Consider the following 56,317-nt stretch of genomic DNA (forward strand, 5'->3'; position numbering starts at 1 on the left):
GCTTGTTCGTCCAGGGGTGGATGCGGGGCAATCGGGCGGGTGGGTGGGAAGGCTTGTTCGGTCAGGGGGGATGCGGGGTTACGGGCGGGTGGGTGGGGGAGCCCCGTTGGCCGCAGGCGGCAGCAGCCCCTCGCGGGACTGAGCCGCGTACTGGGCCAGCAGCCACCCCTCATCCGCCGGAGTGAACCGGCGATAGACCCCCGCCCCGGGCTCGGGGCGCCACCACACAGGCTCCCCGCAGCGAAACCCCTCCCCCCGAAGCACCCCCCGCGCCACCTTGTTCGTCGCCGTCACCGGCATCCGCCCCACCACCCGCACGAAACGAGGCGCCATCTTCGTACCCAGGTCCGGCTGCGAGAGCAGGAACTCGGCGAAGGCGAGGGGGGAGAAAGACACCCCCGGCCGCAGGCAGACCGCGGCCATCACCTGGTCCCCGGCCACAGGGTCGGGCACCGCGTACACCGCCACCCCCACCGCCGCATCCCACCGCGCAAGAATCCCCTCGATCATCGCCGCCGCCAGGTTCTCGCTGTCCACGCGGAGTCGGTCGTCCGTACGTCCCGCGAAGTAGAGGAACCCCTTCTCGTCCCGGTAGAAGAGGTCCCCCGTCCAGTACCAGCCGTCCCGCAGCCGCGCCGCATCCGCCTCCGCGTTGCGCCAGTACCCCTCGAACGGTGTTCGGCCCTTGTTCACCAACTCCCCTATCGCCTCGTCCCCGTTCAGCAGCCGCCCGTCCGCCGCGAAGACCGCGGGCGGGCACTCCTGACGCGTGGCGGGATCCACCACCGCCAGCTCGTCCCCCGGCGCCCCGCGCCCGATCGCCCCGTCCGGCGTCCCGGGCGTCCGCTGGATCGCCGCCCCGCCCTCCGAAGACCCGTACCCCTCGACGAGCCGCACCCCGAACCGCTTCTCGAAGCGCGCCGCGTCCACCGCCCCGGCCTCCGTGCCGAAGCCCATCAGGAGGGGGTTCGCCGTGTCGTCGGGGCGTTCCGGCGTCGCAAGGACGTACTGCACCGCACGGCCGACGTACGTGAAGTACGTGGCCTCGTAAGCCCGTACGTCGTCCAGGAACGCCGAGGCCGAGAACCGGCGCCGCAGCGCCACCCCCGCCCCGGCCGCCAGCGCGGGCGCCCAGTCCGCGATCACCGCGTTGCCGTGGAACATGGGCATGCAGATGTAGTGCACGCCCTGCGCGCCGAGCCGGAAGTGGCCGACCAGCGACTGGCCCGCCGCCGCGAGACGGCCCTGCGTGCAGATCGCGGCCTTGGGCGCCCCCGTCGAACCGGAGGTGAAGTAGAGCAGCATCCGGCTGGCCGGGGTCGCGGTCCGCGATATCTCCGGGCGCGCCTCCGCATAGGGGGCCAGCAGCTCGGCGTACGCGGCCGTGTCCGTCACCAGGATGCGGATGCCGGGGAGTTGGAGGCCGTCCAGGAGTGGCAGGTGCGCGCGCTCCGTGATCAGAACCCCGCAGTCCGTGTGCACGATGTCGCGGGCCAGCTCGGCGCCCCTGCGCGTGGGGTTGATGCCCGCCACCGCCGCACCCGCGAGCGCGGCGGCACCCAGCCACAGGGGGTATTCGGGGGTGTTGTCGAGCAGCACGCCGACGTGTGGCTCGCCCCCTCTGGGCAGCAGGTCGGCGAGGAGCGCCGCCCGCGCCGCCGCGCCCGCCGCGATCTGGTGGTGGGTCAGTTCCTGCTGCTCGAAGCGGAGTCCGGGGCGGTGGTCGCCCCAGCGCGCCTGCACGAGTTCCGCGACGGTACTCCCGGTGGACTTCATGGCCGCGCACCATAATTGATGGGGCGTCAGATGAGGAGGGCGGTGGAGGGCGCGGGCGGGGACGTCAGGGGAGGTCCGACCCGAACAGATCGTTCGCCGACACCGCGAAGTAGACGCAGAAGGCGAGCATGAGGCCGAGGAAGCAGAGCTGGCCGACCGTGCTCACCGTGTCCTTGAGGCCGCTCGGCGCCTGCGCCGTCGCCTTCTCCGGCCGGTCGGACGCGTAGTGCACGGTGACGAAGTCGCCCTCGATGGTCGTGGCGGGTCCGTTCGTCTCCTCGAACCTGACGGGGTGGCCCGCGGACGGCGTGAACTCGTAGACGTGGTGCAGCGTCGTCATCGTGCGGCCGTTGTCACCGTGGCGGCTCGTCGTGGTGAACGTACGCAGACAGCGCGCCTCCGCCGTCAGGCCGCTCGACCACGCTCGCCGCAGCTCCAGGGAGCGCCTGATCACCTTGACCGCCATCGCGATCGCCACGGCGGCGATGCATGCGGGCACCGCGACGAACATGAACTCCATGGATTTCCCCCGGTGATCGACGGTGGTGCGGGTGCGTGTCGGCGTTCTGCGCACGCCGTCCCGGTCCAGGACGGCGTGCGCAGAACCTACCCGCGGGGAGAGCCGTGGAGCCTCAAGCCCTGCTCAGAACTTGACGTCGGAGCAGGCGTAGAACGCGTTCGCCGTGTCGTGGACCGTCCATACCGCGACGATCACGTGGTGGCCGCTCCTGCCGCCGGGAATCGTTCCGGAGTGCGAGAGCGTGGCGGGCGGCTGCTGTCCGTTGTAGGGGACGTTGAGGAACGGGGTGGTCTCGAGCGCGGCCCGGGTCACCGGCTTGCTCTCGTCCCAGCCCTGCTTGGTTATGTAGTACTTGAAGTCGGTGGTGCGGTGGCGTGCCGTGAACTGCCAGCGGAAGCTGTAGTTCTGACCGGCGCTCACACTGGTCGTCGGCCAGGCGCCGCCGCCCGGCGCCTTCGGCCCGTTGAGCGAGTCGAAGCCGCCGATGCCCGCCGAGCAGATCTTGCCGTCGGCCGGCCCGGACGCCGGGAAGCCCTTGGGGCCCTCGACGCTCTGGGGCTCGTACTGGATGGAACCGCAGCCGCTCACCGTGCCGTTGGCACAGTTGATCTGGCGGCTGGCCGGCAGGTCCGTGTAGCCGTGACCGCTCGCGCCACCGGACGAGAGCGCGAGGGCCCCGAACGTGGTGGCGCCGAGCATGGCCGCGTACATCTTCTTGTTTCGCATGCTGCCGCTCCAGGGGAAACGTGGGGGTTCCATGAACCGTGCGCGCGCCTGCGGCACTGCGGGTGCAGTGGGTGCAGTGAATCAGTGAGTACTGCGGTCTAGACCAAGCCCAGATTATGGGCGGTAGTTGAACATGTCCATACCAATAGTGGAGACGATCCGATCGCAGCGCCGACGCGAGTTCTCCACGAGGTCACCGTTGGGGCCGTCGTTCGTCGCCACCCACGCCGCCGACTCGTCGGCCGTCCGGCCACCCGCCAACTGGCGTTCGATCAGCCGGAGTTGGCGTACCTCCGCTGGTGCCTGCACGTACCAGCACTCCCCCATCAGACTTCGCGCCTCACGCCAGCCGGGCAGATCGCAGGCCAGGTAGTTCCCCTCCGTCACGACGATCCGGGCGCTCGGCGGCACCCGGTGCCGGGCGGCCACCGGCTCGTGGAGGGCGCGGTCGTAATCGGGTACGTAGATGTCGTGCCCGGTGTCCTGGAGCACACGGGTGAGCAGCGCGACGTATCCGCGGACGTCGAAGCTCGGCTCCGAACCCTTGCGGGAGGTCAGGGAGAGGCGCTCCAGTTGGTCGTTCGAGAGGTGGAAACCGTCGAGCGGCAGATACGCGGCGCCCTCGCCGATCGCCGCCACCAGCGCCCGCGCGAACGTCGACTTGCCCGCGCCGGGCGGCCCCGCGATCCCGAGGAGGGTGCGGGGCCGGTCGGCGGTCAGCCTCCGGGCGTCCCGGGCGAGGGCCGCGAGGCTGGGGACGTCGACATCACGGACTTCGGCGTCGAGGGCGCTGTCATCGATCTCCATGTCCCGTATAGAACGCCACCGTCAGGTCCTTGACCAAGGCCTTGCGCTCGTAGTCGTCGAGCTCGACGAGGCCGCGGGTGGTCAGCCGGGTCACCGTGTCCTCGACGGAGTCGACCACCGAGGTGAGCACGCTGTCGCGGTGCCGTGCGTCCAGGGCGGCGACCCGGCGCAGGCGCATGGTGTCGGCGATCTCGGGGGCGTACTCGATGCGGGTCGGCTGGGCCGAGAAGATCTCGATGCCGACCGGCTCGGCCTCCACCGCGAGCATCCGGGTCAGCGCGTCACCGACGGCGTCGGCGTCGCGCAGGGTCGGGGTGTCGTCGTGGAAGGCGTCGGCGGGCAGCCGCGACAGGACCCGCGCGGTGGCCGCCTCGACGCACTCACGCAGATACTCCTGGTGGTCGGCGACGCCGAGGGTCGCCCGCGCCGCGTCCTTGACCCGCCAGACGACGAGCACGACGACCCGCAGCGCGACCCCGCCCCGGTCCACCGCGGGCATCGGCTCGCTGCGCCAGTGCCGCAGGCGTACGTCGACGCGGCGGCGCAGGAGGAGCGGGTTGACCCACATCAGTCCGGTCCGGCGGACGCTGCCGCGGTACCGGCCGAAGAGGGTGAGCACCCACGCCGTGCCGACCCGGCCCCGGGCGAGACCCCCGAACCCGAACAGCGCGAGGGCGCCCGACCCGGCGAGCGAGGCCCACTGCGCGAGGCCGAGCCCGGCGTACGCGTCGTACGTGCCGTACGCGTCGGACCAGGGCAGCCCCGCCGCCTGCGCCACCGACTCGGGCAGCACGCCCGCCCACCACAGCGCGGCCGCGCACCCGGCGAGCCCCGTGGCCCCGCCGAACACCCCGACCGCGCCGGGCAGCACGGAGGCGGACCGCTCGCCGAGGGACGGGTCGACCACCGGCAGCGGTCGGGCCACCGGCGGCGCGGGCCGCCGGGCGGTGCGTGGCTGCTCCCCCGTCCCCTGCCTGCGCCGCACGACGGCGGGCGCGAGCGAGACCCCGGGGTCACCGGGGTCGTCGCGGAAGAGGAGGTGGATGGGGATCTCGGTGGTGGCCTCGCCGTGGATCACGCGCGGCGAGCGGCCGGTCGAGTCCGGGGCGCCGGCGACCTGCGGATCCTCGGGCTGGGGGGTCTGTGACCGTGATGCCGCTGTCGCACTCATCCTTGCCTCCGCCTCATACGTGCCTCGGTCTCATACGTGCCTCGGTCTCATAAGCGCCCCGGTCAGCACTCCGGTATGCACCCCGGTCAGCTTTGTGCCCGCGTCTCACTCGTGTCGCTCCGCTCATCGGGCTGATGCGAACAACCGCCGCCAGGTCTCGGGCCCCGGATAGCCGTCCGCCGCCGCGCCTCGCCAGCCCTGTGACCGCTGGAACGCCTCGACGTTGCGGCGGTCGCTCTCGCTCCAGCTGGGGCCGGGACCCTGGGCGTAGTGCTTGCCGAAGCCTCGCTTCACCAGTTGCCTGCCGAGCTTCTCGACCGACGGGCTCGACCGGCCGGGGCGGAACACGCCCCGGCCCGGATACGCGGGCGCCTTGCCCTGCGCGCCGCCCGCGCCCGCGCCCGTTCCCGCACGCGGGATGTCACGCCCCTTGCCCGTCATCAGGTACGACCAGGTCGCGGGGCCCGGCAGCCCGTCCGCGTCCTTGCCCGTCCAGCCCTGCGCCCGCTGGAACGCCTGCGTGGCCCTGCGGTCCGCGTCGCTCCAGCGCGGGCCGGGACCCGACGTGTAGAACCGGGCGCCGCCCCTGCCGACCAGGGCCTTGCCCAGCTGGGTGACGTACTTGTTGTCGGCGCCTGGTCCGAACGAGCCCGCGCCGGGGTAGCGCGTCCCCGTGCTCGGCCCCGAGCCACCGGCGGTTCCCCCCGCGACCCCCTTGTAGCGGTAGGCCAGATAGCGGCTCGCATTGCTCCAATAGGCATAGGGAGTCGTCTGCACGCGGGAGTGCGGGCGGGTCTGTTCGTACGCGATGTACTGCGTGTGCGCCGCGTTCGCCCAGCCGCCGAAAATCGTCACATGCGAACCCTTCTCGGGGTTCGCCGGATTGTGGAAGAGAAGGATGTCGCCGGATTGCAGCTGGGCCTTCGTAATACGCACCCCGTACGAGGAGAGGCTGCCCGTCCATTCGTTGCCGCCGAGATTCCAGGCCATGGAGACGAAGCCCGAGCAGTCCTGCCGGTATCCGTCGGACCAGTACGAGTCCATGCTGTACGGCACCTTCGCCGCGACCCACTTCTTGGCGCGGGCGATGATCTGGGCCCGCGTCGTGCTCGGCGCCGCCGACGTCGCGGGGCCCGGCGCACCCGGCGTACCCGGCGCTCCGTGCAGCGCGCTGGTGCCGCCCTGCGGGCTGCCGGGGCCAGGCCCCGGGTCCTCGTCAGCCGGAGCCCCCTGGAACCCCGGAGCCGCCGCAGTCCCCGAAGCCGCCGCCGGCAGCACGTGCCCACCGCCGAGCACCGTGCCCGCCGCGGCGGCGACGACGAGGGCCCGCCGCGCTCCGTGCGCCGCCGGGTGGCCGCCCAGCCGTACGGGAAGTGCGTGGGTCATGGCGCGTCGCCGGTGAATACATCCGGGGCAGTCGCAGTCGCTCTCGGGGTCGAATTCCTCGAATACCGGAGCACCCTCCATGCGATTCCCCTCACACTCCAGGAAAGAATTCCTGCGTCGCATCTGCACAGTCGTCAGCTTCTCAACTGTCGCGCGATATCGCATGTTGACGGTCCGAATGATGGATCGACCCCGCATTCACGCCCCCGCCGCCCACCGGACCCGCCCCGAGCAAGCCTGCTCGCACCCCGCCCCGATGCCGCCCCGGGCACCCGGAGCTTCGCGGCTGGTCCGGAGCACCCGCCGACATCCGGTAGAGTTCTCCAGGTCAGCGCGCGCCGTTAGCTCAGTTGGTTAGAGCAGCTGACTCTTAATCAGCGGGTCCGGGGTTCGAGTCCCTGACGGCGCACAGACAGCGAAAGCCCTCCGTTCACGCGGGGGGCTTTCGTCATGCCGCCACCGGCGCGGGTACCGCTACCGTTGCGCCATGGCGCGCGACATTCAGGAGCGGATCAAGAAGCTCATCATCGACCAGCGGCTGCCCTCCGGGGCCTCCCTGCCGACCGAGCCCGAACTGATGGAACGCCTCGGCGTCAGTCGGAACTCCGTACGAGAGGCGCTCAAGGCGCTACAGGCGATGGGCATCGTGGAGATCCGGCACGGTTTCGGCACCTATGTCGGACCCATGTCGATGGCTCCCATGATCGAGGGCCTCACCTTCAGGACGGTGGCGGGCCACTACCGCGGCGAGGACAGCCTCCTCCAGCTCCTGGAGCTGCGGGAGGCCGTGGAGACCGGGCTGATCGCGCGCCTGGCGGGCCGTATCCCGGCCGCGGACCTGGCCGAACTGGACGCCCTCGTGGACCGCATGGACACCGAGGCGGCGGCGGACGAGGGCCACAACGGCCGGCCGGGAGCGGTTCACACCGAAACGGACCGCGCATTTCACGCCACTCTCTACCGCTGTCTCCGCAATCCGCTGCTCGGCGAGGTCCTGGAGGCGTTCTGGGACGCCTTCCACAAGGTACGTACCGATCTGGTGGACGTTCCGCACGATCCCAAGGTCACCTGCCGCCAGCACCGGGAGATCCTCGACGCGGTCAGATCCAGCGATGTGCTGCGGGCCGAGCGGGCGATACGGGAACACTTCGGTAATATTCGAACGCGTTTGAGCGCTCCTGTCCCAACAGACCACTCCAATCGCTCGTATGACCGGTAAACACCTTGTTTCGCTCTTGCGATCATGGCTAAGGGCGTAGAACCCTGTCCTGGAGCCATTGGCTCTCATGAGGCAGGCGATACGGACAAGTTGAGAGGCCCGGCGGCTGCCCGCGGGGGAAGGGATGGGGGTCCCTTTCATGAATGGATGTCGAGGGGGGCATCATGCAACCGGAAGGTAGCTGTTCCATGTCTAAGGGGACGGTGGCCTGCCACTGATGCGTCCGTGAAGGTCTAGGGGGATCTGACCGGGCGGAAAGACCAACGAACACGCGGGCGACCGCGTGCGGGGGGATGACTCATGACGTCGACGCCGACGGGCGCCCGGCCGAACGACCCGTCAGAGACGACCCAGCTGCGGGTGCCATCGCACCGGACGGGTGGGTTCCGGCGTATCAAGAAGGCTCTGCCGAGATACGACTACGAGCACTACAGCCGTCTCGCGGGGCCGCTCACGCAGCCCGATCCGACCAAGCCGTACAAGGTGCAGTACCGCTCCCTGCTCTCGCAGGAGCCGCACCGGATCAGGGCCGCGCTGATGCTGGGGGCCGCGCCGCTGCTCTCGCTCGTGCTGCTCGCCTGGCTGCTGCAGCCGTCGCACTGGACGAAGCGTGACTACGTCGCCAACGACTGGCTGCCGACGCTCGACATCGTCATGCTCATATCCATCGGCCTGATCGAGTTCTTCCGCTGCATGAACGTGCTCTCGAACGCGCACGCCACGCTCGTAGCCCGTGACCCGATACCCGTGGTGCCCGAGACCGGCACCAAGGTCGCCTTCCTCACCTCCTTCGTGCCCGGCAAGGAACCCCTTGAGATGGTCACGAAGACGCTGGAGGCGGCGGTCCGCATCCGGCACCGCGGCCTGATGCACGTATGGCTCCTCGACGAGGGCGACGACCCCGCCGTCAAGGAGGTCTGCCAGCGGCTCGGCGTGCACCACTTCTCCCGCAAGGGCGTCGCGAAGTGGAACATGAGCAAGGGCCCGCACCGCGCCAAGACCAAGCACGGCAACTACAACGCCTGGCTGGACGCGCACGGCGACGACTACGACTACTTCGCGTCGGTCGACACCGACCACGTCCCGATGCCCAACTACCTCGAGCGGATGCTCGGCTTCTTCCGCGACGAGAACGTCGGCTTCGTCATCGGCCCGCAGGTCTACGGCAACTACGACAACTTCATCACCAAGGCCGCCGAGTCCCAGCAGTTCCTCTTCCACGCGCTGATCCAGCGCGCGGGCAACGCGTACGGCTCCCCCATGTTCGTCGGCACGAGCAACGCCGTACGCATCAGCGCCCTGAAGCAGATCGGCGGTCTGTACGACTCGATCACCGAGGACATGGCGACGGGCTTCGAGATCCACCGGGCCACGAACCCGGGGACCGGCAAGAAGTGGAAGTCGGTCTACACCCCGGACGTGCTCGCGGTCGGCGAGGGTCCCAACGCCTGGACGGACTTCTTCACGCAGCAGCTGCGGTGGTCGCGCGGTACGTACGAGACCATCCTGAAGCAGTTCTGGAAGGCGCCGTTCTCGCTGCCGCCCGGCCGGCTCTTCAACTACACGATGATGGTCATCTTCTACCCGATGTCCGCCATGAACTGGATCCTGGCCGCGCTCTCCTGCGCGCTGTTCCTGGGCATGGGCGCGTCGGGCGTGAACATCGACCCGACGATCTGGCTGATGCTGTACGGCAACGCGTCGGCGCTCCAGATCGGCCTCTACATCTGGAACCGCCGCCACAACGTCTCGCCGCACGAGCCCGAGGGCTCCGGCGGTATCGCGGGCATGGTGATGTCGGCCCTCTCCGCACCGGTGTACGCACGCTCCCTGCTGGACGCCGTGCTGCGCCGCAAGAGCAAGTTCGTGGTGACCCCCAAGGGCGATTCGGCGAGCCCGGACACCTTGTTCGGCACGTTCCGGATCCACCTGTTCTTCATCCTCGTCTTCTGCGGTTCGATGGTCGCCGCGTTCATGTTCGACCACGTACACCCGGCGATGATCACCTGGGCCACGTTCGCCCTCCTGATCACGGCCGCGCCGATCTTCGCGTGGCGCTGGGGCATGCGGCAGGACAAGAAGAAGAGCAAGGCGCGGCACGGCGGAGGGCCTTCGGGGCCGCCGTCCGGCGGGGGCCCGGTGGTGCCGCAGCAGCGTGACGGCGACGCCACGGCACAACTGCCGCAGACACACGAGGGCCCGCAGGCCCCGCACGCGCCGCAGCAGAAGCCCAGCTGGGCGGCGAACGACCAGACCATGCAGATCGCCCTTGGGGGACGTAAGAAATGAAGGACCGCTCCAGCCGCCGCCGCGCCCGCCGCATCGCGATAGGCGCGGCGGTGGTCATAGCGCTGGCCGGGATGAACGGCCCGTGGCTGTGGCGCGTGGGTTCGGAGAAGTACCACGACTACAAGATCAACAAGCCGGAGTACAAGGCCGACAACGGCCACTGGCAGGTCGTGAACTTCCCCGAGGAGTACCGCCAGAACACGATCCACGCGGCGCTCCTGCACACCGGCAAGATCCTCCTGGTCGCGGGCTCGGGCAACAACCAGAAGAACTTCGACGCCAAGAAGTTCGACACCCGCCTGTGGGACCCGGTCAAGAACACGATCAAGAAGATCAAGACGCCCGTCGACCTCTTCTGCACCGGCCACACCCAGCTCGCCAACGGCAACCTGCTGATAGCCGGCGGCACCCAGCGCTACGAGAAGCTCAAGGGCGACACCACCAAGGCCGGCGGCCTGATGGTGGTGCACAACGAAGACCCGGACAGCCCGATCACGCTGCCGTCGGGCACGAAGTTCACCGGCAAGAAGAACGGCAAGACGTTCGTCTCCAAGGACCCGGTCGTCGTCGAGCGCGCCAAGAAGGTCTTCGACAAGACGACCGGCGCGTTCGTCCGCAACGAACCGGGCCTGGGCCGGGTGTACGTGGAGGCGCAGCGAAGCGGCACGAAGCACGAGACCGGCACGCAGGACAACTACCGCGTGCAGGGCCTCAAGGGCGCCGCGACCCGCAACACGTACGGCATCGCGCAGAAGCTCGCCCTGGACAAGAAGGACTTCCAGGGGATCAAGGACGCCTTCGAGTTCGACCCGGTCGCCGAGAAGTACATCAAGGTCGACCCGATGAACGAGGCCCGCTGGTACCCCACGCTGACCACGCTCTCGGACGGCAAGGTGCTCAGCCTCTCCGGCCTCGACGAGATCGGCCAGCTGGTCCCGGGCAAGAACGAGCTGTACGACCCCAAGACCAAGAAGTGGACCTACACCAAGCAGGTCCGCCAGTTCCCGACCTACCCGGCCGTCTTCCAGCTGGAGAGCGGCAGGCTCTTCTACTCGGGTTCGAACGCGGGCTACGGCCCCGACGACGTGGGCCGCAAGCCCGGCACCTGGGACCTGGAGACGAAGGGCAGCTGGAAGGGGATTCCGGGGATGAGCGACCCGAAGCTCCTGGAGACCTCCAACACGGTCGAGCTGCCGCCCGCGCAGGACCAGAAGTACATGGTCGTCGGCGGTGGCGGTGTCGGCGAGTCCAAGAAGTCCAGCAAGAAGACCCGCATCGTCGACCTCCAGGACGACAACCCGAAGTTCACGGACGGACCCGAGCTGGAGAAGGGCACCCGCTACCCGCAGGCCTCGACCCTGCCGGACGACACGGTGCTGATCTCCGGCGGCTCCGAGGACTACCGCGGTCGCGGTGACTCGAACATCAAGCAGGCGCGGATCTACGACGCCAAGACGGGCAACATGCGGCGGGTGGCGGACCCGGAGGTCGGCCGCAACTACCACTCGGGCTCGATCCTGCTGCCCGACGGCCGCGTGATGTTCTTCGGCTCGGACTCGCTCTACTCGGACAAGGCCAACACCAAGCCCGGCGAGTTCGAGCAGCGCATCGAGATCTACACGCCGCCGTATCTCTACCAGGGCTCGCAGCCCACGCTGACGGGCGGCCCCAAGGAGATCAAGCGGGGCGGGTCCGGTACGTACCGCACCCAGCACGCCTCGTCCATCAAGACGGCCCGCCTGATCAGGCCGAGCGCCTCGACGCACGTCACGGACATCGACCAGACGTCCGTCGCGCTGGACCTGAAGAAGTCGGCGGACGGCGTCACGGTGACGATCCCCAAGGAGCGGAGCCTGGTCGAGTCCGGCTGGTACATGCTCTTCGTGACGGACGACCAGGGCACCCCGAGCAAGGCCCAGTGGGTCCACGTGCCGTAGCCCCGTAAGGGGCGCGGGGAGCTGCGCGAGCAACCACGAAAAAGCCGCAGTCGCATCTGCCAGGATCTCGGCAGACGCGACTGCGGCTTTTCGCGCGCCTAGCGCGCAGTTCCCCGCGCCCCTACTGGGACGCCTTCGCCAGGCCCGCGGCGTACTCCGGCCACCACTGGCCCGCCTTGGGCCCACCGCGACAGGTGCCGTCGGACTCACCGGGCCGCTTGACCCACAGATACGCGTCGATCAGCGGGTCGGAGGTCTTCGTGGTCGGCGCCTCGCCGAGCGCACGGCCGGGCGGGTTGCACCAGGTGTCCTTGCCCTTGGTGTACGGCCCGTTGCCGTTGCGCGCGGTGTCGATGACGAACGGCTTGTTGCCGATCTTCGCCGACAGCTTCTTGCCGAACTCCGTGCTGGCCTCGGTCGTCTGGAAGTTGGAGACGTTGACCGAGAAGCCGTCGGCCTGCTCGACGCCCGACCACTTCAGGGGCTCCCAGAGCGAGTCGGGGTTCTTCCAGCCCGCGTTGCCCGCGTCCAGGTACACCTTGGTGTTCTTCAGGGACTTGAGCTTCCCGATGGCGCCCTTGAGAAGGTCGTACCGCTCTTCGTGGAACTCCTCCGGCGTGCAGTTGTCGACCATGTGGAGCACCGCGTCCGGCTCCAGGATGACCGTCGTGTTGCGGTCACCGATGCCCTTCGCCACCTGGTCGATGAAGGTGCGGTAGGCGTTGCCGTCGGCCGCGCCGCCGCCCGAGTACTGGCCGCAGTCGCGGTGCGGGATGTTGTAGAGGACCAACAGGGCGTCCCGGTCGGCCTTCTCGGCGGCCTCGGTGAAGCCGCGCGCCTGGTCCTCCGCGTTCTCCGGGATGATCCACTCCGCGACGGGCTGTTCGGCGATCTTGCGGATCAGCTCGGCGTCGTCCTTCTTCCCGTCCTTCTCGTACGTGGCGACCTGCTTGGCCGCGTTCCCGTCCGGGTTGACCCAGTACGGATCGGTGCCCTTGGGCTGCTGTTTGACGGGCTGCCCCGACGACTCCTCGTTGCCCGAACCGTCATCGGAGGAGCACCCCGACAGCAGCAGCGCCGCCCCCGCGAACGACGCCGCAGCCTTCACCCCCCGGGCCGCGATCCGATGACCGCGGCCGGTGCCTTTGTGGTACATCCACTCCCCCTTGGGTGCACTGTCCGATTCTCAATCCTGACATACGCGCTCACTGCCCACGAGGTCCGCCCGTCGGCTACGAAGACCTGTTGGAGACCTGTTACAGCCGCGCGCCCGGGGGTAGGCGCAGGGCGCGGGGTGGCGCTCACGGGGAGGAGATCATGCGGGATCACACCTCTGAACTACGGCTGGCCGAAGTCCTGGTGGAGACCACGGACACCCTGGACGACGACTTCGATCCGGAGCGCTATCTGAGCCGGGTCGCGGGCCACTGCGTAGAGCTGCTCGACGCCACCGCCGCCGGGGTGATCTTCGACGCCGTCGGCAAGCACTCGGTGGCCGTCGGCGGCCATCCGCAGAAGCTCGCACTCGACCTGCTCGGCGCCCAACACGACGGCGGGCCCTGCGTGGAGAGCCTCGGCTCGGGAAAGCCCGTGCCGCCGATGCGGCTCGCGGCGGCCGAACCCGCCGCGCGCTGGCCGGAGTTCACCGCGCTGGCCCGGCGCCGTGGCATCGGGCTGACCTACGCGGTTCCGCTGCGCCAGCGCGCGACCCTGCTGGGCGCGCTCAACATCTTCGTGCCCGACACCTCCCAGTGCCTGTACAGCGAAGGAGAGTTGGGTCTGGCCCAGGTGATCGCCGACGCCACCGCCGTGGGCCTGCACAATCACCGCGCCTATACGGATTCCCGGGTCCTCGCCACACAGCTCCAGGGCGCTCTGACCAGCCGCATACGCATCGAACAGGCCAAAGGCATACTCGCCGAGCGCTGGCACACGGACATGGATGAGGCCTTTGAGACGCTGCGGCGGTACGCACGCAGAGAACGCCTGGTCATGGACGTGGTCGCCATCGACGTGATCAAGGGTTCGCTCGACGACACGGCGCTGCGCGGCGGTTGGTCCGGATCTCAATGAAGGTCATCCGCAGACCACCACCAGCGACGATCACGGAGAGAAAGCGGATCACGACTTGGCGTCAATCCACCCCTAGGCTCCAGCGCTCATCCGTTCTAGAGTCGACCCAAAGGCCCAAGCCCCCGGCCTGACCGTCCACCCCGCTTCACTGCGGGGTTGGCCACCGAACCTCCCGCGCCGACGCCGGGTTACTCCCGCAGCTCGTGCGCGCGCGGTCGAGGACCAGCCCGGTCGACGGCTCCGGGGGGAGCGGGCCGCCGACCGGGCCGGGTTGTCCCTGAACCGTTGACAGTGTCCATGACCAACTGGGACTCTCCGGGACAACAAGTACATACATAGAGGCGACGGTTGACAGGAACCCGGTGCGATTCCGGGGCGGTCCCGCCACTGTGACCGGACGCCGCCCGGCGTGCGGAAGCCAGGAACTGGGCCGTCGTACTCCTGCTTCGGGGCGTGGAACCCCAGAAGGAGGCTCTACGACATGTCACCGCACACCGCGGCATCAGACACCGCGGCACCGCACACCGACGGCGCGGCGGCCCAGGCCGCCACGGCATCGGCCCGTGACTGGCTCATCGCGTCGGCCGCGGTCATCATCGCGTTCCTCGCGCTCTACGCGGTCTTCATCGACAACGGCTCGCTGATCTCGGCGACCGGCAGTTATCTGCACGAGTTCGCCCACGACGGCAGGCACCTCCTCGGTGCCCCGTGCCACTGACCGGGGACGGACGCGGCGCCGTGCCATCCCCCTCGTCCTCACCCGTCCTGCCCCTGCTCGGCCGTGGTGTGGTGGCGGGAGGAGCGGCGGGCCTCGCGGCCGGTCTCTTCTCCCTGCTGCTCGCCGAGCCGCTGATGGACCGGGCGATCCGCGCGGAGGAGAAGAAGCACGCGCCGGGGGGTGCCGCGGAGCACCACGAGGAGCTGTTCACGCGCTCCACCCAGCACGCGGGCCTGGTGGTCTCCGCGGTCGTCGCCGCTCTGGCCATCGGCGTCCTGTTCGCGGTGGCGTACGCCCTGGTGCACCGCCGCGACCCGTACGCGAACCCGTGGCCGCGCGCCCTGGCCTTCGCGGGAGCCGCGTTCCTCGCCGTCTCCCTGCTGCCCGGTCTGCGCTACCCGGCGAACCCGCCGGGCGTCGGCGACCCGGCCACGGTCGGCGACCGGCAGGCGATGTGGCTGGCGGCCATCGCGATCGGCGTACTCGGCATGTTCCTGGTGCGGCAGGTGTACGTACGCCTGTCGGCCAGATCCGTTCCGGTGCGGCAGATCGCGGCGGCCCTCACGACGGTCGCCGTCCTGGCCGCGCTCTTCCTGCTCCCGGACAACCCCGACCCGGTCCCGGTCGACGCGACGCTCCTGTGGGAGTTCCGCGTCGTGTCCGTCGCCTCGCACGTCCTGCTGTGGGCCGTGTTCGCTGCGGTCTTCGGAGGCCTGGGCCTGCGGGCCGTCCGGGAAGGGGCCGCAAGGGGTGCCACCGTGGGCGCGAGCGCGGCGGGAGTGCCCTCGCGCCCCGGCGTCACCCCTACGGCCCCACCCCGGTGAGGTAGGCGGAGACCACGACGTTCGCCGAGTACGTCTTGCTCGCCCGGTCGAACGTGCCGCCGCAGGTGATCAGGCGGAGTTCGGCGCGGCCCTCCTCATGGGGGCCGTACGCCTTCTTCGCGTCGAAGCGGTCCCGGCTGAGGACCTGGACGTCGTCGACGGTGAACTCCGCGACCGAGCCGTCGTCCCGGGTGACGTGGATCTTCTCGCCGGGCCGCAGGGCGCTGAGGTCGTAGAAGACCGCGGGGCGCGTCTCGGTGTCGACGTGGCCCACGAACAGGGACGTGCCCGCCGCTCCCGGGCGCGTCCCGCCGCCGTACCAGCCGACGGAGCCCGCCTCCTCGAACGACGGCGGGTCGATGGCGCCTTCCTGGTCGAGGCCGCGGGTGATCACGGGCGCCCGCACCTTCAGCGAGGGGACGTCCACGCGCTGCGGCTTTGCGGCGCCCATCGGCTCGTGCGCGTCCGGGAGTTCGACGGCGAACGGGCGGCCCACCGCGGCCACGTCACCGGTCGTGGGCTCCGAGACACCGCCGCGTACGTCGGTGATCTCGCTGCCCCACAGCCAGAGCCCCACGAGCAGCAGCGCCCAGGCGACCCCGGTGAGGAACCGCCCGTGCCCCGCCTGCTGTCCCGCCGGCTTCTCATGTCCCGACACGTCGGCCGCCGCCCGTCACTCGGAGCGGCGGCGGCGGACACTGCGGAACGCCACGGCCACGGCCGCGACACCCGCGAGCACCAGGCCGATCACCGCGTGCGGCGTGCCGGGTCCGGTCTCCTGCTGGGCGTGCGCGGCCAGTTGAGCGGTGCCGCCGCCGCCCGCGCGGACCGGTGACACGGGCTCTCGCCGGTGGCTGCCCACCTGCACGGTGCCCGCGCCCTGGTGGGGGTGGCCGTCGCAGATGACGGTGACGTCGTACGAACCCTCGACGCCGCCCCGGATCGTGGCGGAGCCGTTCAGCGAGTACTTGTCGCCGTCCCTGCCGGTGAGCTTCGCGTCCCCCGTGAAGGCGCCGGACCCGGCGGAGCCGGTCGTGCCGTCACAGCCGGAGACGCTGATCTCCACCTTGGCACCGGGCTCGGCGCGGGACGGGGACACCGTGGCATGCACCTTGTCCTCGTCATGGGCGTACGCGGGCGTCATGGCGACGACGGGGAGCGCGGCGAGGACAGCCGCCCCGGCTATGCCACGCAGGGTGAGTGTTCCTCTACGCATCGTGAACCTCCTGTTTCGAGGTTCACGCGCACCGGCGCCGCACGCCTCCCGTGTGCGGCAAACGGGTGGTCTTCGCTTCGGAAACGCGCGTCACGAACGCGCGTCAGATCCGGTCGACGAGATCGGCGATGGAGTCGACCACGTTCGAGGGCCGGAACGGGTGCTGGTCGATGTCCTTGCGGGAGGTCAGCCCCGTCAGGACCAGGAAGGTCTCCATCCCGGCCTCGAGGCCGGCGAGGACGTCGGTGTCCATCCGGTCGCCGATCATGGCGCTGGTCTCCGAGTGCGCCCCGATGGCGTTCAGGCCCGTCCGCATCATCAGGGGGTTCGGCTTGCCCGCGAAGTAGGGGTTGCGTCCCGTGGCCTTGGTGATCAGCGCCGCGACGGCGCCGGTCGCGGGCAGGGGGCCCTCCGCGGAGGGTCCGGTCTCGTCCGGGTTCGTGCAGATGAAGCGGGCCCCGCCGTTGATCAGCCGTACGGCCTTGGTCATGGCCTCGAAGGAGTACGTACGGGTCTCGCCCAGGACCACGTAGTCCGGGTCGTGGTCCGTCAGTACGTACCCGATGTCGTGCAGGGCGGTGGTGAGACCGGCCTCGCCGATGACGTACGCCGTGCCGCCGGGGCGCTGGTCGTCCAGGAACTTCGCGGTGGCGAGCGCCGAGGTCCAGATGTTCTCGACGGGCACGTCGAGGCCCATGCGGTTCAGGCGGGCCTGGAGGTCGCGCGCGGTGTAGATCGAGTTGTTCGTCAGGACCAGGAAGGGCTTCCCGGACTCCCGGAGCCTCTTGATGAAGGCGTCGGCGCCGGGGATCGGCACGCCCTCGTGGATGAGCACGCCGTCCATGTCGGTGAGCCACGATTCGATGGGCTTGCGCTCTGCCATGGGGTGCACTCCTGCGGTGTACGGGTTGGCTGGGGCGCCGGGACAGCGCTGTGCCGACGCCCCCACCCTAATCAGGATGCGGTGATCGTGACCCCGTCGATCACCCAGTACCAGTTGTTGCCGCCGGTGTAACGGAAGCGGACCTGGGCTTTCGTGGCTCCCGCGGGCACCTGGAGGGCGATCTTCTCGACGACGGAAGGGGTGTCCGCGGTGTACGTCTTCACCGCGACCGGAGCCCCTCCGTCGTACGAGACGAGCACCTCGCCCTTCTGCGGGGCCTCCTGGCGGTAGTACGTCGTGTACGTGAGGGTGGCCTTCGCGCCGCCGCGCACGGCGTACGCGGGACTGACCAGCGTGGAGTCGAAGGTCCCCGAGAAGGCCTTGTCGGTCCACTCGTCGCCGTCGGCGACCGCGAAGACGTTCCGGGCGCGGATGTTGAGTTCGCGCTGCTGGTCGCGCTCGGTCTTGGTCCAGAACTCGTCCGTGGTGAACGACCAGCCGCGCCATTCGGTGATGCCGCCCGTGCCCATCTGGGAGTTGTCGACGCTCCAGCCGCCGGGCGGCGTGTGCGTGAAGCCGATGACCCCGGCGCCGACTCCGGTCTCGTCGACGGGCCCCGTCAGCTTGGCGCGCAGGGCGTCGAACGCGTCCGGCGTGGGCTGCTGCACGGGCCGTCCGTCCAGGCCCCAGGCCGGGTCGATCGCGATGCCGAGGTGGGCGAGCGCGCTCGCGGCGATGTCGGGCATCCGGACGTCATGGCGCACCGAACCCGCCGTGACCGCACCGCCGGTGGCGATCATGAAGGTCTGGCGCTCGGGCCAGCTGGAGCCGCCGTGGCCGCCCGGGTCGGTGTGCCCGTGGTCGGCGGTGATCATGATGAGCCAGTCCTCGGAGCCGTACGTGGCACGGGACTTGACCGCGGCGACGATCTGCCCGACCTGGGCGTCGGCGCCGTGGATCGCTTCGAGATAGGCCTGGCTCGCGGCGCCGCTGTCGTGGCCCGCGTGGTCGATGTTGTCGAGCTGGACGAAGACCGCGTCGGGGTTGCCGCTCTTGACCTCGGCGACGGCGCGGGTGGTGGTTCCCGCGTCGTACTCGGCGGACGGGGTGGAGACCCGGGCGTCGACCTTCGCGGAGAAGATGATGTCGGTGATGGGGTTCCAGGACGCGACGGCGTAGGTCCGCAGGCCGGGCTTGGCGGCCTCGATCCGGGTCATGAAGTCCGGGTAGGCGGCGAGGTCGTGCCCGGTGAACTCGTTGTTCACGACCTTGTGCTTGTCGGGCCACACGCCCGTGATGAGCGTCGACCAGCCGGGGCCGGACGAGGTGGGCGCGAGCGGATTGGCGTAGATGCTGCTCGGCGCGGTCAGACCGGCGCTCATCAATGCCTTGAGCGCGGGCGCGTCGGCGTCCTTGATTCTGCCGAGCAGGGCGCCGTCCAGGCCTATCACCAGGACCTTGGGGGTCTTGGCCGCGGCCTTGGCGACGGCGGCGAGCGGGCCCGCGGCCACCGCGAGGGCGGCGGTGGAGACGGCGGTGGAGACGAGGAGCGAGCGGCGGGTGATGCCGTGCGACGACACGTGGTCCTCCGGAGTTCGTAGGGGGTTGGCGCACACCAACGCCCCCGGAGAACCAGGGGCGTTGGGTCCATACCCGTTATCTTTTCGCTACCGAGCGCCCTGGGCCAAGGGGGCGGCGGTGAACTCTCGGTTGCCGAGTGAACTCTCGGTTGCCGGGTGAACTCTCAGCTACCGGTCGCCGACTTCCAGTCCTCCACGTACGTCTGGAGGTTCTTGGAGATGTCCGACCAGTCGGGCTCGAAGACCTCGACGCCGTCGACGATCTTGTCGAGCGCGACCGCGTTGGCGTCGGTGGCCTTGATGTCCTTGCGCGCGGCGAAACCGCCGCCGATCTCGCTGACCTGCTGCTGGGCCTTCTGTCCGAGCAGGTAGTCGAGGAACTTCTTGGCGTTGGCGGAGTGCGGGGCCTTGTTCACCAGTCCTGCCGCGTAGGGCAGCGCGAAGGTGGTGGGCTTGCCGCCTTCCTTGGCCGGGAACCAGATGCCGAGGTTCGGCATGTCCTTGGACTGGGCGTAGTTCATCTGGACGTCACCGTTGGCGGCGAGGAGTTCGCCCTTGTCGACCTTGGGCGCCAGCTTGCCGGTGGAGGCGGAGGGGCCGACGTTGTTCGTCTGGAGCTTCTCCAGGTAATCCATGGCGGGCTTCTTGCCGCCGAAGTCGTGCATCGCCTTGATGAGCACGGCGGTGCCGTCGCCCGCGACGCCGGGCGTGGAGTACTGGACCTTGTCCTTGTACGCGGATCCGGTGAGGTCCTCCCAGCTCTTGGGCGCCTTGCCGCCGCCGAGCTCCTTCTTGTTGTAGATGAACCCGAAGTAGTTGTTCACGACGGAGGTCCACTTTCCGTCGGCGGCCTTGTCGGCGCCGTCGACCTGGTCGGATCCCTTGGGCTTGTAGGACTGCAACAGGCCCTTCTCGTCGGCCTGCTGGATGAACGGCGGCAGGGTGATGATGACGTCGGCCTGCGTGTTGGACTTCTCGCGGACGGCGCGCTGCACCATCTCGCCGGAGCCGCCCTCGACGTAGTTGACCTTGATGCCGGTCTTCTTCTCGAAGTCCTTGAAGACCTGGTCGTACCAGCCGTCGCCGTTCTCGCCCTTGAGGCCGTCGGCGCTGTAGACGGTGACTTCCTTCGCGTCGGACGCGGAGGAGTCGCCGCCGCACGCGGTGAGGGATCCGGCGAGGACGAGACTGCCGGAGAGGGCGGCGAGCGTTCTGATGCGGGTTGCGTGACGGGGCATGGCGTTTCGTACTCCTTGGACGTCGTGGGTTCGGTCAGCGGTAGGAGGCGCGGGTGCGGATGCGGGAGACGCCGAAGAGGACGAGCAGCGTCGCCGCCATCAGGACGACCGCGACGGCGGCGCCGGTGAAGAGGGAGCCTCGGTCGGTCGCCGCGTAGATCTGCACGGGCAGCGGCATCCAGTCCGGCGGGTAGAGCATCATCGTGGCGCTCAACTCGCCCATGGAGAGCGCGAAGCAGAGGCCGGCCGCCGCGGTGAGCGACGGCAGCAGGAGCGGCAGCTTCACCTTCCACAGGACGTACGAGGGCCGGGCACCGAGCGATGCGGCGGCCTGTTCGTACGCCGGGTCGAGTCGCACGATGGCAGCCGAAACCGACTGGTAGGCGAACGCCGTGACAAGAAGGGTGTGCGCGAGGATCACGATCCAGCGGGTGCCGTTGAGGATCATCGGCGGCTTGCTGAACGCGACGAGGATCGCGAGCCCCACGACCACGGACGGCACGGCGACGGGCAGCATGAAGAGGGTGTCGAGCACCCGCTTGCCTCCCCTCTTCAGCGAGGCGGCCGCGAGCGCGGCCCAGGACCCGACGGCCAGCGCGAGCAGACTCGCGCCAACGGCGGTGACCAGGCTGGTGGTGAGCGCCTTCAGCGAATCCCCCCGGGTGGCGGAGGCGTAGTGCTCCGTGGTGAATCCGGAGGGAAAGGCGCCGGACCACTGCGAGGAGAACGAGGCGGCCAGGATCACGAGAAGGGGAAGCGCGAAGAGAGGCAGAAAGAGGACGAGGAAAAGAACCCAGGTCGCCCACTTCCCCTTGCGGCTATGCACCAACACGGCGGCTCACCACCCGGTAGAGGCTGTAAAGACCCACGGAGATCGCGATGTTGACGACGGCGACGACGCAGGCGGCCGGATAGTCGGACTCCAGAATCGCTTTGCTGTACACGAGCATGGGAAGGGTCGTGACCCCCTTCGCTCCGGTGAAGAGGACGATCCCGAATTCGTTCAGACACATGACGAGTACGAGGCTGCCGCCGGCGGCGAGGGCGGGCAGCGCCTCGGGCAGGATGACCCGCCGGACGATGCGGCCGGGCCTCGCCCCGAGGCTGGAGGCGACTTCGAGCTGCGCGGTGTCGATCTGCGAGAAGGCGGCGAGCAGCGGGCGCATCACGAAGGGCGTGAAGTACGTGATCTCGGCGAGGAGAACGCCCCACGGAGTGGTCAGGAACTGGAACGGCCCTTCGGCGGCCCCGGTCGCGTCCGTCCACATCCCGTTGGCCATTCCCTTGGTGCCGTAGATGAACAGCAGGGCGAGGGTGATGAGGAAGGACGGAAAGGAGAGAAAGACGTCGATGAACCTGGCGACGGCTTTCCCTCCCGGGAACGGCACGAAGGAAATGATCAGCGCGAGCGCGAACCCGAGCACGAGACACCCGACGGTGGACCCCACGGCCAGCCACACGGTGGTCCCGAGCGCCTCCCGAAACGCCTCGGACCCGAACACGTCGGAGTAGGGCTGAAGAGAGGTCCCTCCGGTATCCGGCTGGACGGACTGCTGGACGACGAGGGCGAGGGGATAGAGAAAGAAGAGGGCGAGCAGCGCGACGGGGGGCAGGGCCCAGACGAACCGGGGCACGCCCCGCTTCCTCTGCTCCGGCCGCTCCGGCCGCTGTTGCTGTTGCTGTGGGCAGGCGTCCCGCAAGGCGGGACGGGTGGGCACAGCCGCCACCGCCGGATCACTCTCAACGAGGCGTCCACCAGAGCTATCCATCGGTCACCCCCGCAGACAGCAGCACAGCGTCCTCGGGCGCAAAGTGCAGCGTGACCTCGTCACCGATACCCGGCGGATTCCGAAGCTCCCGAAGGTCCGCCTTCACCCGCTGCCCGCCGACATCGACGTACAACCGATGGGTGGCCCCCCGCCACTGCACCTCGGCAACGCTCCCCGTGAGGGGATTGGGGCCCTCCCCCAGGCCGACCAAGTGCGGCCGTACGCACAACGTGGCGGAGGCACCCGCGGCCACCTCCCCCGTATCGACCTTCAGGTCCGCCCCGCCGAACGAAACGGCACCCGAACCCACCCGCACCGCGAGGAGATTCGCATTGCCCACAAAAGAAGCCGTGAACTCCGTCCGAGGCGCTCGATAGAGCTCCTGCGGAGTCCCGCAGTCCCGCAACCGCGCCTTGTCCATGACGGCGATACGATCCGCCAGGGTCAAAGCCTCCACCTGGTCATGGGTGACGTACAGAATGGAGACGTCGGGCAACTCCCGGTGCAACCGGGCAAGTTCTCCCAGCATCCCCGACCGCAACTGCGCGTCGAGCGCGGAAAGCGGCTCGTCCAGCAACAGCACCCCCGGCCGGATGGCCAACGCCCGCGCGATGGCGACCCGCTGCTGCTGCCCCCCGGAAAGCTCCCGGGGAAACCGTTTGGCGTACGAGGCCATCCCCGTCATTTCCAGCGCCTCGCCGACCCGCCCCGGAATCTCGGACTTGGCGACCTTCCGCGCCTTCATGCCGAAGGCGACATTGTCGGCGACCCGCATGTGCGGAAAGAGCGCGTACTGCTGGACGACCATCCCGATCCCCCGCTGATGCGGCGCAAGCCCCGTGACGTCGCGCTCCCCGATGTACACCCGCCCGGACGCGGGCCGCACGAACCCCGCGACGGCCCGCAGCGCGGTGGTCTTGCCCGAGCCCGAAGGGCCGAGCAGGGCCATGACCTCGCCGGGCTCGACGGTCAGGTCGAGCGAGTCCAGGACGGTGTTCTTGCCGTAGGCGACCGATACGCGATCGAAGCGGATGCCGCTGCTCATCCCTCGACACCCCTGAGAACAGCGGGCAGTTCGGCGACGGAACCCAGGACGTGGGTGGCGCCCGCGGCCCGCAGGGCCGCGTCGTCGTGCGCCCCCGTCAGCACACCGGCGACGACCGAGGCGCCGGAACGTACGCCGCTGAGCATGTCGTACGCCGTGTCCCCCACGACGGCGACCTCCCGCACGCCGTCCACGGCCGCCGTCCGCAGGAAAGCGCTCAGCACCATGTCCGGGTACGGCCTCCCCCGGCCCCCCGCGTCGGCGGGGCACAGCGTCAGCTCGACCAGGTCGCGCCATCCGAGGGCGTCGAGGATGGCGTCCTGGGTGATCCGCGCGAACCCGGTGGTGAGCACCACGGTCCGCCCCTCGCCGCGCAGCTCCTCGATGGCCTCGCGGGCGCCGGGGATCGGCGCGATCCTGCCGCCGTCGACGAGCTCCCCGTACGCCTTCTCGAAGGCGACGTTGGCCCGCTGGGCGAGCGCTTCGTCCCCGAACAGATACCGGAAGACGGAGATCTTGGACTCGCCCATCGTGGCGCGCACGTAGTCCAGCTTCTCGGCGTGGCCGGCGGAGCCCGGTTCGACGCCGAGGTCCCGCGCGGCGGCGGAGAAGGCCTGCTCGACGAGGCCTCCGTCCGCGACGGTCGTGCCCGCCATGTCGAGGACGACAAGCCCATGACGACGCACCGTGGTCGACTCCCTCACCGTTTCCCTCACCATGTCCCGCACCATCTCCCTCACCAGCCCAACTCGTCGGCGGTCTGCTCCGCGATCGCGGGCGAGCACGTCATGCCGCGCCCGCCGGGCCCGGTGACCAGCCACACGCCCTCGCGCACCTGCTGGCGGTGCACGACGCGGGTCGTGTCCACGCACTGCGCGTACACCCCGGCCCAGCGCCGCTTGATCTTGGGCAGCGGGTGGCCCAGGAAGCCCTCGACGACCTCGGTCAGGTGGTCGTAGGGGTCTTCGAGGGTGTCGAAGGCGAAGGGGTGCTCGTACTCGTGGGTGTCGCCGATGGTCAGGCCGCCGTCCTCGCGCTGCACCATGAGCAGCTGCATCTTGTGCTCGGCTGCGGTCGGCGGCTGCGGCTGCCCTGCGTTGAGCGCGTCGAGGGCGTCCGACGTGTAGGCCGGGTAGTAGCGGAAGCTGTCGGCGTCGGCGACGGAGGTGGTGAGCGCCTCACCGAGGGGCTCCGTCTGCATCATCTGGAGCCGTACGCGGCGCACGGGCAGGTCAGGCCCCGCCAGCTCGCGCACGAGCCCGCCGAGCCAGGCGCCGGTGGCGAGCACGACGACGTCACCGGTGTGTACGTCACCGTGGTCGTCCCGCACCGCGTTCTCACCGACGACGTCGCGCACCTCGCGGCCGGGCAGGAAGGTGTAGCGGGGCGAGGCCAACAGCGCTTCCCGCAGCCGCAGTTGGGCGACGCGCGGCTCCACGGCCGCGTCCCGCTCGCACCACAGCCCCGCGATGAAGTCGCCCCGGAGCGCCGGGTTGAGGGCGCGGGCCTCGTCGGCGCCGAGCAGCTTGTAGCCGCGGGCCGCCGCGTCGGGGCGGGCCAGGGCGGCCTCGGCGACCGCGCGCTCGCGCTCGTTGCGTACGAGGGTGAGGGAGCCGTTGGCCCGGAAGCCGATGCCCTCCACCCTCGCGCCGATCTCCTCCCACAGCTCGCGGGCGCGCAGGGCGGTGTCCAGCTCCTCGCCACCGGCGCGGCCACTCACCCATATCTGCCCGAAGTTGCGCAGCGAGGCTCCTCGGGCCTCGCTCTCGCGCTCGATCTGTACGACCTCGTGGCCGCGTTCCACTGCGTGCCAGGCGTGCATGGTTCCCACCACGCCGGCTCCTACGACGATGACTCTCACGACGGCAACGCTGCTGGGGACGAGTGACCCGCCGTGGTCCTGACGGCAACGGGATGGTGAACGGGCACCCAAGCTTGGCCTAGACCCGTTATCTTTGCGTTACTTATCCAGGAGTTGCTCGGGACTTCTGGAGCTCAGTCGCCGCCGTTGCCCAGGTGGGTGGTGAAGGAGAACCGGTCGCCGCGGTAGAGGGTGCGGACCCGTTCGAGCGGGTGGCCCGAGGTGTCGCGCGAGACGCGGTGGATCAGCAGCATCGGCAGCGCGGGCGGGGTGCCGATCAGGAGGGCCTCGCGGGGGGTGGCGAGGACGGTCTCGATGCGTTCGTCGGCGTCACCGAAGGCGATGCCGAGCTGATCGCGGAGGTAGGCGTAGAAGGAGGAGTCGGGCTCGAAGTCCCGGTCGAGCGCGGGGACTCGGGCCACGGAGACGTACGTACTCTCAAGCCCCACCCGCTCCTCGTCGGCGAGCAGCACACGCTCCATGTGCCACACGGGCTCGCCCTGCCCGACCCCGATCTCGGCGGCGAGGGCTTGCGGGGCGGGGAACCGGTCGAGGGAGATGAGATGCCGCCCCGGGGTGCGCCCCTGCCGCCGTACGCCCTCCGTGTAACTCGCGAGGGACAGCGGCTGCTCCAGCTTGGGGCCCGCGACGACGGTGCCGCGCCCCTGCCTGCGCAGCCGCCCTTCGAGCAGCAGCTCACGCAGCGCCTGCCGCACGGTCTCCCGGGCGACTTCGTACCGCACGGCGAGATCCCGCTCGGTCGGCAGCGTCTGCCCGTCCCCCAACTCCTCTATGAGGTCGGCGATTTTGGCCTTCACCGCGTAGTACTTCGGGATGCGGCCGTGCTCGGGGATGCCGGAGCGGATGGGGGCGCCGGGGGCCTGTTCGAGCAGGTGCGCGGGAGGGTTCGGGGAGTTCGGGGAGTTCGGGTTGTCCACGCAGGGATGTTCGCAGACGTACGTGAACAGGTAGGTGAACGGAGGGTGCGGCGGGCTGCTCCCTGGCCTCCGTCAGCACCTCCGTCAGCGGTTCCGTCAGCGGTTCCGCGCGGCCCGCACCCGCCGGGTCCCTACGACGAGGGCCCACCCCCCGGCGAACAGCGCACCGGCGACGGCACTGACGCCGAGGAGGGCGCGGGGTCCTGTGGCGGCGAGTTCATCGCCGTAGGAGGACCCCCCGGCGTCAGTGCGCTCCCGCCCGCCGTCGGAGCCGCGGCTGTCGCTTCCGTCGGGTGCGGGTTCCTGGTTGCGGCCGGGTTCACGCCCAGATCCGACACCGGAATCGGAATCGTCGGATTCAGCATCGGAATCGAGATCCGCATCGCCGCTACCAACGTCACTACCGCCGTCGATGTCGAGGTCGATGTCGAACGGATAGTCGTCGGACTCGCCCACCCAGTCGCCGTCGTCGTCGCGGCGCTGGACGACGGCGGCGGAGATGACAGCGTGCTCGGACTTGGCGGCGGAGGTGAAGGAGAGGCGCACCTTGACGGTGCGGGTCTTCCCCGCCTTGACCGTGAACCCAGGGAATCCGTCGTCGAAGACACCGACGTTCTCGTCCTGGTCGGTCCGCTCGAACTCCACGGGGTGCCAGCGCTTGCCCTCGCGGAACTCCAGCTGGATCTGCCGGGGCCGCAGCTCGCGTTCCTTGTCGACGATGACGACGACCGGGTGGATGCTGGCGCAGGTGCCGCGGGTGGTGTTGGCCAACTCGACGGACCAGCTCCGGTAGCCACCCCCGGCTTCGTAGGCGGCGGGCCCCCCGCGGATCCGGGTCCCGATGGGGAAGCCCTGCCCGTTGGGCGCGGAACAGGTCGGAGGCTGAGCGGCACTCACCCCCTGCACACCTACCGGCAACCCTTCAGCGGCAGCGGCTGAACCCGCCCCGGTCGATACGACGACGGCGGCAGCGGCGGTGACGCCGGAAACGAGAGAGCGGCGAAGTCGCATACGGAGCCTTTACTGAGCGGGCGGGACGGGAGGCCGGGGACGGACCCCCTCTGACACGGCTCAAGCCCCAAAACCGTGCCACGCCCCCCACACCCCCCACCCACGCCACAACCCCGTACCGCCGACTGCCCCACCCAAGTTCCTCCTATCAGCCGACTTTCCCAAGATCCCGATTGCCACAACACCGCCCTGTCAGCGGCACGAGGAACTGCGCACCAAACCCCAACGACCCGCAGCTCGCCCGCCCCCATGCGCCACCCCTACACCGCCCCGCAAGGGGCACGAGAAACTGCGCGCCAAGCCCCCACCCCCCGCAGACACCCCTCACCCGCTCCCAACGCCCCCCCCAAAGCCCCCCCAACAAATCTCAATACGCCCCGCCACACCGTCCCTTAAGGGGCGCGGGGAACTGCGCGCTCAACCCCCACCAACCCGCAGAAGCCCCCCCCCGCACCCCTAACCCCACCCGCCCCTAACCCCGCCCCACCAAAACCGCCCCCTCGGCCCGCCCGAACACCCCCGCAAGAACCAACTGCGCAGCCCCCTCAGCAACCCCCCGCTCACCCCCAGCAGCAACAGCAACGGGCACCTCCACACCCCCACCGCCCCGCCGCGCACAAGCGGCAACAACAGCCCCCACCCCCCGCACAAACCGCTCCTCGGCAGCGAGAACCACCCGCCCACCCAACAGCACAAGGTCAATGTCAAGCAGGCTGACCAGATTCCCCGCCCCCACCCCCAGCACCCGCGCCGCCTCGTCCAGATCCCCCCGCCCGACCGCCGCCAGGCACAACGCCTCGATGCACCCGCGGTCCCCGCACCCACACTCCGGCCCGTCCAGCTGAATCACCTGGTGACCGAACTCCCCCGCCCCGGTCCGCGCCCCCCGGTAAAGCCCCCCGCCGAGCACAAGCCCAGCCCCGAGCCCCGTCCCGAGGTGCAGATAGGCGAAGGACTCCGCCACCCCGCCCAGCGCAAGCCCCAGCGCGGCAGCGTTCGTGTCCTTGTCCACCACCACCGGCAGCCCGAGCCCCAGCCGCGCAGCGAACGCCTCCCGCAGCGGAAACCCGTCCCACGCGGGAAACCCCGTAACCCGGTGCAGCACCCCCTCGGAGTGATCGAGCGGCCCCGGCAGCGCGACCCCAACACCCAGCAGCCCGGCAAGCAGCCCACCGGGCAACCCACCCCCCAGCCCCGCCACTCCACCCGCACCCTCGCCCCGCCCAAGGCCCCCGGCCAGCACCCGCACCACACCCACCGCCACATCCACCACCACCTCCGCACCAGCAGCGAAATCCAGCGGCGCCCGGCGTTCCGCGACCACATGCCCCGTCAGGTCGACCAGGACCGCCGTCAGTTCGTCGCGGTCCAGATGCAGCCCCACCGCGTGGCCCGCGTCAGGGACGAGCCGCAGCAGCGTCCGCGGCTTGCCGCCCGTGGACGCCCGCCGGCCCGCCTCCACCGCAAGCCCCTCCGTACGCAGCCGCGCGGTGATCTTGCTGACGGCCTGCGGCGTGAGCCCCGTACGCTCGGCCAGTTCGAGACGGCTTATGCCGCCCTCGCCCGCCGTGCGCAGCAGGTCGAGCACGAGGGCGGCGTTGTGCCCACGCAGCGCCGGCAGGTTCACTCCGCCGCCCGCCCGGCCACCGCTCCCCTTACCGCCACCACTGCTACCGCTACCGCTACTACCGCCACTCGCCCCCGCATCAGTCCTGTTCACACCCCCCATTGTCGCCCGCGCTTGCGCTTTGGCAACACCGTTGCTTAAGTGGAACTCATGACTGGTACAGGCTCAGGCGCCCCCGGCCCCCACGGCTCCCCGCTACGCGTAGCCCTCATCGGATACGGCCTCGCGGGCTCCGTCTTCCACGCCCCGCTGATCGCCGCCACCGAGGGCCTCACCCTCGACACGGTCGTCACGTCGAACCCGGAGCGGCAGGCGCAGGCCCGCGCCGAGTTCGGTGACGGGCTGCGCTTCGCCGCCTCGCCCGACGACCTCTGGGCCCGCGCGGACGAGCTCGACCTGGTGGTGATCGCGTCCCCGAACAAGACGCACGTCGCGCTCGCGACCGCCGCCCTCAAGGCGGGCCTCCCGGTCGTCGTGGACAAGCCGATCGCGGGCACCGCCGCCGAGGCCCGCGAGCTCGCCGCGCTCGCCGACGACCGCGGTCTCGTCCTCTCCGTCTTCCAGAACCGCCGCTGGGACAACGACTTCCGCACTCTCCAGAAGCTCATCGCCGACGGCGAACTCGGCGACGTATGGCGCTTCGAGTCCCGCTTCGAGCGGTGGCGTCCGCAGCCCAAGGGCGGCTGGCGCGAGTCCGGAAACCCGGAAGAGATCGGAGGTCTGCTCTACGACCTCGGGTCCCACGTCGTCGACCAGGCCCTCGTTCTCTTCGGCCCCGCGCAGACCGTGTACGCGGAGTCCGACGTCCGCCGCCCCGGCGCCGAGGCCGACGACGACACGTTCATCGCCATCACGCACCTCGGCGGCGTCCGCTCGCACCTGTACGTGAGCGCCACCACCGCCCAGCTCGGCCCCCGCTTCCGCGCCCTCGGCTCGGCGGCGGGCTACGTGAAGTACGGCCTCGACCCGCAGGAAGCCGCACTCCGCGACGGCAAGCGGCCCACGGACGAGGGCAGTTGGGGCGAGGAGCTCGAATGCATGTGGGGCCGGGTCGGCTCCGGCGAGTCCCCGCTGACCGGCGGCGGCAGCCCGGTCAAGACGCTGCCCGGCGACTACCCCGCGTACTACGCGGCCGTGGCCGCGGCGGTCCGTGGCACCGGCCAGAACCCCGTCTCCGCGTACGAGGCCGCATCGGCGCTCGACGTCCTGGAGGCGGCACGCCGCTCGGCCCGCGACGGTGTGACGGTGGTCGTATGACGACCCCCACGCCGACCGGCCCGCCCACGGTCGAGGAGCTGGAGACCCAGGAACTCCGCCTGGTCCTGCCCCACTTCACGTACGAGGACGCCTGGGCACTCGGCACCCTCCTGGTCGACCTGGCCCGCGAGCGCCAGGCCCCGGTGGCCGTCGACATCACCCGGGGCGGCCAGCAGCTCTTCCACGCGGCGCTGCCCGGCTCGACCCCGGACAACGACGCCTGGATCGCCCGCAAGCGCCGCGTCGTCGAACGCTACGGCTGCTCGTCGCTCCTGGTCGGCACGCGTTTTCGCGCCAAGGGGACGACGTTCGAGGAGTCCTCGCGCCTGGACCCGGACGTGTACGCGGCCCACGGCGGCGCGTTCCCGATCGCGGTGCGCGGCGCGGGCGTGATCGGCACGGTGGTGGTCTCGGGCCTCCCGCAGCTGGCGGACCACGCGCTGGTGGCGGAGGCGCTGGAACGGTTCGTGTAGCAGCGCCCCCAAGGGGCGCGGGGAACTGCGCGGCCGGCCACGACGCACCCGCAGGTGGGAGCCGACGGAGGAGACCCCTCCGTCGGCTCCACCGGGGAGCACCAAGAACCGCCGCACCCCCGCCCCGAAGGGCTACGCGTCCTTCAGCTCCTGCCGCTGCCTGCCGAGCCCCTCGACCTCGAGCTCCACGACATCCCCGGCCCGCAGATACGGCTTCGGCTCGGGATGCCCCATGGCCACCCCCGCCGGCGTACCGGTGTTGATGACGTCACCCGGGTACAGCGTCATGAACTGGCTTACGTAGCGCACCACTTCGGCCACCGGGAAGATCTGCTGGGCCGTCGTCCCGTCCTGCTTCAGCTCGCCGTTGACCCAGAGCTTCAGGGACAGCGCCTGCGGGTCGGGGACCTCGTCCGCCGTCACCAGCCACGGGCCGAGCGGGTTGAACGTCTCGCAGTTCTTGCCCTTGTCCCAGGTCCCGCCGCGCTCGATCTGGAATTCGCGCTCGGATACGTCGTGCGACACCGCGTACCCGGCGATGTGCGCGAGCGCCTCCTCGTGGGACTCCAGGTAGCGGGCGGTGCGCCCGATGATGATCGCGAGCTCGACCTCCCAGTCGGTCTTGACCGACTTGCGCGGCACGAGCACGGTGTCGTCGGGACCGACCACCGTGTCCGCCGCCTTGAAGAAGATGACGGGTTCGGCGGGCGGCGTCGCCCCGGTCTCCCGCGCGTGGTCGTGGTAGTTCAGCCCGATGCACACGACCTTGCCGATCCGGGCCACCGGCGGCCCGACCCGCAGCCCCGCCGCGTCGAGCGCGGGCAGCTCGCCCGCCCCGGCGGCGGACCTGATCCGGTCGAGGGCGGCGGTGTCGGCGAGCAGCGCGCCGTCGATGTCCGTGACGGTCCCTGACAGGTCCCGCAACGTCCCTTCGGCGTCGAGCAGCGCCGGGCGCTCGGCCCCCGCCGTACCGACTCGCAGCAGCTTCATGGTCAATCTCCCTTGGTCGAGCGGGCCCGGTCCGTACTGACCGTTCGCGTGGCCCGGCACCGGCCGATGGGTTGCGGCCATCGGAGGTTTGGCCGATCCTCCAATCTCGCGGTCCATCCCGCAAGACCCTGTTCATAGACCGGACCGTTACCCGGCGGTAGCCAGCGCCCCGGCACCGAGCGGCACGTCGCGGTAGAGGACGGCCCGCTCGACCGCGCTCCAGGTGGTGCTGGTGACCACGTACAGCGCGGCGGCGAGCGGCACGAAGGCGACGGTGAACAGCGTCATGAACGACATGAACGGCATCACCTTGGTCATCGCCCCCATGCCGGGCATCTGCTGCCCCGCGCCCCCCGCGTTCCCCCCTGGCGTGGCCGCGGCACTCGCGGCCATCTGCTTCTTCGTACGCGAGAAATTGAAGGTCGCGACGGCGGCCACGATCGCGAAGAGCCCGAGGTAGACGAGCCCCTGCGCCCCGAAGACCCCGCCGTCGCCGAGCGCGTCCGCCCAGCGCCCGCCGAGCGGCGCCTCGAACAGCTTGTGCCCGAGCAGCGCGTTGGCCTCGCCGCCGATGCTGGAGTTCGAGAACAGGTGGTAGAGCAGGAAGAACGCCGGGAGCTGGAACATGCTGGGCAGGCACCCGGAGAGCGGCGAGACCTTCTCCGCCCGGTGCAGTTCGAGAACCGCCTTCTGGAGCTTCTCGGGATTCTTGGCGTGCTTCTTCCTCAACTCCGCGATCTGCGGCGACAGCTTGGCGCGCGCCTTCTGGCCACGGGCCGAAGCCCGCGACAAGGGGTGGACGAGGAGTCGTACACACGCTGTGAACAACACGATGGCGGCGGCCATCGCGGAGGCGTGGAAGACGGGTTCGAGCAGGTCGGCGAGGGAGCCGACCAGATCGGCGAACAGGGACATGAAGCCGGACAGGAAGTCGAACATGGGGAAACCCTCCGGGGGTCTCGTCGTGCCGAGGAAAGGAAGCTGACGTCGGCGTGACGACTCGCGGAAGGGGGTGCTTCAGGTCAGGTCTCTGTCGCGCCCTACGCGGCCGTCATGACGAGACGGCCCGGTGCTCGGGGCCGCCTGCGCCCGGAGGCGTCGGGATCGCGCTGCGGCAGGAACGCCGTGCGCTTCTCGCGGTCGCGGATGGCTGTACGCACCCGGGTGCGGGGCACGGCGGGCGCGCAGCGCGCGGCGATGAGCGAGCAGAGGGCGAGCGCGGAGCCCGCGGCGGCGGTCGCGGCGAGCGCGACGGCGGCGGTGAGGCTGCTCGCGTCGAGGAGAACGACCTCGACGAGGAGGAAGAGGAGAAGTCCGGTGGGACGGAGGGCGGCTTTCCAGCTGCGGATCATGTCCTGCATCGCTTCCCGTCCCTCCCTCCAGTAGAGCCAGTAGAGCCGGCACAGCCGACCCGTCATCTCGTACTGCCGTTATACAGGATGCGCCCATGGGGGACACAGGGTCGGGCCCGGCCTACCGCGGCCGCATGGACTCCAGCTTCCCCCACACGACGAGCCGGTACTTGGAGGTGTACTCGGGGGTGCAGGTGGTGAGGGTGATGTAGTACCCGGGAGAGCTGTAGCCGTGCCCGGCCTTCACGAGGCTGCGGGGCACGGAGCGGATGACGCCGCTGTCGCGGGCGGAGGTCTGGCTCAGCGCCTTGTCCACGACGTACGTATAGACGGCCTTCTTCGTCTCGGCGACGAGCCGGTCCCCGCCCCTCAGCCGGTTGATGCGGCGAAAGGGCTCTCCATGGGTGTTGCGATGCCCGGCGAGCGCGAAGTTCCCACCCTGACCGGGTTGGGCGGTACGCGGATAATGCCCGACATACCCCTTGTTGAGTACGGCACTCTTGCTGACCCCTTCGGCGACGGGCACCCGGATCCCGATGCGCGGAATGCGGAGGACGGCGTAGGCCTGGTCCCAGTCGGGCGCCGGGGCGGAGACGGCCCGCTGGCGCCGACCGGACTCGGTGGAGCCCCCCGAGCCGGGGTCGGCAGCGGCACCGTCGCCGACTCCGGGGGAGCCATCCGCCCCCGAACCCGAACCCGAATCCGACTGATCCGGCCACTGATCCGACTGACTCCCCGACTCCCCCTCCTCCTCCCCCTCCCTCCCCCACTCCCGCTCAAGAGCCTGGACCTTGCGCTCGGCGCCTTCGCGGGCCTGGCGATTGGTCCACCAGAGCTGGTGGACGACGAGGAGGAGCAGGACGAGCCCGCAGGTGACGGCGGCTTCGGCCCCACCCCAGACAAGACGAGCACCGCGCCCCCGCCGCCCGCGACGCCCCTGCACGACGACAGGAACCCGATCCGCAGCCCGATCGCGCACGCGGGCACCTCCCCTCCCAAGAGGGCGGCAGGTTAAGCCCAAGCCCGCCAACTAGCCATGGCGACCGCAGGACGACACCACGACGCCCCGACCCCCCGACGCCACCAGGGAAGCCACTACGGGAGGAGGCCGTCCCGTTCCCGACGGCACGGCCACCCCGATCCGCCCTGATCTGCACGGCAACCCTGCTGCAACGCCCCCACTCGGCAGTACGGTGTCCCGTATGCGCCCCGACACGCCTGCCGACCACATCGCCGAAGCCGAGCGCCTGGAGCGGACCGCCGGCTTGTACCCCGAGGACTCCGAGCACCTGCTGCTCCAGGCCGCGGCCAACCTGGAGCTGGCGGGCGAGCGCGACCGCGCGACCACGCTCTACGACCGCCTACTGGCCCCCGACGCTCCGCACCCCGCGTCGGCCCCGACCCTGATCCGGGCCCTGAAGGCCTCGAACCTCTGGGAGTACGGCCACGAGGCGGAGGCAAGGGCGATCATCGACGGCGTACGGGCATCGGCCCCACGCGACCCGGCGCCCTGGGTGATCGTGGCGGAGTCCCTGGAGTCGCACGACGAACTGACCCAGGCCCAGGAAACCTTCACGCAGGCCCTGGAACTCCTGCTCCCGCCCGGCACCTCCGGCGGCGCCCCGTCGTACGAACAACGCCCGCTCCTGTTCGGCCGCCACAGGGTGCGCCGCCTGCTGGGCGCCACGCACGACGCATGGGACGCACTGGCGGACGAGGTCTCGACGTCCCCCGTCCCCCTGGACGAACTGCACGACCCGAAGCGGATCTGGTCCCTGGGCTCGGACAACCCCGCGGAACTCCGCGCCGAAATCTCCCGCATCCAGGCAGAGTTGGGCTCGTACAGGGAGGCGCTCTCCCGCCCCTTCCCGGTGGCGGTCCTGCACTGGCCGGCCACGGAACTGACGGAACTCCTGACGGCGTACCCCGCCCTGGAAACGGAATACCCCTCCCACGAGGCCCACTTGACGACCATAGAGGCCTCCTTGCGGGAACTCTCAGCCTCCGGCACCCCGAACCTGGGAATCGTCACAGGCACGGTCCCGTCCTACGAGGCTTTCGCAGCCTCAGAGGGCGCACAGCCGACGGAGGCGTCGCTACTACCGCAGTACGCGACGACGCTGGCCGCGCGGGGGCGTGCCGTGGGGTGGCCGCCGGAGGCGGGGGCGGGGTGTTGGTGCGGGTCGGGGCGGGCTTATGGGGAGTGCCACGGGGGCGACGGGGCCTGAGCTGGCACCCGAGGCTCCACTCGGCGTGACTCCGCGATCGTGCACCGAGCGGACGTCGGGAAGTAGGACACTGAAAGCATGCGCGCCGCACCCCCCTCCAGCCCCGACGTCTCCGCCCGGATGAGCCGGCAGACCAATCGGGACACGAGTGCGGAACGGGCGGTGCGGCAGCTCCTGCATGCGTCCGGATACCGCTACCGGACGCACTATCCGGTGCCGGGTATGCGCAGGCGCAAGATCGACATCGCGTTCACGCGCGCAAGGTTGGCCATCTTGATCGACGGCTGCTTCTGGCACGGCTGCCCGGCGCACGCCACCAGTCCCAAGGCGAACGCGGAGTGGTGGCGACAGAAGCTCGATCGCAACATAGAGCGGGATCAGGAGACGAACGCCCAGCTCTTGTCCGAAGGCTGGACGGTCCTGCGCTTCTGGGAACACGAGTCACCGGACGCCGTCATGCGTCAGGTGGCCGCGGCCGTCGAGCGGGAATATGCAAGCAGACGGGAACCACAGCGAAAAGGCGGGGGCCGATGAGCAAACTACGATTCGTCGACGTGTGCGCAGGGGCGGGTGGATTGGCCTTGGGGTTGGAACACGCCGGATTCGAACCCGTACTGCTTATCGACAAGAAGCCTGTGGCGTGCGACACGCTGCGCACGAACCGTCCGACGTGGCAGGTTCTGGAGTCGGATCTACTGGAATTCTCCCCCTCCCGGCACAAGGAGATCTACGACGTAGATCTACTCTCAGCCGGACTACCCCGCGTGAAGTCCAGCGCGACCGTCGCGCGAACCGATACCGGGGCCGAGCTGCGCCTACTGGAAGCGACCGTCTATCTGGCGCATGCCGTCCAGCCCCGGACGCTGATCATCGAGAACGTACCGGGCCTTGTGGGCGCCCCCGATTTCGAGCCGATACGCGATTTCATCCGCAAGGAGCTCGATCACCTTGGCTATCAGTTCCGGTGGTTCGTACTGAACGCAGCCGACTTCGGGGTACCGCAGGACCGGAAGCAGGGACTGCTCGTCGCACTTAAGAAGCAGTACTTCGACAAGTTCCGTCCGCCGGAACCGACGGTGAGCAGGCATCTGTCCGTAGGCCGGGCCTTGCGCCACTCGATGGCCATGGGCGGTTGGCGGGACGCCGACCGATGGGCGGCCCAGGCGCTCAGCGTGGCTCCCACCCTGGTGGGCGGGTCGGACAGGCGGGGAGGCGCGGATCTCGGACCGACAGGGACGAAGAAGGCCTGGGCCCGGATGGGCGTCGACGGAGGCACCGTGGCCGACGATGTTCCCGACCCAGACTTTGCCTGGGCCCCGGAGACGGGTCGGCACGGGATGGTCAGGATCACGACGGACCAAGCCGCTCTCCTGCAAGGCTTCCCGTCCGACTGGAGATTCACCGGGAAGAAGACAGCCCGCTATCGCCAGATCGGGCATGCCTCACCGCCGCCGGTGGGCAAGGCACTCGGGCTGGCAGTTCGAGCCGCGCTGGGGACGCCCGCAGGTGCCGTCGCCGGCTACACTTCAACCCCATGAACAGCCCAGGAACGCAAGCTCACCATCTCGACGACGTCCGCATCTTGGATCTCTTCGCAGGCCCTGGTGGACTTGACGTCGCCGCGCACTTCCTGGGATTCAAGAGCATCGGGATCGAGTTGGACCGAAACGCGTGCGAGACACGCTACGCAGCAGGTCTGCCGACGATCCACGCTGATGTGAGCGTCATGCGCGAGACCCGCTTCGACGAGATTCCCAAGTCGGTCGACGTGCTCGCCGGAGGGCCGCCCTGCCAGTCCTTCTCGGTCGCCGGCAAGGGCGCGGGACGGAAAGCACTGGAGACGGTGGATGAGTTCATCCACCGTCTCGTGGGCGGGGAGGACGAAGCCGAGATCGACAAGGATCTTCATTCTCTCGGCAAGGACCCGCGCACCGCTTTGGTCCTAGAGCCCCTCCGCTGGCTGCTCAAGGCGATCGAGACAGAGGATCGCGACCCGTACAAGGTGATCGTTCTGGAGCAGGTACCCGCGGTCCTGCCCCTCTGGGAGGTCTACGCCAAGCTTCTGCGTAGCGGCGAAGGACGACTAAGAGGCGTCAAGTACGAAGCTGAATGCTGGGAGTTGAAAACCGAGCAGTTTGGAGTGCCGCAGACCCGCACACGCGCCGTACTCGTCGCTCGGCGCCCGGGTCATGGGGCCATCCAACCGCTCGAAACGACTCACCTGCCGTTCGACTTGCACCGGGGGAAACGCAACGCTGCGCAGGCGGACATGCTCCCGACCGAATCCGCGATTCCCGGGCCCAAGCAGTCCTGGGTCTCCATGGCGGAGGCACTCGACACGGCGAGCAAGCTTGAGAACTCCGCCATGGCTACATCCCGACTTCGGACGGGGGGCAAGATGAAGTTCTTCGTCGTCTCGAACTACGGTTCCGGGGGCGACCCGAAGAACAGAGGCAGGCGCCTGTCCTCGGAGCCCTCATTCACAGTCACCGGGAAGATCTCCCGGAACAAGGTCTACAAGAGCGATGCGGAATACGAAGCTGAGAAGTACGACCGCTTCACCATCGCCGAGTCCGGGGTGCTCCAGACCTTCCCACACAACTTCCCCTGGTCTGGCAACGACCGGGCACAGCAGGTGGGCAATGCGGTGCCCCCACGACTCGGCATGCACGTACTCAGTAAGGCATTGCGCGGGGACGCCCCCTCCGACGCCGAGTTGGAATCAGCGACTACTTGGCCGAGCGTGCCTCAGACCACCACGGACGAGTTGCGCGACATCGGGTGCGGCGACCAGGGCCGATGCCCTCCGGACGAGCATAAAGTCACTCGCTCTGGTCGGAAGTCCGCCCCCTGACCTGCGCGTCCGCAAACAGCTCCTCAAAGTGACCTACCAGTGTCTCAACCGCACCCACTGGGGCCCGCTCCTCCTCCGGCCCTTCAGGCAGGTTGTTCCTGGGCGAAGGTAGCGATGATTCGGCATCCGCGATCCAATCGCGCAACGGCTCCCCGTCCCGCTCCCCGTCCGGAGCTATGACGTCGTACATCAGAGTCGCCGCAGCAGCGTTGATTGCGGGCGTCAATGCGTTCACTTCACGACCGGTGCGCACGGTGCCTCGCTCCATCAACCTGACAAGGGCCAGAGCGGTAGGGCGATGATCGATTATGTCCAGCCGCAGAGTGGAGTTGAGCATGTCCTGGTTGCCGCAAGCCACCACGACGGGGCGGTAGTCCGAACCGTCCCGGAAGAGTTCGGCAGCCCACCAGAGCCTGGCAAACGCCTGCTTGTAGTGCGGTCCGACGAACTTGTCCCGGGCAACGCTCCCGTGCAGAGCACCGGCTTTCGGTTCAGACAAATGCCGCCACACGACGTAGTCCGGCGCCACGCCAAGGGCCAGATACGTCCAGAGCCCCTTCTCAGCTGCTTCCCGACGGGTCAGTCTCATGGTCTCGTGCAAACGCGGTGCCAGCCACGCATCCGCTGCCGTGGGCCGCTCGTCCCGGAACCTGTTCAGCGCTTCATCGATAAGATCCCGCACTCGATGCAGTCGTAGTCGCGCATCGTCGCCCGACAATGTCTCGGCAACCTTGTTCAGCGCGATGGAGGGGACGTCCTCTCGTCCTTCGAGCAGTCCGGTGGAGATGTAATCGGCAGCCTGCACATCGGAGATCAGGGCAAGTCGTTCCGGCAGGTGCTCTGGGCGGGAAGTCACGAGTTGGCCTCCTGGCCCAGTCGTTCGATGTCACGGACAGTGGCGGTCAACGCTTTGGGGACCTCGGCACGACGGCTGGCTGCGTACTGGATCCGCGGCTGCAGGTCCGTCCAGCTCTCATCACCCGTACGCCGGATATATACCTCTCGGAGGGCGTCTTCCTCCGACCGCCCGGGGACAATGTCCGGGAGCATCTCGCGGAGCACCGCACCTCGCCAGTCGGGCGGAAAAAGAGGAGTCCCGTCGTCCTCGATGTCCAAGTCACCGATAGCAGTGTGGAAGACCGCGGTCCATACATCGGCGCACATCTGGGCCAGCAGCATCTCGCCCACCACGCCCTCCAGTGTCGAGCCCTGGCCTTCCACGAGGGCCACGAGGCCCTCGAAATCCGAGTTCAGGCGAACAGTGGGCATCCGCCCTGAGGTGTCCACGATCCAAGGGGCGTCCCGGAAGCTACGCAACCACTCCGCACCGCGGGCGAAGCTGACTGTGCTGAACTCGAGTTGACGGTCCCGGAGCGGGGCAGCAGCCGATACGTCGATAAACCATTCCAGGTCCGTGGAGGCGACGATCCTCCCCGGTGTGCCTCCGACTGTTGCCACCACGTGTACTGCGAGGGATGCACGGTCCAGGTGGTCATCCCGGTCGAGCTCGATCTCTCCGGTCCACTCCCTGCCCCCGTCTGCTGGACCTGACAGCCGTGCGACAGTGCGCAGGTTGGTAGCCCCCTCTGTCAGAACGGCGACAACGGTGATGTCCGACCAATGGCCCTTCGCCTCGATCTCACGAGCCGGCACAGTCGCCTTCAAGGTCAGCCGTGCACTCTGCCAGTCGTCGCGCTCGGCTCTACCTAGTGCCACGACCTGCTCGACAACCGAGAATGCTCGGGTGTCCAACTGCTCACGGATGTCGCCTGGGCCGCGTAGCCGCACAGCCGTGACGCGCGCTGTCACCGCACCGGTCAGTCGGGGGTACGGGTAGGCCCTCACGCCACGCCCCCCTTGCTCTCTTGGAGCTCGACAACAAGGCCGGTCAGCCCAGCCCGCACCGGATGCGTGGCCACGTCGGTGACCCCTCGAAAGACTGCACGGCGAGTACCCGGAGCGAAACACAGTACGCCGTCGACCAGTTCACAATTACTGACAGCCACCAACTCTGCCCACTTGACCACTGGACGCGTGCCGGATCGCACCTCCAGCTTCGCCACAGGGCTCATGCGCCATGGCTCCTCCCCATACGTCACCTTGACCTCGGCGGTTACCTGCCATGCCCCGGAGGAGTCGACCACAGCCTGCAATTCGTTTAGTTTCGGGGGTGTCATCACCCCTCTGGCCTTGGTGGTGGCCCTGCCCGAGATCTTGAGCCGCTTACTGACCCTGCTAGTACCGCGCGCCTTCTTCTCCGCGGGAATTGCCACAAGTTCGTGCACGGCTCTGTTGGTCTCCGAAGTCAATGCCTGAATGCGTCGATGAGCCGACGGGGAATAGCGCATCCTCAACTCCTCCGTCTGAGACCACTTGTTGTGTTCAGGCGGCTCGGAGAATCGCAGGAAGTCCTCGGCCTCGGCCGCGAACGGGGCGTCGGCTCCTGCCGCCCGCCCCGCAAGCAGCACGGCCTGGAACGGGTTGGTCCCGACAGGCAGACGAGGTACCCAACTGGTCTTGACCGTCATGCGATTGCCCCGCATCTGGGTCACCCGATTTATCGGGCCGTCGGCATCCGTGGCGTCGGTGACGAGGAGCACCGCCCGGTGCTCACCTGCGGAGCCAGCAAGGCCATCCTTTTCCGGGACTTTCAATGGGACGTAGACAAGCGCCACTTGGGCCGGCTCGGTGAGGCGATTCACAGTAGTGCCACTGAGGAAGGCTCGGAGAGCGCGTGAGCGCGCGGGTTGATGCACATCTGGATCGACCCGTTCTTCCGCAATGCATTCCACGCCGTTGCGCAGCGTCCGCACCGACGCCTCCAGCAGTGACCGGCGGCCGTCTCCCGCTGTCATCGCAGCCCAGAAGTTGCGCCCGAGCGCCCCGACCAACCTCTGGTGCATGCGCTCCAAGCTGTCTTCGTCGTCGCCCGCATCGCCATCTTGGTCCTGCCCGGCCCCAGCGAGACTGGCCACGTCATGTGCTCCGACAATCAAGAACGATGTGCCGGGATCATCGCCCTCGCGGGTGAGATGAAGGCTTTCGACCGTCTCTTGATCGGCCCACCAGGAACGGACAACCTCCCCGTTGTCCGCCTCGACATCCGGCTGACCCAACCAAGCGGGGCCGGCGAATCTCCTGCCGTCCACCTCCCGCCAGGGCAGGTCGAGACGTCCGATCAGCCGCCTTCGAGTATGCCCGTGGTGCGGCTCGGAGAGCGTGGAGTTCATGAGGACCAGCCCCAACCTGCTGGTCGCCCAGAGCGTGGCCTTGCCGAGACCGTATGAACCGCCTGCCGCCGCGTCCGACTTCCGACTGTCCAACTGGCGCCGCACTACGGCAGCGAACCGACCGTCCTCGTAGTCGTCGCCGGTGAGCCCGTTGGCGTTGTAGTCGTCCACACGAAGAAGGACCAGCCGATCCCGCTCGAGCATCTCCCTAAGACCGGCACTTATGACGCGTCCGACCTTCTGGTCCTGCGCGGCGGCCGCCTCGTAGTGGGGATGAAGGTCATGCCAGCGGATCGCAGTACGAAACCGGGCCAGGTGGTCGCCGGTCAGTTCGTGCAGGGTGTAACAGACCCTGACCGGACGGTCGTTCCTTTTGTCACGCTCGTCGAGGCTGTTCTGGGTCGCCTCACGGGCCAGGACCTCCAGATCGGCCTCGAAGGCGAACGCCGCCGCATTGCCGAACTCCCGCCCGCCATCGTCGTGCCCAGGGCGGTGATACCAGACGGCTGGTGTCTTCACTTCCTGGTTCGGGCGCCCTGGCGAAGCACCAGGATCACGCGAGGTCTCTTCCTGCGGGAGGCCCAGGGCCTCCCGCACTCCGGCCAGGAGCTCCGGGTGAGGCACGGAACGGCCACCAAGCCAGGCTTCGACGACCGCACGCGTCGCTCCCAACCGGACAGCGAGTTGGCCTTCATCGATCTCGATGTCGTGCATCCGGTCGGCCAACCAACGACCGAACTCCGCCTCTTTCGCGGTCACTGCTTCCCCTCTCCCATCGGAACCGTTCACGCCATCGGGATTCCCGCTCCTGAAGCCCGGTATCGGGTCTTCGGCATGCGCCTCCGCCTGAGCCGCCGAGACCGCACGAACTTTGGGCGCTCGTTTGGCTCTCTTCCCTTCGGCGAATTGAGGGAATTCTCGACTTCTAACCTGCGCACCCGGATCATCAGGGTCCAGTCCCAACTGGACCCTCATCTCCTTCATGGCCCGCTTCTCGATCTGCCGGATACGTTCCCGAGTGACACCTAAATCCTTCCCGATGTCGTCCAGCGTCCAGGGTCTACCATCAAAGAACCCAAATCGCAGAGACAGAATCTTCCGTATGCGATCCGTGAAATCACACGCATCAAAGAGCTGGAAGAGCTCTTCGCGCTCGAATTGAGCCCACAGCGTCTGCTCCGGCCCCGGCACAGGGTGGAATCTGTCAACCACCAGCTCCCCAAGGGTCATGTTCTCGCTGACAGGATGCTCCAGCGAGAGAACGAGCCGACGACTGAGCCGCAGACACTCATGCACCTTCTCCGGCTTGAGTCCGCATGCCAGTGCGAGATCGTCGATATTGGGCACGACGCCTTGGCTCAGGAAATTTCGTTCGGTCTTCCGTACCTTCTCAATATAAGTCCACATGTGAATCGGGAGCCGAATAGCAGCACCTTCGTCACCGATCGCACGACTGATGCGTTGCCTGATCCACCAGGTGGCATAGGTGGAGAATTTATATCCCATGGAGACGTCGAATTTCTCCACTGCACGCATCAGCCCGATCATTCCGTGCTGTGCAAGATCTTCGTACATCAAGCCACTCTGAGCATGTCCCGAACTCTGCAGAATCTTGTGAACGAGCCGCTGATTGTGAACCACCATCGCGGTGAAGGCCCGATAAGCCTCACCGACTCTCGGTAGGTGCGCGGCGTATCTGTCGGGCAAGGCCTCCGAGGCCGTTTTCCCCTCACGGAACAAGAGGCAGAGTCCGACTTCCTCCTCAGCGCTCAGGAGATGCCGGTGAGGGTGGACTCTCCAACGATCGGCGTCGAGCAACCGCCGAGCAGCCCGGCGGGCAGCCTGCTGATTGTCGACACGAACCTCCCCACGCCGCGACTCGAGATTCGGAGCCTCTTCCTCCTCTCCCATAACTGGATCAAGGACATCGTCGGCCTCGGCATCTCCGACGGCTGAGTCGAGATCATCGTCAGCCTCGGCGTTCTCTGCTCGTTGATCACCGAGAGCGACTGCAGGTTCAGGCGCGGCCGATTCGCGCGCGACTTCGCCTACGCCACCTCCCGACTCATCCGCAACGAGGGCGGCACACAACGACCGCTTTTGCTCCAGATCCAGTCGCGCCGCCAACACGACTTGGTCCAGAACTGTCTGAAATACGACCCCCTCGGCCAGAAATCGCCGTATGAGGCCAAGGAGTGTGTACCAACCACCGTCACCTACAGCATGATTGGACGCCCCGCCGCGCCGCTCCGTAACCATCCCGCCCCGCGCCCCCGCTCCATCGCCGTTCCCTCTCAGTCCATCACCAGTCGCACCACCACTGCCAGCGGTTCGTTGCAAAGAACGACGACTTGCGGCATCTGCACTCGATACCGTGAAGTTAGTTGGCGTGACCATGGGGAGAGTTGATGCGGATTTTTCCGAGCGAGATCTCGAGCAGGACCAGGAGCAAGGGGGAGCGCAGCGTCTTCACGGCGCTCAAGACCATTCAGGATGACCAGAGCGTCGCGCTGCACTCGGTTCATCTCCCCGAGCACCGCAGGAAGCGAGTCGGTGAGATCGACTTCGTCGTCATCATGCCCGACATTCTGCTCTTCATCGAGGTCAAGGGCGGAAGGGTTGTTGAGGACGGCGGGAACTGGTACTACGGGCCGGTGGGCAGGGAAGACGGCCCCAAGGAGAGCCCCTTCGCCCAGGCCAGCGGAGGCATGCACGAGTTCGAGCGCGAGATCGGCGGCCTGGTCGGTGACTTGAGGAACCATGGTGTCCCCAGTGGGTATTTGGTGGTGACCCCTGACATCGACCTGCCACCATTGACCGAGTACAAGCCCGAGCAGTATCTCGGTAAGACCGCCTACGACGGCGGACGTGGTCTGTCGCAGGGAATCGAGCGGGCGGCTCGCTACTGGCTGCGCCGGAACCGGTGGGCTCGGACACCTGTCTCGGCTTCATTGCGCAAGAAGATGCTCGAAGCCACCCGCCCGCAATTCGACCTCGTCCCCAACCTTCACTCCAAGTTGCTGCACCTCGATGTCGCCTTCGAGCGTCTGACCAACGAACAGCTGGACAGGCTGGACGAGTCGGAATCCAACGACCGCCTGATCTGGACCGGCGGAGCAGGCACCGGGAAGACATTCCTGGCGGCCGAGGCAGCACGCCGCAAGGCCGTGAACGGCAGTGTCCTGTTCACCTGTGCCAGCACTACTCTTGCCGCCCACGTGGCCGGAATTCTCGCAGGCGAAGCGATCACCGTCCTACCGTTCGACCGCCTTGACGAGGCTGTCGGCCGCACCTTCGACCACCTGATCGTGGACGAGGCGCAGGACCTGATGACCTTCGAAAGCATGGACACCCTGGAGAAGTTGCTCGTGGGCGGTCTTGCCGAAGGCCGCTGGCTCTTCTTGCTCGACCAGAACAACCAGGTGCTATCCCCTGCCTCGTATGACCCAGAGGCGTGGAACTACCTACTTTCGATGGGCTCCCGCTTCGGACCTCTTCGGCGCAACTGCCGCAACACCACCCAGATCGTGAAGCAGGTCCACTTCTACACGGGTGCCGACCTCGGGGTGGCCTCAGCCGGCGAGGGCGAGCCGGTCCGCTTCGAGTCCGTGGAAGGCGTCCAACAGGAAGCCACCGCTTTGGACACCTACGTGAGCGATCTCGTCCAACAAGGCGTTTCTCCCAAGGACATCACGTTGTTGTCTGTATCCGGGGACTGGGAAGCAAGTTCCGCGCGACTTTCCCAGCGATCGTCCAAGATCGAGCGATTCGCAGATGTCGTCGGGACCGAACGCACCAAGAACCGTCTCACCTGGTCCTCCATCGCTGACTTCAAGGGACATGAGAACCACGTCGTCTGCCTCATCGACCTTGAACCCGTTCATCTAGAAGGTCGGCTCGACGCGATCTACGTAGCCTGGACCAGGGCTAGGGCTCAACTGTGGGTCTCGTGTCGCCCCGGGTCCCGCCAGAAGCTGAAGGACCTGGGTGTGGCCGGGCTGGAGCGGATGGGTGCCCAGGGATGAACGGGATCGAGCAACAACTCAGCGCGCACCGAGCGGACTTCGGGGCGTACCTGCGCAAGCAGTTGGTCGGCCCGGCCATTGCCGAGGACGAGGTCCTCGTCGATCCGCCCGACCGGCGCTATCTCATGGGGACCTTGTATCCGCGCGGCGCCTCCCTGCTTGAGCACTCGCAAGTCGAAGGCGAGCAAGAAGCACACGAAACCGAAGCCGGCAACAGTGAAGAGGACACGTTCGCCGACGACCCGGTCGCAGAGGCGAATGCGTGGCTTCCCTCGTCGCTCGGATTCTCCTTCTTCACGGACGCTCATCACATCGAGGTGACGTGTGGTGCGTCTCGCTATCTGACATCTCGCCAAGGCGGACGACGCAGTTGGAAACGTCAGCCTCGCCTGTCCGCGACCAAGACGATCGCCGTGGATCAGAAAGAGGCAATCCGCGTGCTGGACGACCACGGTCGTCTCCACGTGCGCTGGCGCCCGTTCGGAGGCGGACACCTCATTACCTGCGTACTCGCCAATGGACACGATGAGGAGGACAGCGCCCACAAGGACCGGGACCTGATGCTCTTCCAGGCTGAGTTGGCCGTGACCACGATGGATGGGCGGATCCTCGAGTATCCGAGCACCAGGCTCAACAGCCGCGATGAGGAGGAACAGGAGCTGCGCGTCCAGTACCGGAATACAGTGACGAGGGCCGTCGGTCACGGGTGTGCTGTCGACTGGAGCGAAGATTCGCAAGAGGTCACCACCGTGCGGGCCCAAGTCATGCCGCAGCAAGTGGTCGCACACATCAAACCCGACGGTCCAAAGGATCTTCCGGTACTGAACCTCGCCCACCTGTCACAGTCCGATACACCCGTCGAAGACCTCAGGGCCGAACTGCACTCCTTCGTCCTCGACTACCGCAAGTGGTTCGACACTCAGAAGTCACAGGCAACATCTCTGCGACCGTGGGCCGCAGCTCCCGCCGCACGCGTCCTCGAGCGCATCGAGATCGCACTCGGTCGTATGGAATCCGGTGTAGAGGCTCTGACCGCCCCGACCGTGGGCGGAACCAAGGCTCGCGAGGCATTTCGACTGGCCAATCGCGCTATGGCGCTCCAAATGCTACACAGTCGCCCCGAGTTGGCGGGGGGCCGTCGCCGCAGGGACAGCGACGTCACGGAGCTTTCCGAACCCGATGGCAGCTCTGCGTGGCACCCGTTCCAGCTCGCCTACTTCCTGCTCGTGGTCGAGGGCCTGATGCACCCGGAACACGAGGACCGCAGAACAGTGGACCTCATCTGGTTCCCCACCGGCGGCGGAAAGACCGAGGCCTATCTCCTCACCGCCTGTTTCGAGATCCTCTGGCGCCGACTGCGGTTCGGAGCCGCGGGGGGTGGCACCGCCGTGCTGAGCCGATACACGCTCAGCTTGCTCACCACTCAGCAGTTCCAACGCACGGCCACAGCCGTCTGCGCCCTTGAGTACATCCGACGAGAGCACGACGGACCGCTCGTCCACGATCTCGGTGAGGAACCCTTCTCCATCGGCCTCTGGGTGGGCAAGGACACGACACCGAACACCGTCGCCGCCGCGCAGGATGAACTCAGCACCCTGATGCAGATGAACGAACCGGACGACCGGTTCCTGCTGGAACGCTGCCCGTGGTGCGGTACCGAAATCGTTCCGGAACGGCAGGGTCGACATCAGGACTTCGGGATCAGAGCCGACGGCGTCAGCACCTCGTTCTTCTGCCCACGGACAACCTGCGTCTTCCATGAGCGACTCCCTGTCACCGTGGTGGACGAGCAGATCTACGAGGAACCTCCAACCTTCGTACTTGGCACCGTCGACAAGTTCGCCCGATTGGCGTGGGAGCCGAGGGCGGGCCGGCTTTTCGGCGGGAACGGCACGCACAAGCCGTCCTTGGTGATCCAGGACGAGTTGCACCTGTTGGCAGGTCCGCTGGGCACAACAGTTGGACTGTACGAAACGGCGATTCTCGAACTGTGTGCATGGGATGGCTTCGTCCCGAAGGTCATCGCTTCTACGGCGACGATTCGACGCTCAGAGGATCAGATCCGCAGTCTCTACGGTCGTCCCACACAGCTCTTTCCCCCTGCGGGTCTCGACGCCGGGCACTCATATTTCGCCTCGCCCGACAAGGACAAACCCGGGCGACTGTATGTCGGAGTCATGGCCCAAGGACACACAGCTTCGACGTCGACCGTTCATGTAGGAGCCGCCTGTCTCCAGGCCCCGAAGGAGATCTGCGACGACGCCACCCTTCAGGACACGTACTGGACCACGGTCGCCTACCACAACAGCCTTCGTGAGCTGGGTCGAACCGTCACCATCGCGAGGGATGACATCCCCGCTCGCCTCGAGCACCTGACCCACGACGCCACACGGCGCCGCAACCTGGACGACGACGCGGTAGTGGAACTCACCAGCAATATTCCTCGCGCGGCCCAACCCCGACTCCTCGAACGCCTGGGCAAACACTTCAAGGAGCGCGGCAGCATCTCGTTCCTCGCCACGACCAACATGCTCTCGGTCGGGGTCGACGTCCCCCGACTCGGACTCATGATCATGAATGGGCAGCCCAAGACAACATCGGAGTACATCCAGGCCACCAGTCGTGTCGGTCGCCGTCAGGTGCCGGGCTTGATCGTCACCCTCTTCCGCTCGACCAAGCCCCGCGACAGGTCCCACTACGAGTCCTTCGGTGTCTACCATCGAGCGCTCTACCGGCACGTCGAGCCGACCAGTGTCACACCATGGTCCGTACCCTCCCGAAACCGCGCTCTGCACGCGGTACTTGTCATCCTCGTGCGACACGCGCTGGGCCTGAACTCGGAGGACCGAGCGGGGGACATCCTCGATCACACGGACGGAGTCACACGGGTCCGGGACCTCATCGTGGACCATGTACGACGGGCGGATCCAACGGAGGCCGACGCCGCGACGGAACAACTCGATTCCTTGATCGCAGCATGGCAACAAGAGGCCGAGATCGCGCGCAACGACGGCAGCCGTCTCTACTTTCAACCTCAGGGGCGTATGCATATGGCGCTCCTCACCGACTTCGGCAAGCAGGGTGGCCTCTGGGAGACGGCGCAGTCCATGCGTAACGTCGACCGCGAATGCCTGGTCGCCGTGAGGGGAACACAGTGAAGGACATTCGTCGCAAAGTTCGCAGAGGGCAGACCATCGTACCGTTCGGCGTCGGGGGTATCCTGGATCTTCGAGGTGAATCATTCGTCGCCGCGGACATTCGCAGCTGGGCCGCGAACGGCGAGCGCGTGGAATCGGTGCGCCTGGCGAAGAAATTGGGAGTACAGGACTTCCGCTCCGCTCCTGTCATCCCATCCGGAAAAGCCGCGTACACAACGCGTAACGGCCCCGTCTACATACGCTTCCCAAAGTGGCTCTTCTGTCCTCAATGTCGGGAAATGACATACTGGCGCTCAGGGGGCGAGCAGCGGGATAAGGCACCAACATGCGCCCGCTGCGCCGGAAAGCCGCAGCTTGCTCCGATGCGTTTCATCCAGGTGTGCCGAGCGGGGCACATGGCCGATGTCGACTGGCGCCGATGGGCTCACTCTCGGCCTAAGGATCATGCACAGCGTCAGTGCCAGCAAATACGGATCCGTTTCGTCGCAACGCCTGACTCCTCGGGCCTGGATGCTCTACGAGTCGAGTGCGCAGTGTGCAGGGCCGACCGGAGCCTGGAGGGAATCAGTCAGAAGAACATCCTCAAGCAGGTCGGCCTGTCCTGCCTCGGAGGTCATCCGTGGCAATCACCCACGGACGAGCCCGAACTCTGCGAGGAAACACCGCAGGCGGTGCAGCGCGGCGCCTCCAACGTGTACTTTCCCATCACTCACTCAGCTCTTGATATTCCCGCCCCTGCGGGAACAGATGATCACGACGAAATGACCCAACGGGTATTCAACAATCAGTATTGGCCCGATCTTCTGAGCGCAGAAGGCGGGCCCATCACAGACAGCTTCAAGGCGATCATCGCGAACCAGTGCGAAACGTCGGAAGAGTTCATCGAAGGCCTGCGCCGCCGCCACGCAGAGGACGCAGCCGCAATGCCGTCAACGGTGGACGCCGACGACGACCTGAGCATCGACGAATGGGCTGCCTTCTCATCCCCGGAGTCGGTCACCGGATCACGGACCTTCTCCGTGCGACGAACCGAGCTCGGAGTACGGCATGACGACCCCGACTCCATGCAGAAGTTGGCTGCACAGATCGCCGGGGTGGTCGTGGCCGACCGTGTGCGCGAGGTCCGTGCGCTTGAGGGATTTTCACGATATGAACCTAGCGGGGCAGACAGTGACGAGGATAAGGGCGGCCGACTGGTATCGGTCAATACAGCAACCCGAGCGCAATGGTTGCCCGCTATCGACACCTTCGGTGAAGGAATCTTCATCTCCGTCGACGAAGAGCGTCTGCACGCGTGGGAAACCATCCCAGCTGTTCAAGAATGGACGCGCCGGATAGAACTCAACTTGAATGCTTCGTTCAAGGCCGATCGGCTGAGAGGGAAGTCTGGACCCGAACTCCTCCCTAGATTTGTGATGCTGCACACGTTGGCTCATCACTTCATCCGGCAACTGTCATACGACAGTGGATACAACGCTGCCTCGTTGCGGGAGCGCGTCTATGCCAGAAGCCATGTCAGGGGGAGTGAACTACCGCCCCAAGCAGGTGTGTTCGTCTACACGGCGGCGGGAGATGCCGAGGGAACTCTGGGGGGACTTGTCCGTCAAGGACAACCTCCGAATCTCTTGGAAACCCTGATCCGCCTGCTCGAGACGGCCCAGTGGTGCTCACAGGACCCGCTGTGCGCCGACTCGACCGGCAGGTCACTTGCCAACCTCAACCGGGCCGCATGTCACGCGTGCACGCTGCTTCCCGAGACATGCTGCGAGATCGACAACTCCCTCTTGGACAGGACTCTGCTGATCGGCGACGGTGACGTCCCAGGGTTCTTTCGCGGGGTGGTCCAGGCCGCGCTCGAGGAATCGGCGGAAGCCGTGGAACTTCAATGAAATTCCCTTCCCTTCTCGAGATCGCGGATGAGCAGCAAGCTGTCATCGACCTCCCGTTCCACGGATCCCATGTGGTCACGGGGTCGTCGGGTGTGGGCAAGACCGTGATGGCCATCTACCGCGCATGGGCACTCGCCACCGCTCGCCGTCGCGTCACACTCTTCACCCGCTCGAACCTGCTGCGACAGTACATCCATCAAGCATCGCCGGAGCTTACCCAATTCGTCGAGGTCACCACCTTCGACCGATGGATCAGACAGCTCTGGCAGGCCCGCTTCCGCACACAGCCCCCGTGCACCGACGAGGACGGATGGAACTACTCCTGGTTCGAGATGCATCGGGACTGCATCCTGCAAAGGATCACGTCCTCGACCCATCTTGTCATCGACGAAGCCCAGGACGTGCCCGTCCACTTCTACGAGTTGTGCCGCACCCTTGGTGTCGAAGTGACAGCATTTGCCAACGAGGAGCAAAGGATCGACGACGATCACAGCACCGTTGCCGAAATATGCCGAGCACTGGCTGTGCAAAGCGACCCGATCGTCCTGCACGAAAATCACCGGAACACGCGTGAGATCTCGCTGCTTGCAGCCGAGTTCCATAGGGGTGTCAACCGCAACCCGGTGCACCTACCAACTCAGGCCGGCCACCGGCCCGGCATCACCAGAGTTCCTTCTCTGGATTACTTCCTCACCGAATTCACGCACTATTTCCAGGCGCACAAGGATCGCAGCATCGGCATCATCTGTCGGTCGACCCTCCTGCAGCGAGAGATACAAAACAGGCTCACACACCTCAGGCTCGACCAGTACACCCAAGCCTATGTGTCCAACGACCGATACCGCGCTGACGTCAACTTCTCCAGGTTCCCCATCCTGATCGTGAACACGGCCAGCATGAAGGGTCTTGAGTTCGACAGCGTCTTCGTGCCGGACCTGGATACCTATACGGAGGATCCAACGACGGTCCTGGCGCGCCTGCGGTTGTTCCTCCTCTGCACGCGCGCTCGGAAGGACCTCCACTTTGCCTATCGCGGACTACGGGAGCCACCTATCCTGTCGGGCATCTCGGAGTCTCTGCTGACCCGACGCGCTGGCTGACCTATCGCCCACCTCATCGACCTCAACTTCGAAGTGTTCCTGCGCCCGATCCAAAGCCTCGTCCGGATCGCAGCCGTGTGCTCGCAGCCAGTGGAGGAGGTCCGCGATGACATCGATCGCGGCCTCCTCCGCAACGGCGACTGTCAAGGACGAACTCACCTCAAGCCTCAAAGGTCCCCTCTCTCCATAGTGGCCGATCAGAGCCTCAGCACGATCAACCCGCAGACCGCCCGTGTGACCGGTCGGCGATCCGAGTCTCGTGGCCAACTCACACCAGGTGACCTTGGAGTCGCTCCGAAGGATCACGCCCCATCGGTCGGCGACGGCATCGAGTAGAGCCATACCTCGCCCACTCTCCGCATCTGCCTCGGCCGCGAGCAGCGTCGGTAGAGCGCGCGTATCAGGGTCGCTGACCTCGATGCGGACATGCGTATCCCTCATCGTGAGTCCGAGCGTCGTGGGCGTGTGTGGCCCCACATGCGTGATGACGTTGGCCACGAGTTCCGAGACGCAAAGCTGCGCCGCATCGACCAGTTCAGGCAGACCCCACAGGTTCAGATGCAGCCGCATGATCCGGCGCATCGCCGCCACTTCCTCCGGCTCAGCGAGGAACGGGATCTCCCACGGCTTCCTCGTCATGCACTCATGAACGCTCACGCCTCCACCTCTCAGCCAGAAGCCCATGAGGTCGACGAGGTCGACGACTAGTTGTTACGACCCATGGACCTACCGTAGCGATGCATGTGAGCATGGCAGCGCGCATCCCGCCATGCAATGTGCACGAGGGGATTCCCTCCATAGAGTGATTGGCGTTTCCAGGGGCTTCCGGTGAGATGGAACCTCCGCTAGATGACAGGGAGTTGGAATGGCCGGCTCGCCCACCGCCCGACGTCGCCGACTGGCGATCGAGCTCAAGAAGCTCCGCGAGGAGCACAACCTCACTTGCAACCAGGTGGGCAAGGAGCTCGACTGGAGCGGGTCCAAGGTCAACCGCATGGAGACAGGCACCGGGCGCGTCCAACCGTCGGACGTCGAAGCGCTGTGCCGCTTCTACGGGACCACCTCTGAGCTGCGCGAGTTCCTCAAGGCCCTCGCCAAGGAGTCGAAGCTACGCGGGTGGTGGCACGCCCACGCCGCGGCGATCCCGTCTTGGTTCTCTGTCTACGTCGGGCTGGAACAAGAGGCTGCCAGCCTGCGCCAGTACCAGTGCGAGTTCGCCCCGGGACTGCTACAGACAGCCGCCTACGCCACGGAACTGCACCGCGCCACCGGCCACATCAGTGATGCGCAGTTGGAGCGCGCCATTCACGTACGCATGGAACGGCAACAGATCCTCACCCGAGAGAACCCGACCGAACTCTGGGCGGTCGTTCACGAGACCGTCCTTCGTCACGTCATCGGCGACCGCGACATCATGAAGCGTCAGCTCGAACATATGCTGGCCATGGGGAAGTTGCCGAACGTGACCCTTCAAGTCCTGCCCTTCGACGCGGGTACATACCCCGCGACCGGCGCGTATACCATCCTCGGATTTCCCGAGCGGGGAGACCCGGACGTGGTGTACCGAGATGGGATCACTGATGCGGTCTACCTGGAATCTCCCTCGGACGTGGACCAGTACACGAAGGCCTTCGACACTCTTCGGGCCTCCGCTTCGAGCCCGGTCCGCTCCGCCTTGTTGATTGAGAAGGTGCTTGAGGAGTACTCCAGATGACACAAGCCACAGGTTCCGGCGCCCGCTTGACCGCCGAATGGCGCAAGAGCAGCTACAGCAACGGCTCCGGGGGCGAATGCGTGGAGGTGGCTGCCGCCGAACGCACAGTCCTCGTACGCGATTCGAAGCGTCCTGGCGGCTCGCTGATCGCCGTCCGGCCGTACGCCTGGAGCGGGTTCCTCGACACACTGAAGCGGGTCTCGTCGCGCTGAGTCGGCCGGGAGGTACCCCGGCCCGCGTCCCGCGTCCGGCCCGCGGAGTTCACGGATTGCAAGAAGGTCCCGCACCACAAGCAGCACGGCGGCCGTGGAGTGGGATTTTTCTGCATCTCGGAGTGGCCGTGCAGGGGGGAGGGCCGGCGCGGCCCAAGTCCTCTGGGCGCTGGGCAGGCTTCGTGCCCTTCTAGGCGGCGCAGGCCAACGCAAAGAGGGCCCGCTCCAGGCGGGCCCCCCTCAAGGTGATGCTCAGCGATCAGTGGTCGCCGTTGTACCGGTCGTCATAGCCGCCCGCGTGGTGCCCCGCGCCCTTGGTGATGCCGGCCGGGCCGCCGAGGTTCTCGAAGGCGAAGCTGCCGCCCTGCATGCCCTTGTCGTAGCCGCCCTCGCCGTGGCCCGCGCCCTCGGTGATGCCGGCGGGGCCGCCGAGGTTCTCGAAGGCGACGCTGCCCTGCCAGCCGCCCCTGTCGTCGTCGTGGGCGAGGGCGGTGCCGCTGGCGCCCAGCATGGCTGCGGCGGTGAGGGCGGTGACGGCCAAGGCGGTACGGATACGCATGGGGTCCCTTTCAGGTACGCGATCATGGGGTGTGTCGAGGTCCTCCCCTCTTCCCCAACCGCACAGACGTGCCCCGCCGCAATTCACCCGGACAGCGGAGATCGAGGAGGCAGTCGAGGCAGCGGGCCGCCCCCTTGGCCCACCGGCGGCCCGGTTAACCCACTCGCTCGTCCCAGTCGATCCGGTGGTCGAACTGCCACGCTCCCCACACCGCTCCCCCTGCCCCGCCCACCTTCGTCGCCACCGGCAGCAGCGCGTCCCGCAGGGCTCGGCTCAGCGGGCCCGCGGGCTTCGGGGTCGCCGTGCGGGCCGCGGCCGACGTGGCCGTCGCGGTCGCCGTCGTGTGTTTCAGGATGCGGTCCACCCGGGGGCGGCGCAGGGACTCGTACGCCGCGAAGGCTTTGGTGGGGGGCAAGTCCCTTAGGCAGCGGGCCAGTTCTACCGCGCTCTCCGTCGCCAGTGACGCGCCCTGGCCCGATGTGGGGGACGTCGCGTGGGCCGCGTCTCCGATCAGGATCATGCGGCCCCTGCTCCAGGTGCGGACGGGAGGCATCGTTTCTGTGGGGCCCGTGATCAGCAGGTCCTGCGCGGCCGTTTCCGACAGGAGGTCCGGTGCCGGTGTGCGGTCGTCCGCGAAGGCTTCGGTCAGGCGCCTGTGCCACTCCTCCGCGCCCACCGCCTGCGCCTCCGCCTGCGTCAGCGGCTCGCGGTGCGGCAGGTTCGCCGACCAGGCCGCCGAACCGTCGTCGAAGATCTGGTAGGCGAAGTACGCCCTCTTGCCGTAGCACATGTACAACACCCCCTCCGTGGAAGGGAGTTCCGTCTTCTGGACGCGTGCCGTGAAAGTGAGGACCCCGGCGTAGTGCGGCTTCGGGACCGACGGGTCGATCAGTGAACGCACCGTCGAGCGCAGGCCGTCCGCGCCGATCAGGATGTCCGCCCTCTCCTGCGAACCGTCCGAGAAACGGGCCGTCACGCCCGTGCCCGTGTCGGTCGCGTCCAGGAGGCGTCTGCCCCTGTGGAGGGGGATGCCCCGGCGGTCCGCCTCCGCCGCCATCGACTCGTGCAGCTCCTTGCGCCAGACGAAGCGCGTCGTGGGAAGGTCGGCGGGCGGGGTGAGTTGGGCCAGGTGTCTGCCCGTCCAGCTGCGCAGGCCCAGGGCGGTCACCGGGGTGCCGATCGCGCTCACGGTCTGCGCCGCGTCGATCGCCTCCAGCGCCTGCTGGCCGTTCGGGGCTATCGTCATGCCCCCGCCGAAGCGAGAACCCCCGCCTGGAGCATGCCCTCCCGGCGCCGGGTCCTCGTACGCCTCGTACACCGTCGCCTCGATGCCCGCCTTGTGCAGTGCCATCGCCGCCACCAGGCCTGCGATTCCACCCCCGATGACCAGGGCGGTTCGGGTGCGGCGGTCGGCAGTGGTTCGCGCGGTCATCTTTACTGTCGGTCCCTCGTCATCACTATCGTCCCCCGTCGGCTGCTGTCGGCTGCGGCTGCTGCTCCTGCTTGCTCCTGCTGCGGTCCGCTGCTCGGTCGAGCGCGCCGCGTGGCGCAGCGCACACCCTCACCAACCTACGTGTCCTCGACCCCCTCGCCGCAAGGCTTTCCTCGCGCGTTAGCCTCGGGCCGAAGGCGCATTGACGACGTGTCGACGTATTTGACGACGTAGTGATGATGTATCGGCTTCACGCCGTGGCAACGACGGCAACGACCGACAGCACCGATGGAAGCGACGGAAGCGAGGCAGTCGTGGCAGGTATGGCGAAGGTTCCGGCAGCAGTGACGGCCGCCGGTGGGCTCGTCGGCGGGTTCGCCGTCGCCCGCTGGACCAAGAAGCGACCGCTCGGAGGCGTCGTCCTCGCCGCCGCGGGAGCCGCCGCCGCTCAGCAGTGGCGGCAGAGCGCGGGCCCGAAGACGGCTGCCGCGCTCGGCGCCACGTACGTCGCCGCCTTCGCGGGGTCGCATCCGCTCGCCAAGAAGGTCGGGGCCTGGCCCGCGGTCCTCGGCGTCGCGGGTGGAGTCGGGCTCGCCTCGTGGGTGCTCGCCGACCGCCGGGGATGATCGAACGCGGCGGGATGGATGACCAGCTGCCGGGGCGGGCCGGTCCGGCAGCGGACACGACGGCTCAGGCCGCCTCGCTGTCCCTGAACAGGCGCGCGAACCCCGCCACCACCAGCACCCCCGCCGCCATCACCAGGACGAAGAACCCCCACGCCAGCGGCCACACCGCCGCGTCCGGCTGCGGGTGGCTGTCGAAGGAGACGTACATCAACGTCGCCGGCGGACCCGCCACGAGGAGCAGCGCCAGTACGAGGCGGTCGCGGAAGCCGAAGTAGGCCGCCAGGGACAGCATCGAGAGGGCCAGGACGGTGACTCCGAGCGCCGTCACCGGTGACGTCTCGTTGATCGCGCCGGGTGTCTCGGCACGGTTGCGCAGGTCCCAGGGGAGGCAGAGGAGATACGCCGCCGCCGAGAGGCCCATGCCCAGCGCGCGCGTCGCCCAGCGCCGCAGGGGCGGGCTGCCGGGCAGGGACGTCAGCAGGTTCCGCGGATCCATGCGGCTCGGTTCGCGGCGCGGGCTCACTCGCCCGCTCGTGTTCCGTCCGCTCATGTTCCACCCCCTCATGTTCCGCCCGCCCATGTTCCGTCCGCTCATGTTCATCGA

51 protein-coding genes, 1 tRNA gene, 1 pseudogene and 1 riboswitch are annotated in these 56,317 nt (G+C 68.0%); of the genes and pseudogenes, 21 read left to right on the plus strand and 32 right to left on the minus strand.

Features of this window, described 5'->3' with window-relative positions; translation table 11 throughout:
• Positions 1–78 precede the first annotated feature (78 nt).
• From ACFUPX_RS26625 to ACFUPX_RS26650, 6 genes are all read right to left on the minus strand, one after another.
• Positions 79–1,776 (minus strand): AMP-binding protein, encoded by a 1,698-nt coding sequence (locus ACFUPX_RS26625; protein WP_383327631.1) that lies wholly within the window; start codon positions 1,774–1,776, stop codon positions 79–81.
• Between the two features lie 64 nt (positions 1,777–1,840).
• Positions 1,841–2,296, minus strand: coding sequence for a DUF3592 domain-containing protein (locus ACFUPX_RS26630; RefSeq protein WP_383327634.1), 456 nt, complete (start codon positions 2,294–2,296; stop codon positions 1,841–1,843).
• Positions 2,297–2,419: 123 nt separating this feature from the next.
• Positions 2,420–3,022, minus strand: a complete 603-nt coding sequence (locus ACFUPX_RS26635; protein ID WP_383327637.1) for a lytic polysaccharide monooxygenase — start codon at positions 3,020–3,022, stop codon at positions 2,420–2,422.
• Between the two features lie 114 nt (positions 3,023–3,136).
• Positions 3,137–3,829, minus strand: a complete 693-nt coding sequence (locus ACFUPX_RS26640) for a nucleoside/nucleotide kinase family protein (RefSeq protein WP_383327640.1) — start codon at positions 3,827–3,829, stop codon at positions 3,137–3,139.
• The gene (locus tag ACFUPX_RS26645; protein ID WP_383327643.1) at positions 3,816–5,000 is read right to left on the minus strand and encodes an SPFH domain-containing protein; all 1,185 of its coding nucleotides are present in this window, start codon (positions 4,998–5,000) and stop codon (positions 3,816–3,818) included. The genes ACFUPX_RS26640 and ACFUPX_RS26645 overlap by 14 nt, the downstream gene beginning before the upstream one ends.
• A 123-nt stretch (positions 5,001–5,123) precedes the next feature.
• Positions 5,124–6,467: a peptidoglycan-binding protein gene (locus tag ACFUPX_RS26650; RefSeq protein ID WP_383327646.1), complete on the minus strand. Its 1,344-nt coding sequence runs from the start codon at positions 6,465–6,467 to the stop codon at positions 5,124–5,126.
• A gap of 254 nt (positions 6,468–6,721) precedes the next feature.
• Here ACFUPX_RS26650 and ACFUPX_RS26655 point away from each other — a divergent pair.
• The 4 genes from ACFUPX_RS26655 to ACFUPX_RS26670 all read left to right on the plus strand — a co-directional run bounded on the left by ACFUPX_RS26655 (position 6,722) and on the right by ACFUPX_RS26670 (position 11,831).
• A tRNA-Lys gene (locus ACFUPX_RS26655) sits at positions 6,722–6,795 on the plus strand.
• A 78-nt stretch (positions 6,796–6,873) separates the two neighbouring features.
• On the plus strand, positions 6,874–7,605 hold the full coding sequence (locus ACFUPX_RS26660; RefSeq protein ID WP_383327649.1) for a FadR/GntR family transcriptional regulator: 732 nt from the start codon (positions 6,874–6,876) through the stop codon (positions 7,603–7,605).
• Between the two features lie 300 nt (positions 7,606–7,905).
• The gene (locus ACFUPX_RS26665) at positions 7,906–9,894 is read left to right on the plus strand and encodes a glycosyltransferase family 2 protein (RefSeq protein WP_383327652.1); all 1,989 of its coding nucleotides are present in this window, start codon (positions 7,906–7,908) and stop codon (positions 9,892–9,894) included.
• Entirely contained in the window at positions 9,891–11,831 is a 1,941-nt protein-coding gene (locus ACFUPX_RS26670; protein WP_383327655.1) for a galactose oxidase-like domain-containing protein, read from the plus strand. Before ACFUPX_RS26665 ends, ACFUPX_RS26670 begins: the two co-directional genes overlap by 4 nt.
• A 121-nt stretch (positions 11,832–11,952) precedes the next feature.
• Here the strand turns inward: ACFUPX_RS26670 and ACFUPX_RS26675 are convergent, their stop codons facing one another.
• Positions 11,953–12,987: a glycoside hydrolase family 6 protein gene (locus ACFUPX_RS26675; protein ID WP_383327658.1), complete on the minus strand. Its 1,035-nt coding sequence runs from the start codon at positions 12,985–12,987 to the stop codon at positions 11,953–11,955.
• Positions 12,988–13,148: 161 nt separating this feature from the next.
• Here ACFUPX_RS26675 and ACFUPX_RS26680 point away from each other — a divergent pair, with 161 nt between their 5' ends.
• The 3 genes from ACFUPX_RS26680 to ACFUPX_RS26690 all read left to right on the plus strand — a co-directional run bounded on the left by ACFUPX_RS26680 (position 13,149) and on the right by ACFUPX_RS26690 (position 15,446).
• A complete protein-coding gene (locus ACFUPX_RS26680) occupies positions 13,149–13,904 on the plus strand; it encodes an ANTAR domain-containing protein (protein ID WP_383327661.1) in 756 nt (251 codons plus the stop codon).
• 328 nt (positions 13,905–14,232) lie between these two features.
• A riboswitch (cobalamin riboswitch) is annotated at positions 14,233–14,354 on the plus strand.
• Positions 14,355–14,385: 31 nt separating this feature from the next.
• Positions 14,386–14,622 carry a CbtB-domain containing protein gene (locus tag ACFUPX_RS26685; RefSeq protein ID WP_383327664.1) on the plus strand — a complete coding sequence of 79 codons (237 nt, stop codon included), beginning with the start codon at positions 14,386–14,388 and terminating at the stop codon, positions 14,620–14,622.
• Positions 14,623–14,642: 20 nt separating this feature from the next.
• Positions 14,643–15,446, plus strand: coding sequence for a CbtA family protein (locus ACFUPX_RS26690; RefSeq protein WP_383327667.1), 804 nt, complete (start codon positions 14,643–14,645; stop codon positions 15,444–15,446).
• On the opposite strand, the gene ACFUPX_RS26695 is transcribed toward ACFUPX_RS26690, so the two are convergent.
• The 13 genes from ACFUPX_RS26695 to ACFUPX_RS26755 all read right to left on the minus strand — a co-directional run bounded on the left by ACFUPX_RS26695 (position 15,427) and on the right by ACFUPX_RS26755 (position 28,716).
• Complete coding sequence (locus ACFUPX_RS26695) at positions 15,427–16,104, minus strand: class F sortase (protein WP_383327671.1); 678 nt, start codon at positions 16,102–16,104, stop codon at positions 15,427–15,429. The two genes, ACFUPX_RS26690 and ACFUPX_RS26695, sit on opposite strands and share 20 nt — an antisense overlap.
• A gap of 15 nt (positions 16,105–16,119) precedes the next feature.
• A complete protein-coding gene (locus ACFUPX_RS26700) occupies positions 16,120–16,662 on the minus strand; it encodes a hypothetical protein (protein WP_383327674.1) in 543 nt (180 codons plus the stop codon).
• A gap of 103 nt (positions 16,663–16,765) precedes the next feature.
• The gene (locus ACFUPX_RS26705) at positions 16,766–17,545 is read right to left on the minus strand and encodes an HAD-IIA family hydrolase (protein WP_383327677.1); all 780 of its coding nucleotides are present in this window, start codon (positions 17,543–17,545) and stop codon (positions 16,766–16,768) included.
• A 71-nt stretch (positions 17,546–17,616) separates the two neighbouring features.
• Positions 17,617–19,125 carry an alkaline phosphatase family protein gene (locus ACFUPX_RS26710; protein ID WP_383327680.1) on the minus strand — a complete coding sequence of 503 codons (1,509 nt, stop codon included), beginning with the start codon at positions 19,123–19,125 and terminating at the stop codon, positions 17,617–17,619.
• 164 nt (positions 19,126–19,289) lie between these two features.
• Positions 19,290–20,363 carry a 2-aminoethylphosphonate ABC transporter substrate-binding protein gene (locus ACFUPX_RS26715; RefSeq protein WP_383327683.1) on the minus strand — a complete coding sequence of 358 codons (1,074 nt, stop codon included), beginning with the start codon at positions 20,361–20,363 and terminating at the stop codon, positions 19,290–19,292.
• Positions 20,364–20,397: 34 nt separating this feature from the next.
• A complete protein-coding gene (locus tag ACFUPX_RS26720) occupies positions 20,398–21,195 on the minus strand; it encodes an ABC transporter permease (protein WP_383327686.1) in 798 nt (265 codons plus the stop codon).
• Positions 21,182–22,132: a 2-aminoethylphosphonate ABC transporter permease subunit gene (locus ACFUPX_RS26725; RefSeq protein WP_383327689.1), complete on the minus strand. Its 951-nt coding sequence runs from the start codon at positions 22,130–22,132 to the stop codon at positions 21,182–21,184. The genes ACFUPX_RS26720 and ACFUPX_RS26725 overlap by 14 nt, the downstream gene beginning before the upstream one ends.
• Positions 22,125–23,177: an ABC transporter ATP-binding protein gene (locus tag ACFUPX_RS26730; protein WP_383327692.1), complete on the minus strand. Its 1,053-nt coding sequence runs from the start codon at positions 23,175–23,177 to the stop codon at positions 22,125–22,127. Before ACFUPX_RS26730 ends, ACFUPX_RS26725 begins: the two co-directional genes overlap by 8 nt.
• Positions 23,174–23,896, minus strand: a complete 723-nt coding sequence (locus tag ACFUPX_RS26735; RefSeq protein ID WP_383327695.1) for a phosphonatase-like hydrolase — start codon at positions 23,894–23,896, stop codon at positions 23,174–23,176. The genes ACFUPX_RS26730 and ACFUPX_RS26735 overlap by 4 nt, the downstream gene beginning before the upstream one ends.
• Positions 23,897–23,913: 17 nt before the next feature.
• Positions 23,914–25,038, minus strand: coding sequence for a TIGR03364 family FAD-dependent oxidoreductase (locus ACFUPX_RS26740; protein WP_383327698.1), 1,125 nt, complete (start codon positions 25,036–25,038; stop codon positions 23,914–23,916).
• A 134-nt stretch (positions 25,039–25,172) separates the two neighbouring features.
• On the minus strand, positions 25,173–25,976 hold the full coding sequence (locus ACFUPX_RS26745; protein ID WP_383327701.1) for a GntR family transcriptional regulator: 804 nt from the start codon (positions 25,974–25,976) through the stop codon (positions 25,173–25,175).
• A 96-nt stretch (positions 25,977–26,072) separates the two neighbouring features.
• Positions 26,073–26,873, minus strand: a complete 801-nt coding sequence (locus tag ACFUPX_RS26750; protein WP_383327704.1) for a hypothetical protein — start codon at positions 26,871–26,873, stop codon at positions 26,073–26,075.
• A gap of 586 nt (positions 26,874–27,459) precedes the next feature.
• Positions 27,460–28,716 (minus strand): ROK family protein, encoded by a 1,257-nt coding sequence (locus tag ACFUPX_RS26755; protein WP_383327707.1) that lies wholly within the window; start codon positions 28,714–28,716, stop codon positions 27,460–27,462.
• A 48-nt stretch (positions 28,717–28,764) separates the two neighbouring features.
• Between ACFUPX_RS26755 and ACFUPX_RS26760 the strand changes: the two genes are divergently transcribed.
• Positions 28,765–29,871 (plus strand): Gfo/Idh/MocA family oxidoreductase, encoded by a 1,107-nt coding sequence (locus ACFUPX_RS26760; protein ID WP_383327710.1) that lies wholly within the window; start codon positions 28,765–28,767, stop codon positions 29,869–29,871.
• Complete coding sequence (locus ACFUPX_RS26765) at positions 29,868–30,344, plus strand: heme-degrading domain-containing protein (RefSeq protein WP_383327713.1); 477 nt, start codon at positions 29,868–29,870, stop codon at positions 30,342–30,344. Before ACFUPX_RS26760 ends, ACFUPX_RS26765 begins: the two co-directional genes overlap by 4 nt.
• A gap of 132 nt (positions 30,345–30,476) precedes the next feature.
• On the opposite strand, the gene ACFUPX_RS26770 is transcribed toward ACFUPX_RS26765, so the two are convergent.
• From ACFUPX_RS26770 to ACFUPX_RS26785, 4 genes are all read right to left on the minus strand, one after another.
• The gene (locus ACFUPX_RS26770) at positions 30,477–31,334 is read right to left on the minus strand and encodes a fumarylacetoacetate hydrolase family protein (protein WP_383327716.1); all 858 of its coding nucleotides are present in this window, start codon (positions 31,332–31,334) and stop codon (positions 30,477–30,479) included.
• Positions 31,335–31,481: 147 nt separating this feature from the next.
• Entirely contained in the window at positions 31,482–32,261 is a 780-nt protein-coding gene (locus ACFUPX_RS26775) for a YidC/Oxa1 family membrane protein insertase (RefSeq protein ID WP_383327819.1), read from the minus strand.
• A 113-nt stretch (positions 32,262–32,374) separates the two neighbouring features.
• Positions 32,375–32,695: a DUF6412 domain-containing protein gene (locus tag ACFUPX_RS26780; RefSeq protein WP_383327719.1), complete on the minus strand. Its 321-nt coding sequence runs from the start codon at positions 32,693–32,695 to the stop codon at positions 32,375–32,377.
• A 112-nt stretch (positions 32,696–32,807) separates the two neighbouring features.
• Positions 32,808–33,665: a class E sortase gene (locus ACFUPX_RS26785; RefSeq protein WP_383327722.1), complete on the minus strand. Its 858-nt coding sequence runs from the start codon at positions 33,663–33,665 to the stop codon at positions 32,808–32,810.
• Positions 33,666–33,888: 223 nt separating this feature from the next.
• Between ACFUPX_RS26785 and ACFUPX_RS26790 the strand changes: the two genes are divergently transcribed.
• The 4 genes from ACFUPX_RS26790 (at position 33,889) to ACFUPX_RS26805 (ending at position 37,768) form a co-directional block, all read left to right on the plus strand.
• Positions 33,889–34,914: an SEC-C metal-binding domain-containing protein gene (locus ACFUPX_RS26790; protein WP_383327725.1), complete on the plus strand. Its 1,026-nt coding sequence runs from the start codon at positions 33,889–33,891 to the stop codon at positions 34,912–34,914.
• Positions 34,915–34,992: 78 nt separating this feature from the next.
• Positions 34,993–35,448: a very short patch repair endonuclease gene (locus ACFUPX_RS26795; protein ID WP_383327728.1), complete on the plus strand. Its 456-nt coding sequence runs from the start codon at positions 34,993–34,995 to the stop codon at positions 35,446–35,448.
• Positions 35,445–36,452 carry a DNA cytosine methyltransferase gene (locus ACFUPX_RS26800; RefSeq protein ID WP_383327731.1) on the plus strand — a complete coding sequence of 336 codons (1,008 nt, stop codon included), beginning with the start codon at positions 35,445–35,447 and terminating at the stop codon, positions 36,450–36,452. The genes ACFUPX_RS26795 and ACFUPX_RS26800 overlap by 4 nt, the downstream gene beginning before the upstream one ends.
• Positions 36,449–37,768 (plus strand): DNA cytosine methyltransferase, encoded by a 1,320-nt coding sequence (locus ACFUPX_RS26805; RefSeq protein WP_383327734.1) that lies wholly within the window; start codon positions 36,449–36,451, stop codon positions 37,766–37,768. The genes ACFUPX_RS26800 and ACFUPX_RS26805 overlap by 4 nt, the downstream gene beginning before the upstream one ends.
• Here ACFUPX_RS26805 and ACFUPX_RS26810 read toward each other — a convergent pair.
• From ACFUPX_RS26810 to ACFUPX_RS26825, 4 genes and pseudogenes are all read right to left on the minus strand, one after another.
• Positions 37,737–38,624, minus strand: a complete 888-nt coding sequence (locus tag ACFUPX_RS26810; RefSeq protein WP_383327737.1) for a DUF6339 family protein — start codon at positions 38,622–38,624, stop codon at positions 37,737–37,739. The genes ACFUPX_RS26805 and ACFUPX_RS26810 overlap by 32 nt on opposite strands.
• Positions 38,621–39,613 (minus strand): hypothetical protein, encoded by a 993-nt coding sequence (locus ACFUPX_RS26815; RefSeq protein ID WP_383327740.1) that lies wholly within the window; start codon positions 39,611–39,613, stop codon positions 38,621–38,623. The genes ACFUPX_RS26810 and ACFUPX_RS26815 overlap by 4 nt, the downstream gene beginning before the upstream one ends.
• Positions 39,610–41,712 carry a transcriptional regulator gene (locus tag ACFUPX_RS26820; protein WP_383327822.1) on the minus strand — a complete coding sequence of 701 codons (2,103 nt, stop codon included), beginning with the start codon at positions 41,710–41,712 and terminating at the stop codon, positions 39,610–39,612. Before ACFUPX_RS26820 ends, ACFUPX_RS26815 begins: the two co-directional genes overlap by 4 nt.
• A gap of 258 nt (positions 41,713–41,970) precedes the next feature.
• Positions 41,971–42,642 (minus strand): annotated as a pseudogene (locus tag ACFUPX_RS26825) (RNA polymerase sigma factor RpoD/SigA); the annotation flags it as partial.
• A gap of 138 nt (positions 42,643–42,780) precedes the next feature.
• On the opposite strand from ACFUPX_RS26825, the gene ACFUPX_RS26830 reads away from it, so the two are divergent.
• The 5 genes from ACFUPX_RS26830 (at position 42,781) to ACFUPX_RS26850 (ending at position 51,170) form a co-directional block, all read left to right on the plus strand.
• Positions 42,781–42,954, plus strand: coding sequence for a hypothetical protein (locus ACFUPX_RS26830; protein ID WP_383327743.1), 174 nt, complete (start codon positions 42,781–42,783; stop codon positions 42,952–42,954).
• 452 nt (positions 42,955–43,406) lie between these two features.
• On the plus strand, positions 43,407–45,023 hold the full coding sequence (locus tag ACFUPX_RS26835; RefSeq protein ID WP_383327746.1) for an NERD domain-containing protein: 1,617 nt from the start codon (positions 43,407–43,409) through the stop codon (positions 45,021–45,023).
• Complete coding sequence (locus ACFUPX_RS26840) at positions 45,020–48,181, plus strand: helicase-related protein (protein WP_383327749.1); 3,162 nt, start codon at positions 45,020–45,022, stop codon at positions 48,179–48,181. The genes ACFUPX_RS26835 and ACFUPX_RS26840 overlap by 4 nt, the downstream gene beginning before the upstream one ends.
• Positions 48,178–50,070 carry a DrmB family protein gene (gene drmB, locus ACFUPX_RS26845; protein WP_383327752.1) on the plus strand — a complete coding sequence of 631 codons (1,893 nt, stop codon included), beginning with the start codon at positions 48,178–48,180 and terminating at the stop codon, positions 50,068–50,070. The genes ACFUPX_RS26840 and drmB overlap by 4 nt, the downstream gene beginning before the upstream one ends.
• Positions 50,067–51,170 carry a hypothetical protein gene (locus ACFUPX_RS26850; protein WP_383327755.1) on the plus strand — a complete coding sequence of 368 codons (1,104 nt, stop codon included), beginning with the start codon at positions 50,067–50,069 and terminating at the stop codon, positions 51,168–51,170. Before drmB ends, ACFUPX_RS26850 begins: the two co-directional genes overlap by 4 nt.
• On the opposite strand, the gene ACFUPX_RS26855 is transcribed toward ACFUPX_RS26850, so the two are convergent.
• Complete coding sequence (locus ACFUPX_RS26855; RefSeq protein WP_383327825.1) at positions 51,108–51,809, minus strand: ATP-binding protein; 702 nt, start codon at positions 51,807–51,809, stop codon at positions 51,108–51,110. The two genes, ACFUPX_RS26850 and ACFUPX_RS26855, sit on opposite strands and share 63 nt — an antisense overlap.
• A 226-nt stretch (positions 51,810–52,035) precedes the next feature.
• Between ACFUPX_RS26855 and ACFUPX_RS26860 the strand changes: the two genes are divergently transcribed.
• Positions 52,036–52,884 (plus strand): helix-turn-helix domain-containing protein, encoded by an 849-nt coding sequence (locus tag ACFUPX_RS26860; protein ID WP_383327758.1) that lies wholly within the window; start codon positions 52,036–52,038, stop codon positions 52,882–52,884.
• Positions 52,881–53,096: a DUF397 domain-containing protein gene (locus tag ACFUPX_RS26865; protein ID WP_383327761.1), complete on the plus strand. Its 216-nt coding sequence runs from the start codon at positions 52,881–52,883 to the stop codon at positions 53,094–53,096. Before ACFUPX_RS26860 ends, ACFUPX_RS26865 begins: the two co-directional genes overlap by 4 nt.
• A gap of 259 nt (positions 53,097–53,355) precedes the next feature.
• Here the strand turns inward: ACFUPX_RS26865 and ACFUPX_RS26870 are convergent, their stop codons facing one another.
• Together ACFUPX_RS26870 and ACFUPX_RS26875 are read right to left on the minus strand one after the other, a co-directional pair.
• Positions 53,356–53,655: a hypothetical protein gene (locus ACFUPX_RS26870; RefSeq protein ID WP_383327764.1), complete on the minus strand. Its 300-nt coding sequence runs from the start codon at positions 53,653–53,655 to the stop codon at positions 53,356–53,358.
• A 154-nt stretch (positions 53,656–53,809) separates the two neighbouring features.
• Entirely contained in the window at positions 53,810–55,087 is a 1,278-nt protein-coding gene (locus tag ACFUPX_RS26875) for an FAD-dependent oxidoreductase (protein WP_383327767.1), read from the minus strand.
• Positions 55,088–55,410: 323 nt separating this feature from the next.
• Between ACFUPX_RS26875 and ACFUPX_RS26880 the strand changes: the two genes are divergently transcribed.
• Entirely contained in the window at positions 55,411–55,713 is a 303-nt protein-coding gene (locus tag ACFUPX_RS26880; protein WP_383327828.1) for a hypothetical protein, read from the plus strand.
• A gap of 64 nt (positions 55,714–55,777) precedes the next feature.
• Here ACFUPX_RS26880 and ACFUPX_RS26885 read toward each other — a convergent pair whose 3' ends face one another.
• Positions 55,778–56,263 carry a hypothetical protein gene (locus tag ACFUPX_RS26885; RefSeq protein WP_383327770.1) on the minus strand — a complete coding sequence of 162 codons (486 nt, stop codon included), beginning with the start codon at positions 56,261–56,263 and terminating at the stop codon, positions 55,778–55,780.
• Between the last annotated feature and the right edge of the window lie 54 nt (positions 56,264–56,317).

It is taken from the genome of Streptomyces sp. NPDC057302 (genome assembly GCF_042667685.1).
Lineage (GTDB): Bacteria > Actinomycetota > Actinomycetes > Streptomycetales > Streptomycetaceae > Streptomyces.

What these genes read in the sequence shown, in the direction of transcription:
- ACFUPX_RS26800 (WP_383327731.1), top strand. Translation starts at nt 35,445, where the DNA reads ATGAGCAAACTACGATTCGTCGACGTGTGCGCAGGGGCGGGTGGATTG.
- ACFUPX_RS26755 (WP_383327707.1), bottom strand. Translation starts at nt 28,716, where the DNA reads ATGGGGGGTGTGAACAGGACTGATGCGGGGGCGAGTGGCGGTAGTAGC.
- ACFUPX_RS26670 (WP_383327655.1), top strand. Translation starts at nt 9,891, where the DNA reads ATGAAGGACCGCTCCAGCCGCCGCCGCGCCCGCCGCATCGCGATAGGC.
- ACFUPX_RS26765 (WP_383327713.1), top strand. Translation starts at nt 29,868, where the DNA reads ATGACGACCCCCACGCCGACCGGCCCGCCCACGGTCGAGGAGCTGGAG.
- ACFUPX_RS26805 (WP_383327734.1), top strand. Translation starts at nt 36,449, where the DNA reads ATGAACAGCCCAGGAACGCAAGCTCACCATCTCGACGACGTCCGCATC.
- ACFUPX_RS26725 (WP_383327689.1), bottom strand. Translation starts at nt 22,132, where the DNA reads ATGGATAGCTCTGGTGGACGCCTCGTTGAGAGTGATCCGGCGGTGGCG.
- ACFUPX_RS26820 (WP_383327822.1), bottom strand. Translation starts at nt 41,712, where the DNA reads ATGCACGACATCGAGATCGATGAAGGCCAACTCGCTGTCCGGTTGGGA.
- ACFUPX_RS26665 (WP_383327652.1), top strand. Translation starts at nt 7,906, where the DNA reads ATGACGTCGACGCCGACGGGCGCCCGGCCGAACGACCCGTCAGAGACG.
- ACFUPX_RS26650 (WP_383327646.1), bottom strand. Translation starts at nt 6,467, where the DNA reads ATGGAGGGTGCTCCGGTATTCGAGGAATTCGACCCCGAGAGCGACTGC.
- ACFUPX_RS26875 (WP_383327767.1), bottom strand. Translation starts at nt 55,087, where the DNA reads ATGACCGCGCGAACCACTGCCGACCGCCGCACCCGAACCGCCCTGGTC.
- ACFUPX_RS26835 (WP_383327746.1), top strand. Translation starts at nt 43,407, where the DNA reads ATGCGGATTTTTCCGAGCGAGATCTCGAGCAGGACCAGGAGCAAGGGG.
- ACFUPX_RS26700 (WP_383327674.1), bottom strand. Translation starts at nt 16,662, where the DNA reads ATGCGTAGAGGAACACTCACCCTGCGTGGCATAGCCGGGGCGGCTGTC.
- ACFUPX_RS26675 (WP_383327658.1), bottom strand. Translation starts at nt 12,987, where the DNA reads ATGTACCACAAAGGCACCGGCCGCGGTCATCGGATCGCGGCCCGGGGG.
- ACFUPX_RS26635 (WP_383327637.1), bottom strand. Translation starts at nt 3,022, where the DNA reads ATGCGAAACAAGAAGATGTACGCGGCCATGCTCGGCGCCACCACGTTC.
- ACFUPX_RS26770 (WP_383327716.1), bottom strand. Translation starts at nt 31,334, where the DNA reads ATGAAGCTGCTGCGAGTCGGTACGGCGGGGGCCGAGCGCCCGGCGCTG.
- ACFUPX_RS26790 (WP_383327725.1), top strand. Translation starts at nt 33,889, where the DNA reads ATGCGCCCCGACACGCCTGCCGACCACATCGCCGAAGCCGAGCGCCTG.
- ACFUPX_RS26715 (WP_383327683.1), bottom strand. Translation starts at nt 20,363, where the DNA reads ATGCCCCGTCACGCAACCCGCATCAGAACGCTCGCCGCCCTCTCCGGC.
- ACFUPX_RS26840 (WP_383327749.1), top strand. Translation starts at nt 45,020, where the DNA reads ATGAACGGGATCGAGCAACAACTCAGCGCGCACCGAGCGGACTTCGGG.
- ACFUPX_RS26705 (WP_383327677.1), bottom strand. Translation starts at nt 17,545, where the DNA reads ATGGCAGAGCGCAAGCCCATCGAATCGTGGCTCACCGACATGGACGGC.
- ACFUPX_RS26645 (WP_383327643.1), bottom strand. Translation starts at nt 5,000, where the DNA reads ATGAGTGCGACAGCGGCATCACGGTCACAGACCCCCCAGCCCGAGGAT.
- ACFUPX_RS26630 (WP_383327634.1), bottom strand. Translation starts at nt 2,296, where the DNA reads ATGGAGTTCATGTTCGTCGCGGTGCCCGCATGCATCGCCGCCGTGGCG.
- ACFUPX_RS26640 (WP_383327640.1), bottom strand. Translation starts at nt 3,829, where the DNA reads ATGGAGATCGATGACAGCGCCCTCGACGCCGAAGTCCGTGATGTCGAC.
- ACFUPX_RS26760 (WP_383327710.1), top strand. Translation starts at nt 28,765, where the DNA reads ATGACTGGTACAGGCTCAGGCGCCCCCGGCCCCCACGGCTCCCCGCTA.
- ACFUPX_RS26850 (WP_383327755.1), top strand. Translation starts at nt 50,067, where the DNA reads ATGAAATTCCCTTCCCTTCTCGAGATCGCGGATGAGCAGCAAGCTGTC.
- ACFUPX_RS26685 (WP_383327664.1), top strand. Translation starts at nt 14,386, where the DNA reads ATGTCACCGCACACCGCGGCATCAGACACCGCGGCACCGCACACCGAC.
- ACFUPX_RS26660 (WP_383327649.1), top strand. Translation starts at nt 6,874, where the DNA reads ATGGCGCGCGACATTCAGGAGCGGATCAAGAAGCTCATCATCGACCAG.
- ACFUPX_RS26780 (WP_383327719.1), bottom strand. Translation starts at nt 32,695, where the DNA reads ATGCAGGACATGATCCGCAGCTGGAAAGCCGCCCTCCGTCCCACCGGA.
- ACFUPX_RS26795 (WP_383327728.1), top strand. Translation starts at nt 34,993, where the DNA reads ATGCGCGCCGCACCCCCCTCCAGCCCCGACGTCTCCGCCCGGATGAGC.
- ACFUPX_RS26885 (WP_383327770.1), bottom strand. Translation starts at nt 56,263, where the DNA reads ATGAGCGGACGGAACACGAGCGGGCGAGTGAGCCCGCGCCGCGAACCG.
- ACFUPX_RS26870 (WP_383327764.1), bottom strand. Translation starts at nt 53,655, where the DNA reads ATGCGTATCCGTACCGCCTTGGCCGTCACCGCCCTCACCGCCGCAGCC.
- ACFUPX_RS26865 (WP_383327761.1), top strand. Translation starts at nt 52,881, where the DNA reads ATGACACAAGCCACAGGTTCCGGCGCCCGCTTGACCGCCGAATGGCGC.
- ACFUPX_RS26855 (WP_383327825.1), bottom strand. Translation starts at nt 51,809, where the DNA reads ATGACGAGGAAGCCGTGGGAGATCCCGTTCCTCGCTGAGCCGGAGGAA.
- ACFUPX_RS26625 (WP_383327631.1), bottom strand. Translation starts at nt 1,776, where the DNA reads ATGAAGTCCACCGGGAGTACCGTCGCGGAACTCGTGCAGGCGCGCTGG.
- ACFUPX_RS26735 (WP_383327695.1), bottom strand. Translation starts at nt 23,896, where the DNA reads ATGGTGAGGGAAACGGTGAGGGAGTCGACCACGGTGCGTCGTCATGGG.
- ACFUPX_RS26860 (WP_383327758.1), top strand. Translation starts at nt 52,036, where the DNA reads ATGGCCGGCTCGCCCACCGCCCGACGTCGCCGACTGGCGATCGAGCTC.
- ACFUPX_RS26730 (WP_383327692.1), bottom strand. Translation starts at nt 23,177, where the DNA reads ATGAGCAGCGGCATCCGCTTCGATCGCGTATCGGTCGCCTACGGCAAG.
- ACFUPX_RS26680 (WP_383327661.1), top strand. Translation starts at nt 13,149, where the DNA reads ATGCGGGATCACACCTCTGAACTACGGCTGGCCGAAGTCCTGGTGGAG.
- ACFUPX_RS26880 (WP_383327828.1), top strand. Translation starts at nt 55,411, where the DNA reads ATGGCGAAGGTTCCGGCAGCAGTGACGGCCGCCGGTGGGCTCGTCGGC.